Source organism: Bariatricus sp. SGI.154, from assembly GCF_050313795.1.
In the GTDB taxonomy this organism is placed as follows: domain Bacteria; phylum Bacillota; class Clostridia; order Lachnospirales; family Lachnospiraceae; genus CAMBRQ01.
The window spans coordinates 1-57,671 of sequence record NZ_JBNPMC010000001.1 but is presented as its reverse complement, the minus strand read 5'-3'; the positions used below and the strand labels follow the sequence as shown (position 1 = coordinate 57,671).

Below are 57,671 nucleotides of genomic sequence, written 5' to 3'. Positions count from 1 at the left end.
TCGCGGTGTTGGTGCCATTGTTGATCGGATTTGTCTGGGGAAATCTGGACAAAGGCTTCCGTGATGCATGCAAAGCGGCACAGCCTATCGTAACCTTCTTTATGACGATTTCTATCGGCGCAAAGACGGATGTTAAGACAATCCTTACGGCAGGAGCATCAGGTATTGTGCTTGGTCTTATCTCGGCAGCAACAGCAGTTCTCTTCTTCTTTGTAGTTAACCTTTTGCTTCCGAAGAAGGAACGGAATGCAATGGGCGCAGCGATCGGTACTACAGCACTGAATTCAGCCATGACGCCGGCGGCAGTTGCCGAAGCAGATCCGTCTATGGAGGGATATGTCAGTATGGCAACGGCGCAGTGTGCAACAGCGTCTATTATTACACTGTTCTTGTGCCCATTCATAACAGCAGCGTTTGACAAATATATGCAGAAGAAACAGAAGGGTATCTATAGCCCGGAAGGATGGGCTTACGGAAAAATATAATATAATACTCGCTGCCGTGTGGATAGCGGCGCGGCAGCGGTATAGGTGATGCCTGGTTGAAAAGTCTTTAAGGAGAAAAGGGATATGAATCAGATAACCGTACATATGACAAAAGATACATTGTATGACTTCCTGTTATTTCATGCTTATTCAAAATTCAGTGGCTTTTTAGTGAATATTCTGGGGCTTGCTGTTGCGTTTATGGGGATTATTATGTATGTGACGGGTAAGACGGGAACCTATGGCGCGGTTTTCTGTTTTGTGGCTGCGGCAATATTTCTTGGAGGTACACCGCTTCAACTTAAAATAAGAGCGAAGAATCAGGTACTGGTCAATGAAGAATATAAGAATCCGGTGGAATATGTCTTTGCGGAAGAGGGAATTACTGTAAAAAGAGCAGACTTCGTAAGAACGTATAACTGGAAACAGGTAGAACGGGCGGTGGTGACGCCTAAGACAATCGGAATCTATTATGAGAAGGATAAGGCGTTGATTCTGCCAAAGAAAGATTTTGGGGATCGGTTTGTGCCTGTATTTACAATAATAGCTGCCCAGTTAGGGCAGAGTCGGATTAGAATGCGTTGAATACAAATAAATACACAGAAATCTATCATGATATTTACATAAATATGTGAAAAAAATATTTATATATGATACAATAGATTTGTATGGGAATTATAGAATGATGGATTGGGTGGTAAAAAGTATGGAAGAGCGCAGACAGGCGATATTACGTGAAGTGGAAGAGATGGGAAAAGTTAGAGTGGCAGAACTTAGTAAGAAGTTTGAGTGTTCGGAAGTAACGATCCGTAATGATATCAAGAGTATGGATATGGAAGGACTGTTGAAGAGAACCCATGGCGGCGCAGTAAAGATCGAGAAAGAAACAACGAGAAAATATTCCGCGGAAAGCATCTACCGGAATATGGGACGTAAGAAGCGGATTGCTGCCTGTGCATATGAATTCATTGAAGACAGGGATACAATTATCATAGATGACGCGTCCAGTAGTTTTTATCTGGCATTATTTATTAAGGAGCATCCGGAAAAACACCTTGCGATTGTAACGAATTCCTTATTAGTGGGAAATGAACTTGCAGGGGTGGAACATGTTGAACTGTATATGGTGGGCGGTCATGTAGGCGGTCATCTGGCAGCGACAATGGGAGATGCGGCTTTGCAGAATATGGAGCAATTCCATGTGGATAAGGCGTTTATCGGAGTTCACAGCATTAATTTTGACGTAGGACTTACATCGATAGCAACACCGCAGATGCAGGTAAAGCGGGCGATTCTGAAAGCAGCAGAAGAAGTCTATGTATTGGCAGACAGTAGTAAGTTTGGAGGCGGCTATCTGTCGGTGATCTGCCCGATACGGGAAGTGTATAAGATTATTACGGATGATGAGGTATCAAGGGATGTGATTAAAAAGGCGCAGGAGATGGAGGTTCCGTTGGTAATAGCGTAGTCTGGCATATGCTGAGGAAGCATCAGCAAAAAAACAAGAAACGAAACAAGAAATCGCAAAAAACTTTGGGAAAAGGGTTGACTTTCGCCAAAATCTTGCTATAATATAATATGTTCGCTGAAAACATTGCGGATTGGTGTAATGGCAGCACAGCAGACTCTGACTCTGTTAGTAGAGGTTCGAGTCCTCTATCCGTAGTTCCTTGGCAGGGGCGCTGGATGCTTTGGATAACAAGGCATCCGGCCAAAATACCGGAGTGTGGCTCAGTTTGGTAGAGCGCTACGTTCGGGACGTAGAGGTCGCAAGTTCAAATCTTGTCACTCCGACTTAAGCCAAGGTGCTGAAAATAAGGGATTGTGAGAAATCACAATCCCTTATTTTATTCCCGCGAGCAACGAGCCAAGCGGACATGCTTGCATCGGGGTCTTTGACTGAGAAAAATATATGATTCCAAAAACGCTATAGTAATCTTGTTTTGTTATAGTTATATTATAACATACGATAAAGGAAAAGATGGTTGTCATTGACCTTTTTTGAAAAATTTGAAAATTCGTAAACGGGATACGGCTCATGTCTAATTGGCAGATATTAGTTGGTGTTGTTCGATTTTCTATATTCTCCCGGAGAAACTCCATATTTCGCTTTGAATACTTTATAAAAATGCGTTCGATTCGTAAAACCAAGCTGTACCGAAATAGAGGAGATCGGGATATTGGTTTTGATTAAAAGCGAAGCAGCATTCTTTAGTCTAAAGGAAAGGCCATAATCATACAGGCACATGCCTGTATGTTTTTTTACGATGGTATTAATATAATTACCGCTGTAACATAGAGTTTTTTCCAAAGTGAGTCTGGACATTCGACCGTTGGTGTCCTCCATCAGGTGACTAATGCGTGAAAACAGGAGCAAATCGGAACTGGAGTTAAGAGTCACATTACTGATATGATAATATTCTTTGGTATCCAGGTATTGGAATAATTCACATACCAGTGATTTGATGGCGAAGGTGGATCCTAATTTGGGAATCAGCATTGCATGAAGTAACTGGTCAGAAAGATGATGCAAGTCTTTCAGATGGCTCTGATTTTGAAATACCGGGAAGAAATCCAGATAATTTTTTCCTTTTTCTGATTGAAGATTCTCTGCCATAAACTGAAAAATTGAATTTTCAATGGTGCGTTCCTCCTTTGGAAAATAAGCAGTTTTATGAGATCCCAGTAATTCTTTTATCATATTTGCAGACATGCCAAGAAAGAGTACTTTTGCCTTTCCGGTAAATCTTTCTACATGAACGACATTCTGGTTGATCAGGCAGCAGGATCCTGCCGGATACAAATACTCCTTATCTTCTATTTTCTGCGTGATACTTCCCTCCAGGACAAGCAATAATTCAAAAAAACTATGCTGATGGGGAATTCGAGCATTAAATTTGTAAAAATCTTCAACAATTGGTGTTGAATATAGAAACTGATCAAGTGGGGAAATGGTCATGATATTGAAGAAATCTTTATCGGAAAGCCCACTGCAATAACTTAAGGTAAATTGTATCGGTGCAGACATATCATAAAAGGAACTGATGGTGCTTTGAGTATGATATACTTTTAAAGTATTGCCCTCTTTTTGGGAATGTGTAGGATTCTGTTGCATAAGTTCTCCTTTCACTTTGATAAATAGTAAAAAAATATTCACGAATATGATACAGTTTTTGCGGGACAATGATATCGGTGACATTGTGAAGTTTGGTTAAAATTGCTAAAATTTAAACATATCAAGATAAAGTATATACATTATCACGAAAAAAGTAAAGGCTATTGCAAGAAAAGTAAAGGAGAAAGAGAGAAAACTTATGAATGAAAAGAAGTATTTAAAGTGGTATCAAAAAGTAGCGTATGGTTCTGGTGATATGGCAGGAAACTGCGGTTATGCACTGATTTCAAGCTTTGTGATGCTTTACCTTACGAATGCTGTTGGTTTGAATAGTGCAATTATTGGTACTTTAATGATGGTGTCGAAATTGTTGGATGGTGTATCAGATATATTTTTTGGTGGCCTTATGGACAAGACAAAAAGTAAGATGGGGCAGGCGCGTCCTTGGATGCTGTTTGGACAAATCGGGGTCTCGGCAAGTTTGTTTTTAGTTTTTAGCATTCCCAGTATGAGCCAAACCATGCAATATGCTTATTTCTTCGTATTCTATACGGCATATAATGCAATATTTTATACCGCAAACAGTATTGCATACGCTTCATTGGCGGCCAAAATAACAAAAAATGGACAGGAAAGAGTACAACTTGGATCTATCAGATTCATCTTTGCAACATTTACAACATTAGTTATTTCTTACAGTGCAATGGGACTGGTAGAAAAGTTTGGTGGTGGAACGCAGGGATGGCGTATGGTTGCGCTGATCTTTGCAATCATCGGACTTATAGTTAATACATTTTCTGTTTTGATGGTAAAAGAAGTTCCGGATGAAAATGTTGTTGAATCTCCTGAAAAGAAAAATGAGGGTGGAACAAACGTAAGCTTCAAGGAATCTCTAAAATTATTGTTAAAAAATCCATATTATATTATCATACTTGGATTATATCTGGTAAATTATATATACAGTGGAATTACACAGGGCGCAGGAATTTATTTTATGACCTATTACATGGGTGATCCTGCATTATTGGGGACATTTTCCCTAGTCAGCCTGATTCCGGTTATGATCATCTTAATGCTGACACCGACGTTGGTAAAAAAATTCGGTACGATGCGGAAGGTGAATTTATATGCCCGTGTAATTACTATATTGATGGGGATTGTCTTTATTGTAGCGGCAATGAATAAAAATCTGCCGCTTATGCTGGGAACTGCATTTTTAAGAAATATGGCAGGTGGTCCACTTACTGGCACGTTAAACGCGTTGGTTGCAGAAACCAGTGATTATACCTGGAGAACGCAGAAGAAGAGAATTGATGGCGTAATGTTTAGTTGTTCTTCCATTGGTGTAAAACTCGGCGGAGGTATCGGCAGTGCGATTGTCGGATGGCTTCTTGCATTGGGAAAATTCGACGGAACTGCTGCAGTACAGCCTGCAAGTGCTGTTAATGTGATTTTCTTTATGTATGCGGTAGCACCAGTTGTGTTTGGTCTGATAATAGCAGTCCTGATCTATTTATTAAAAGTGGAAGATGCAAACAGAGCATGGGATAAAGAACATTTAGAAGGAGAAAATGCATGATTCGTAGAAACTTTAATCATGACTGGCAGATAACAAAAGGCGGAAAAGGCGCTGATACAACTTCGTTTATGGGAGTGTCAGAGGTGAAGAAGGTACACCTCCCTTATGACGCGATGATCCATGAGGAACGTACTCCTGATGTGGAAAGTGGCGCTCAGACTGGTTTCTATCCGGGCGGAGAATACATATATCAAAAGTCTGTGATGATACCGGAAGAATGGAAAGAAAAAAGAGTAATTCTGGAATTTGAGGGAATCTATCAGACTGCGATGGTTTATATCAATGGTGCACTGGCAAAGCGGAATTTATATGGATATTCTGATTTTTATGTGGAATTAAATCCATGGCTGAATTATGGAACTGAGAATCAGATCAAAGTGATTGCAAATAACAGTACAGTTCCGAACAGCCGCTGGTATACCGGCAGCGGTGTTTACCGAAATGTAAAATTAATCATAGGGGACAGGATTCATGTCCCCGCAGATGGTGTCAGAATTACAACTTTGACCGCTGATGAAGAATCGGCAGTCATTGAGATAGAGACAAAGATACAAAGTATAAGCAAAATAAGGGAAAATGTTTTTGTCAATGTTGGTCTTGAAAAAGATGGTAAGACCATTGCGTCAGATCGTCAGAAGGTGATAATGTATCCGGAAACAAGAGAAACCGCAAGATGCAGCATCTGTGTAATGAAGCCGGAACTGTGGGATTGCGATACACCCAATCTGTATCAGTGTAAGATACAGATTGAATCACTTGGCGAAGTTCTGGATGAAACCATAGAAACGTTTGGAATTCGGACTTTGACATTGGATTCTGTGCATGGTCTTCGTATGAATGGGAAGACGGTGAAGATGCGTGGAGCCTGCATCCACCATGACAATGGAATTCTTGGAGCAGCAACATTGGAGGCAGCAGAAGAGAGGCGATGCAGACAGTTAAAAGAAGCAGGATTTAACAGTATTCGAAGTTCCCACCATCCAATCAGTAAAGCAATGCTGTCGGCCTGTGACCGTTATGGAATCATGGTTATGGATGAATTGAGTGATATGTGGACACTTCATAAAAACCCATATGATTTTGCATTGCATTTTGAAGATTGCTGGGAACAGGTTGTGGAACAGATGGTGGCAATGGATTATAATCATCCGTCGGTGGTAATGTATTCCTCCGGAAACGAGATTACAGAAGCCGGTTCTGATGCAGGTGCTGCAATGAATCGAAAAATCTGTAACAAATTTCATGAACTGGATTGCACAAGATTTACGACAATAGGATTGAATGGTCTTATGACAGCCGGACGGCGTTTGAGAGATATTATGGCTGATGTAATGGGACAATTCGGGACACCGGAAGCAGATGGTTCAGGAAACAATGACGGAAGCAATGCATTTAATAGTTTTATGAGTATGATGGAAGGGGAACGCGGAGAATATTTTTCTACACATCCGTTGCTGACAGAAGCATTGGAAGGATGTTCGGTATCCAGTGATATTGTCGGACTTAATTATCTCACGGGAAGACATGTGCTTGAACATGAGATACACCCGAATAAGACCGTTCTTGGCACAGAAACCTATCCGGCAGATATTGTAAGATTATGGGGGATTGTAAAGAGATATCCGCATGTGCTGGGAGACTTTACCTGGGCCGGGTATGATTATCTTGGAGAAGCAGGATGTGGAATATTCCATTACGACGGCAATGTGAACTTTTCCAGCGTATATCCGGAAAGGGCCGCTTATATTGGCGATTTGGATCTGATTGGATACCGGCGTCCGATCAGTTATCTTAGGGAAATCGTATATGGACTTCGGAAAGAGCCGTATATCGCAGTAGAGAGGGTAAATCGTTATGGTATGAAATGCTCGAAGACACCTTGGATGCATAAAGACTGTGTCTCGAGCTGGACCTGGTCCGGATATGAAGGCAGACCTGCTGTTGTAGATGTCTATGCGGATGCGGAAGAAGTGGAATTGTTCCTGAATGGACATTCCCTTGGGAAGAAACCTGCAGGAGAACAAAATGAATTTACCGCAACCTATGAACTGGTTTATGAACCGGGTGAACTAATCGCAGTCAGTTATGAAGCTGGAAAAGAAACCGGAAGGTATTCTCTGACTACAGCGAGTGAGAGGATACAACTCTGTGCAGAAACTGATAAAAAAGTACTTCGTGCGGACGGAGAAGATCTTTCTTTTATTACTGTGAAACTGGTGGATGAGAACGGGACGGAAAACCTCTTTGCTTCTAAAAAAGTAGCAGTGTCTGTAGAAGGTGCAGGAAGATTAGAAGCATTTGGAAGTGCTGATCCACAATCTCTTTCCAGTTATGATGATACGGAGTGGGATACCTATGACGGATACGTAATGGCAGTTGTCAGGTCAGGAATGGAGACGGGAAAGATAAATGTTGTTTTCACTTCAGACGGATGCAAGGATGTATGCGTGGAAATTGAAGTTCAATAATAAATAGAGGGTGAAACATAGGTCGTTTTCACCCTCTATTTATCTGTAATTATTTCTGAAAAAATATTTTTAGAGTGTCGATTTGTGTCGATAAAAAATGACTATAATTATTGAGATTATGGTTGACTTATAGAAGTTTTTGGATTACGATATAAAAAATTTCTTGAGTCAATGATAATTTGACGAACGTACAATAAGTAATGTTATTCCTTACAGATAAAATCAGATTAAGATCAAAATTCTATAAATTCTTATGTTACTAAAAACCCTGAATATTTAAAATCCATTTACATTTAGAAAGTTAATTCATAACAGTATTTCAACAAATGATAAAGTATATAGTCTTATAAATTCTTTTAGTTCTATATTGTCTAACTTTTTACTTATTTATCAAAAATTCCATGTTTTAATTATTTTAATCAAGTATTCCAGGTTCTAAAGGAGGTGAAGAAGCAATACTACGAACTTTTAATACAACCATATAATGAAAGGAGATTAAGTGATATGAGAAAAGTTAAGAGAGGAATCGCCTTGCTTCTGATCTTGTCCATATGCCTGACGATAGTGCTGCCGTATATGAGAACGGTATTAGCATCAGACGATATGACGGGGAATGGAAGTCGGGAGGAGTCTGACCATACAGTTGTTATTGAAGATGCAGAGCATGGTCAGATATGTTTTGTCGAGACAGAAGAAAAAACGATGGTCTATCATGAAGGAGAGACGGTTTTGCTGAAAGTACAACCGGAAGAGGGATTTCAATTGAGAGAATTGCTGATTATGGATGCGGGGAATGAGGAGAAAGTGACGGATGCCAGGCAAACTGGGGATGGTTTGCTTGCATTTGTGATGCCGTCATACGCGTTGGTTATAAGAACGGAGTTCGGACGGATGGGACAAGAAGTCGAAGAAGGAAGAACAGCAGATGATGAAGCGGATGAGAATAGGGATATAGGATTGGAAAGCAGCCAGACAGAATCTCATGCATTTCTGACAGATGGATTCGTGTGGGGAAAAGACAGTGAGAGGGTTGAACTGGGGATAGATGCGATTCTGACCAGTGGACCGATGACAAGGTCTGCTGTTGGTTCTGCGGTGACGATCCGCCCGGGTACTTCCCACAGTTATGGCAGTTGGAGTACTTATGAGTACAATATTACGACCGGCTCCGGTCAGTTCCTGGGATATTGCGCCCAGCCGATGCTTACGTCTCCGAATGGGACATACACTGTCTCGGAGTTGAATCATGAACTGATTAAGGCAGCATTACTTATTGCACCTGGCGGCATGCCGGAGATGTACAATAATTATGGCAGGAATATCTATAACGAAGCGGATCATAACGTATATGCATATGCCCATGCTTTAATTGGATATCTATACAGCGGTTCTTTACAGGGACTTTCTGCGTCTATGGCAGATGGGGTTAAGAATATGGCGGTGGTATTGAATCAGTTATCTCAGAATCCGCTTGATCCGTCTTATTCCGTTTTTCAAAACTACATGAGCCAGTATAAAGTATATATTGCATATTGCGGTTCTTCGTCCGTTCAGAATATTGTATGGCTGGAAAAGAATCCGGTTGGATATGCGAAACTTAAGAAATCTTCGGCGAATACTGGAATTACAGGCGGCAATAGTTGTTACAGACTTGAAGGAGCCCAGTATGGTGTATACAGGGATAATGGATGCAGCCAGCTGATAGAGACTCTGACAACGGATGCGAATGGAGATTCGAATGCGGTAAGCCTGGATCAGGGGACATATTATGTGAAAGAGATACAGGCGCCGCAAGGGTATGTATTGGATGAGAAGGTATATCCGGTACAAGTGACGGCAGCACAGACTGAGACTTTGCGTGTTAGTGATGAGCCGGCGAAGGCTCTGGCTGAGATTGAACTTCAGAAGATTGATCAGGAGACGGGGATGGCGCTTTCGCAGGGGGCAGCGTCTCTGGAGAATGCGAAGTTCCGCGTGAATTTTTATGACGGTTATTATACCAGTGATAATCTGCCTGAGGAAGCGACAAGAACCTGGATTTTAAGAACCCGGTCAGTTACATTGCAGGATGGAAGTTCGCGTTATATTGCGGAACTGGATGACCGATATAAAGAGTCTGGGGATGAATTCTATAGCGTGGGAGGAAGCAGGATACTCCCATTAGGTACAATCAGTATCGAGGAGATACAGGCGCCTTGCGGATATCTTCTTGAAGGTGTATGCATACAGGCATCAAATGGTGCGGAACAGGCAGAAGGGGTGTATGTTACCCAGGTGCTACAGGATGGCGAACAGGTTATCGTGAGGAGTGGCAATGAATATGCCGCAGCAGATCGCGTGATCCGCGGAGATTTTGAATTAACCAAGATTGATGAGAATACGCAGAGACCGATGGAGGGAGTCCTGTTTAAGATTACATCCAATACAACCGGTGAGTCTCATACATTTACCACAGATGCCAATGGGCATTATTCTTCAAGATCTGATTATGCTGCCCACAGTTACCTTACCAATGGAGGAAATGCCGGAGATGGCCTGTGGTTCGGATTAACTGCTGATGGGAACAATATTCCGGTAGATGACGGAGTTGGTGCGCTTCCCTATGATACCTATACGATTGAAGAATTGGAGTGCGGCGCGAATCGAGGAAAGAACTTGTATTCTGGGACAATCTCCATTACAAAAGACAACTATCTGATAGATATGGGCAATATTGAAAATGCGGATGTCGGTATTCAGACGACTGCGAAGGATGAAGCAACTGGTACTCGGTATGCCATGGCTGATAGTGACGTTACGATTATAGATGCAGTCACATATATGGGATTACGAAAAGATAAAGAATATCGTCTGGTGGGAACATTGATGAACCGGAGTACGCAAGATCCGGTTGTAGATGAAAAAGGAGATCCAGTCATAGTAACTAAGAGATTCACGCCAAAGGATTCTGACGGGGAGATTGAAGTTGAGATTTTCTTTGATGCAACAGGTCTTCAGGGAACAGATGTTGTCGTGTTTGAAGAATTGTATCTGGGCGAGAAAAAGATAGCAGAGCATACCGATATGAATGATGCGTCGCAGACAATCCATTTCCCGGCCATATTCACAAGTGCTGCTGATTATGAGACGGATTGTGAATTGGCAAAGGCAGATGAGGAGATTACAATTGTGGATACCGTATCCTATGAGAACTTGCGTGAAGGGCGGAAATACACTGTCACAGGCATATTGATGGATCTGGAGACAGGAAAGGCTGCATTAGACCAGGAGGGGAAAAAGATTGAGGCGAAGACGACATTTGCTGCCAAGAGTCCGAATGGGAAGGTAGAGGTTGTGTTTCAATTCAAGGGAAGCAATTTGGGTGGCAGGACGCTCGTGGCATTTGAGACATTGGAACGGGATAGCCATGAGTATGCGGTACATAAAGATCTGAAGGATAAGGCACAGACCATTTATATTCCGCGTATTGGAACCAGTGCTTTGGATGCGGATACGAAGGCGCATCTGTCTTGTGCAGACGAAGAGATTACGATTATAGATGAGGTGAAATATGAGAATCTGCTACCAGGAAGGGAATATAATATAAAAGGAACGCTCGTTAATAGGAGAATGGGGAAAACGGCGGTGGATGCTGGCGGAGAGAAGATTACTGCACAGACTTCATTTGTTCCGGATAAGAAAGAGGGCTCTGTTAAAGTGGTATTCAAGTTTAAAGGAGTTGATCTGGCAGGAGAGACTTTAGTTGCCTATGAAGACCTTCTGTATCAGGGCAGGTCAATTGCAGAGCATAAGGAACTTGGGGATGAAGAGCAGACAATCTATCTCCCATGGATTGCCACAAAGGCTGTAGATAAGGACAGTGGCGAGCAGATCTCTTATGCAGATAAAAGTGTTACGATTGAAGATGTGGTAAGTTATGAGAATCTGATCCGGGGACAAAGATACACTGTGAAAGGCGTTCTGAAGAACCCAGTGACTGGTGAAAATATTCAGGATGCGGATGGAAAAGAGATTCGGTCAGAGACGGAATTCACGGCAAGGAAGAAGCATGGCGATGTTATGGTATCGTTTGAGTTCGACGGAAGCCATCTGGCAGGAAATAGCGTAGTAATCTGTGAAGAATTGTTCATGAATGGAAAACGTGTTGCAGTTCATGAGAACCTGAATGATAGTAAACAGACAATCAGATTTCCGAAGATATCTACGATGGCAGTAGACAGCGAGACCAAAGTCCATCTATCTAAAGCAGATGATGTAGTCACGGTGATAGATACAGTAGAATACCAGAATCTGCTTACGGGCTGCCAGTACGAGGTAAAAGGGGCTCTGATCAATCAAGAGACCGGAGAACAGATAAAAGATGCAGATGAAAATAGTATTGAAGCAAGTGTGAATTTTACGGCGGAAGATACTGAGGGAGTTGTGGAGGTTATATTCCAGTTTAATGGAAAGAATGCTGAAGGAATGACGCTTGTGGCATATGAAGAACTGTATCTTAATGGAGTACGGGTTGCAAATCATGCGGATATCGAAGATGGGGATCAGAGTATCCATTTTCCGTCACTTAAGACAACTGCTGTGAATAAGGCTGATGGAGAGAAAAATATTATGCCGCAGGGAATGGTGACGATCACAGATAAGGTGGAATATATGAAACTGATTCCGGGCAGAGAATATAAGATTGTAGGTACGGTTATGGATAAAACTACAAAAGAGTCGCTAAGAGTGAATGGAGATATGGTTACCGCAGAAAGCAGATTTACCGCAGAGTCGTCTTCGGGATGTACGGAGGTTGAATATACATTCTGTGCGGATGGCATGGGAGACAGAGAATTGGTGGTGTTTGAAAAACTGTATCTGATAGATGCCGGGACGGGCAGTGAGACAGAAGACGGAACAGAAGATGAGGCGGAAGATGGAACAGAAGATGGCGTGGAAAGCGAGATAGAGATTGCAGGGCATGAAAATCTAGAGGATAAGGATCAGACGGTAAGTCTGAAAGAACCACCAAAAGAGTCTTCTAAAGAGCATCATACAGAATCTGTGAAAACAGGCGATGAAGGAAGTCGTCAGATTGGCATCTATATGAGCCTCCTTGTGGCAGCACTTATCATTATTATCTTAACATTCCGTGGGAAAGGAGGCAGAATGAGCAGATAGGAAAACGAATAGACAGGAATTAGAGAAAGTGCTGGATAGACTTGTATTCGGTTGCTATAATGTATGTGTAGTTCGTTGAAAAGGTATCATTTGTGCGAGGAGAAATAATATGGGAATCACTGCTGTTGCCCTGGACTTGGATCAGACAACTTTGAATCGTCAGGGCAGATTATGCGAGAGAAACAGACGTGCAATTGAATATGCGATTCAAAAAGGCATACATATCATAGTAGCAAGCGGAAGACCGCTCTCTTCGCTTCCGGCAGAGATCCGTAATATTCGGGAGATTCGTTATGCGATTACATCAAACGGTGCTGCCATCTATGATCTTCATACTGAGGAATGTCTCAAACAATATAAGATGACAGAATCGTCTATAGATGCAATTCTTCGATATACAGAAGGATTAGATGTCACATATGAGGCATTCATTGGTGGTAAAGCCTATGCGCAGAAGGTGTATGTAGATGATCCGGTCAGGTTTGGCGCAACACCAAGAGCAATTCCATATATTCAGAGTACCAGAGAGCCGATAGAAGATATTCGAAACTTTATAAAAGAGAATCAGTGCAAGATAGAGAGTATCGATATTGTGGTAAAAGGTGAAGAACAGAAGTTAAGATTGTGGAGAATACTTGAAGACAATATAAAAGATGTGTACATTACATCTTCAGTGACTCAATTATTAGAAATCTCTTACAAGGGATTGAGAAATTGTTAGGGATAATATGATGCCAGGTGATCTGGGGAAAAATTATGAGAGACTCAGGAAGGATAGACTTAGATATGGGGAAAGGATCATTCTATAAAAATTTCTTTGCAATCTATGTAGTATTAGTCTTGCAGAATGTAGTGACTCTAAGTGTAAACCTTGCAGATAATATTATGCTTGGAGCTTATAGTGAGACATCCCTTGCAGGAGTCGCAGCGGTGAATCAGATTCAGTTTGTATTCCAGCAGCTTGTGATGGCATTGGGAGATGGACTTGTTATCTTTTGCAGCCAGTATTGGGGAAAACGGCAGACAGAGCCTATGAAGAAGATTGCAGCAACTGCAATGTATGCGGCACTTGTGATTGCGATTATATTGTTCGCGGCGGTTAGTATATTTCCGAGCCGGGCGGTTGGAATTTTTACGACGGATCAGTCAATTATTGCAGAAGGTGTGAAGTATCTTAATATAATACGTTTTACATATTTATTCTTTGCTGTGACTCAGTTATTATTGGCAGCACTTCGTAGTACGGAGACGGTCAGGATAGCATTCCAATTATCAGTCCTTACTTTTTTCGTGAATTGCGGAATCAACTATCTGCTAATATTCGGGAATTTTGGAATGCCGAGGATGGGCGTAAAAGGAGCGGCGATTGGTACTTTGATTGCAAGGATTACAGAATGCGGAGTATTGATTACATATATTGCGAAGCGAGAGAAGTGTCTGAAACTGAAATTTAAAGACTACCTGCAATTCGACAAGATTCTTTCGAAGGATTATTTCAAGGTTGTGACTCCAATGCTGGTGGTGCAGGGATTGTGGGGTCTTAATACGGCTCTTCAGACGGCAATCTTAGGACATATGACGGCGGCAGCAATAGCGGCGAACAGTGCCGCGTCTACGCTGTTTTTAATGGTAAAGTCTACCGCGGTAGGCGCATCCTCAACGGCATCTGTTATTATCGGAAAAACTATAGGAACCGGGGATATTGCCAAAGTAAAGGAATATTCCGGAAGAATGCAGCGGATGTTCGTAATGATTGGCGTAATATCGGGAACTATATTATTCTTCTTAAGGATTCCGGTGCTTAGCTTGTATGATCTGCAGCCTGCGACGAAAGAAATGGCGAATGCGTTCTTGATTATCTTAAGTGTGATCTGTATAGGGATGTCCTATCAGATGCCGACGAATAATGGAATTATCAGGGGCGGTGGCAATGCTATGTTCGTGGTGAAGATGGACTTGATCAGTATCTGGATGATCGTGCTTCCGTTATCGTTCATTATGGCATTCGTGGTGAAGGCATCGCCGGTTGTGGTAGTGTGCTGCCTGAACGCGGATCAGATATTTAAGTGTGTGCCGGCATTTTTGGAGTCACATTATGGGAACTGGATTCGGAAGTTGACGAGGGATTGAATGGGAATTTAATGCAGAAAATAGAGTGTCGGAAAGTGTACGGCGCAAGGATGAGGCTTAGCGTATCTGGCTTCGGAGTCCTGCGTTAAGAATCTGTAACAATAAAAGAGGCAGAAATTGTGTGACCGGACTGAATCGTCCAATAATCTGATGATTATTGAACTCAGCAGTCCTCGAAGATCTGACTTGAAGTCAGCTCTTCGCACACAATTTCTGCCTCTTTTATTGCAACGGATTCTAACACTTGTCCAACGAAGCCAGATACGCTAAGCCTCATCCTTACACCTGACATTTCCTATTTTCAAGGTTTTCTACATTAGGGAGATTCCAGCGAGGATGCGTGTGGAACGATATTGGCGAGGAAACATATTGAGGGTGCATCTGTTACCAATCAGACACCGTTCCCCACGCGTTTCGCCGGAATCCACCCAATTCATTAAGAGTTACACATAAGAATGTCAGGCAGAGAGGGGGAGTATGGTAGTTCTTATCCGTAGAAGAGCCGTACAAACCGTTAGTGAAAAAGAGGTCTAAAATCAGGATGAATTATGTGCTACAAGCACAGAATTCAAGAATGTCTGAGTCGGAAAAATCTTCCAGGTTTTTTCCGGCGAATACATTCGGTTCCTGATTTTAGACCTCTTTTGAACTTACGGTTTGTAGGCGATTGGAGTCGGATAAGAACTACCATACTCCCCCTCTCTGCCGTACACCTTACAAATTACTCTTCATGAATTAAATTCCCATAAAGGTGCAGATTTTAGAAATTTGTTGTAGACAGAGTGGGAATCTTGAAGTAAAATAGGGAATATTAGAAAAACCGAGTTCACTCGGTATTTTTTAAATGCTGAAAATAATTTACGTAAACAGAGAATGAACAGCAGATGATAAGGGTAGAAAGGAAGTTGGAGATGAGTAACCTTACAGAGATCAGATGGCATGGCCGTGGTGGCCAGGGTGCCAAGACGGCTGCATTACTATTGGCAGATGTGGCATTTCAGACTGGAAAATACGTGCAGGGATTTCCTGAGTATGGTCCTGAGCGTATGGGAGCGCCAATTACGGCGTATAACCGAATCAGCGATACTCCGATCCGTGTGCATTCGAATATCTATGATCCGCAGTATGTAGTTGTTGTGGATGAATCTTTACTGGAGGCGGTTGATGTGACCAGCGGTCTTAAGAAAGACGGGGCGATTCTGGTGAATACACAGCGCGCGAAAGAGGAGATTATCCCACATCTGAAAGGGTATGAAGGGAAAGTGTATATCATTGATGCACATAAGGTATCCATGGCTACAATGGGAAGATATTTCCCGAATACGCCGCTTCTGGCTGCGATCGTGAAGGTGGCAGGCATTATGGATGAGGAGACGTTTCTGAAAGAGATGAGAGCATCATTCTCTCACAAATTCGCCAGCAAGCCGGAAGTAATCGATGGCAATATGGCAGCACTTAAGATGGCGCTCGAGGAGGTACGGTAATGGCAACAGATATTACAAAATTAGGCGTAAAAGCAACCTGGAGGGAACTGACGGAAGGCATGGTGATTGCCGGAGTCGGAACTTCTAAGGATTTTAATACTGGCGAGTGGTCTACAGAGAAACCAGTCTTTATTGAAGGCAAATGCAAACAATGTCTGCTCTGTGTGCCGGTATGTCCGGATAGTAGTATCCCAGTAAAGGACGGTAAGAGGATGGCATTCGACTATGATCACTGTAAAGGATGTGGCATCTGTGTAAAATCATGCCCGTTCGGTGCGATTACAATGGAAGGGGTGGAGTAAGATGGCAAAAAGAGATCGTTTATCAGGTAATGAGGCGGTAGCAATCGCGCTCAGGCAGATTAATCCGGATGTATTTCCGGCATTTCCGATTACTCCGTCTACAGAGATTCCACAGTATTTCGCTTCTTTTGTAGCAAATGGGCAGGTGGATACGGAGTTTATTCCGGTGGAAAGTGAGCACAGTTCTATGAGTGCTGCAATTGGAGCATCCGCAGCAGGTGCGAGAAGTTTGACAGCAACATCTTCTTGTGGTCTTGCCTATATGTGGGAAGAATTGTATATAGCAGCATCTAACAGACTTCCGTTGGCATTGGCGCTGGTGAACCGTGCGTTGTCGGGTCCGATTAATATCAACTGCGATCATTCTGACAGTATGGGAGCAAGGGACTCCGGATGGATTCAGATCTATGCGGAAAATAATCAGGAGGCGTATGATAATATGGTACAGGCATACCGCATTTCTGAACATCAGGATGTAAGACTGCCAATTATGATCTGCCAGGATGGTTTTATTACCAGCCATGCGGTAGAGAATATTGAACTGTTGGAAGATGATGAAGTCAAGAACTTTGTTGGAGAATATCGGCCGGAGAATTATCTGCTGAATCCGGAGTGCCCGATGGCTGTGGGTCCATATTCTATTACAGATTATTATATGGAAGCGAAACGCAACCAGGCAGAAGGGATGAAGCATGTAGAACAGGTTGTGTTGGATGTGGCAGAGGAATTCGCTAAAGTTTCCGGAAGAGAGTATGGTCTGTTCGAAGAATATTGTATGGATGATGCTGAAGTGGCGGTTGTTATGATTGGTTCGGCAGCCGGTACAACAAAAGATGCAATTGATAAATTAAGAGCCGAGGGTAAGAAAGTGGGGCTTCTGAAGATTCGTCTTTTCCGTCCGTTCCCTGCAGATGCAATTGCAAAGGCTCTTTCTAACGTAAAAGCAGTTGCAATCATGGACAGAGCAGAAGGCTATACGAACCATGGCGGACCGTTAGGAGCGGATGTGATGTCTGCTTTATTCAGAGCAAGATCACAGGCTTTGGCGGTGAATTATATCTATGGTCTTGGCGGACGCGATGTGCGAGTGGAAGACATGGAAAGTATATTTGCAACCCTGGAACAGATTGTAAAGAATAACGATGCAGGCGAGACCTATCGTTATCTGGGAATTAGAGAATAGGGGGGGACGCAAAAATGAATTATAATTTCAAAGAGACAATGAGCAAACCGGAACGTCTGGCTCCGGGGCATAGAATGTGTGCAGGCTGCGGCGGTACGATAGCGGTAAGGAATGTGCTTCGTGGTCTTCATGAAGGAGATAAGGCAGTCATCGGCAATGCGACCGGCTGCCTGGAGGTTTCTACATTTACATACCCATATACAGCATGGGAAGACAGTTATATTCACAATGCATTTGAAAATGCGGGGGCAACGTTAAGTGGTGTTGAGGGTGCATACAAAGCATTGAGAAGAAAAGGCAAATTAGATGAGACTTATAAATTCATTACATTTGGCGGTGACGGCGGTACTTATGACATTGGTTTTCAGTCTTTGTCCGGCGCGATGGAGCGTAATACGGATATGGTGTATGTGTGCTATGATAACGGCGCGTATATGAATACTGGGATTCAGCGTTCCTCTGCAACTCCAATGTATGCAGATACCACGACAACTCCGGTAGGGAGTGAAAGTAATGGTAAACCGCAGAATCGCAAGGACTTGGCTGCGATCATTGCAGCACATGATATTCCGTATGTGGCACAAACTACATTTGTCCAGAATTTTAAGGATCTGCATGTGAAGTCAGAGAAGGCGATCTATACTCCGGGAGCAGCATTCCTGAACATTATGGCGCCATGTCCGCGTGGATGGAGATATAACACGCCGGATATTATGGAGATCTGCAAACTGGGTGTAGAGACTTGCTATTGGCCGCTGTTTGAAGTAGTAGATGGCAAATGGATTCTGAATTATGAGCCGAAGAAGAAACTTCCGATCGAAGATTTTCTGAAGCCACAGGGGCGCTTCAAGCATCTGTTTAAGAAGGGCAATGAATATTTGATCGAAGAATTCCAGAAGGAAGTAGACAGAAGGTGGGAAGAACTTCAGTTCAGATGCTCCAGATAAGGGGACATTGATGAACACAACAGCCGAAGGCATGTATTACGGGATGCTCGAATGAGTATAATTATTCAAATGTAATTTGTATAAAACTAAAAGGAGAGAGAAAATGAAAAGAGAGAAATTCGGATCACGTCTGGGATTCATCTTAGTATCAGCCGGATGTGCAATCGGAATCGGGAATGTATGGAAGTTCCCGTATATGTGCGGAGAATTCGGAGGGGCCGCATTTATATTGATTTATCTGGTATTCTTATTGATTATGGGGATCCCGGTTCTGGTGTGCGAATTTGCAGTGGGACGTGGAAGTCGTTTAAGCGTAGCCGCGTGCTTTGAAAAACTGGAGCCGGAGGGGACACGCTGGCATGTGACAAAATGGATTGGGGTGATCGGAAGTTATCTGCTGATGATGTTCTATACGACGGTTGGCGGATGGATGATGTATTATTGCTATCGCAGCATTAAAGGAGAGTTTGCTGGAGCGACTGCCAAGCAGGTGTCAGAAGGGTTTGCAACCATGCTTGGAAATGTGCCGACTATGGCATTCTGGACAATTCTTATCTGCATCATTGGTTTTACCGTGTGCTATTTTGGAATCCAGAAAGGAATTGAGCGGGTGTCCAAGGTTATGATGTCTGCGCTTCTTCTTATTATGGTAGTACTGGCGATCCATTCCGTGTTCCTGGAAGGCGCTGGAGAGGGAATCCGCTTTTATCTGATTCCGGATTTCAATAAGATGGCAGAAATCGGAATCGGCAATGTAATCTTTGGCGCGATGAGCCAGGCATTCTTTACACTTTCTATCGGTATCGGCGCGATGCTGATATTCGGAAGTTATATGGGAAAAGAAAGAAGTCTTGCGGGAGAAGCAATCAGCATTACTGCGTTGGATACATTCGTTGCATTGATGGCTGGATTCATCATTATTCCATCCTGTTTTGCGTTCGGGATTGAGCCGGGAGCAGGTCCGAGCCTGATCTTCATTACGATTCCGAATATATTTGCCCAGATGCCGGGCGGAAGGGTCTGGGCTGCATTGTTCTTCCTGTTCCTGACCTTCGCCGCATTTACAACGATAGTGGCTGTGTTCGAGAACATTATCTCTTTTGACATTGATTTGTTTGGATGGTCAAGAAGCAAGAGTGTTCTGGTGAGTGCGGTATTGATCATTCTGCTTAGTATGCCGTGTGTATTAGGATTCAATGTATTGTCAGGATTTACGCCTCTTGGTGAAGGAACCAATATTATGGATCTGGAAGACTTTATCGTATCTAACAACCTGCTTCCTTTGGGAAGTCTTGGATATGTACTATTCTGTACCCGGAAGAATGGATGGGGATGGGATAACTTCCTGAAAGAAGTGAATACAGGTAAAGGCTTTGATTTCCCAAAAGGGCTGAGAGGATATGTATCTTATATTCTGCCGCTTATTATTATCGTAATCTATCTGAAGGGATACTATGATAAGTTCGCAGGACAGGGGAAAGTAGTGCTGTTAGGATGGATGGCTGCGGCAGTGCTGTTCCTGGGCTTCGTCTTATATTGTGCATTCTATAAAAAAAGAACTAAAGAGTAATGAAGAGTTATGATAAGAGCAGATTTGCAGAGGAGTAGTCATTCGCTGCAAATCTGCTCTTATGTATATCATATGTAACTTTACTCTTATGCCTAAGTAAATTATTGGACTCATCTGAGAGTAAATCAACAAGAATCTTCGATGTTAAGATACTTTTTTCTCTAAGGTACTGACACGTTCCTCCAGATTCGCTACTTTGTTGACAAGCAGGTGGATTGTGTCAGTCTCCACCTTTATCGTGTTGACCGTGTGTTCTAAGTATTCCAGGCGATTCTCAATTCGTTCAAAATGATTATTTGCTTTTATCTGAACCAAATCAACTTCTGAAAGAATGGAGTTCATGAGTTCTCTGTTGTTTTTCTTAATCTTTTTATCTATCTGTGCTGTGTGGGATGCGAATAACTGATCTGTTTTTTTCTCTTGTTCTTCAAGCCTTTGATTAAAATAGGTACTCTGTTCCTCGAGTTTTCGATCAAAGGAAGCACTCTGTTCCTCAAGTTTTCGATCAAAGGAAGCACTCTGCTCCTCGAGCCTTTGATTAAAATAGGCATTCTGTTCGTCGAACCTATGATTAATATAGGTAGTTTGCTCCTTGAATCTCTGCTCGATATTAGCATCTTGTTCCTTAAAACGTTGCTCGATATTGGCATTTTGTTCCTTGAATTTTTGCTCAATATTAGCATTTTGTTCGTCGAATTTTTCATTAATTAAAGTAGATATGGATTGAAGAAATTCTGTATTTGTCATGTGATCACCTCCTCGTCAACTAATGTACATTGATTATAGCATAATATATCAAAAATGTAATTAAGGCTGTACCTGGATTGAAGGAGTCGTATGTTCGTTCACATATTCTTAAGTTTCTGTCAATTGACACCCTGTATAGAAAACGTTATGATGGAGGAAATAAAGTGAATGGAGGTATAACTATATGAGATATCAGATACAGGGAGATACACTTCCGGTTGTGATCTGTCAGCTTGAGGGCGGCGAAAAGATGATCACAGAAGGCGGCGGAATGGCATGGATGTCACCGAATATGCTGATGGAGACGACGACAAACGGAGGAATTGGCAAAGCATTCGGCAGAATGTTCTCAGGAGAGCACATATTCCAGAATATATATACGGCTCAGGACGGTACTGGCATGATTGCATTTGCATCCAGTTTTCCGGGTTCGATCAAAGCATTCGATATTGCACCGGGGCAAGAGATGATCTTCCAGAAAAGTGCCTTCCTTGCCGGAGAAGCGAGTGTAGAATTATCCGTATTCTTTAATAAAAAGTTCGCTTCCGGATTGTTCGGCGGTGAAGGATTCATTATGCAAAAGGTAAGCGGAATCGGCACGATGTTCGCTGAATTCGATGGTCATGTAGTAGAGTATGAACTTCAGCCGGGGCAGCAGATTGTAGTTGACACCGGACATCTTGCGGCGATGACGGCGACATGTAAGATGGAGGTTAAGAGTGTGCCGGGTGTGAAGAATATGCTGTTTGGCGGTGAGGGAATCTTCAATACAGTGATCAGCGGTCCTGGAAGAGTATGGCTTCAGACCATGCCGATCAGTAATGTGGCAGGTGTCTTAAGACCGTATATGCCATCTGGTTCATAAGGAGAGATAGGATGTATAATGTAACTGATATAAAAGTAGGCTTTCTAGGGTTTGGCAATATGGGGCAGGCTATCGCAGATGGATTGTTATATACGAAGACTCTGCAGCCGGATCAGATATATGCGTGTGGTGGCAGTTATGGAAGATTGAAAAACAATGCCGAAGTAAGAGGTATTCATGCCTGCTATGATGCGAAGGAAGTAGTTGAGGCATCTGATGTCCTTGTGATAGCGGTAAAACCGGGAATGGTAGAACCTGTTCTAAGCCCTTTGGGAGCATTATTGAAAGAAAAGATGATACTCTCAGTAGTTGCGAACTATCTGTTCGAGGATTATGAAAAAATACTGCCGGAAGGATGCCATCACCTTAGTACAATCCCGAATACTCCGGTGTCTGTAGGAGAAGGAATTACGATTTGTGAAAAGAAGCATTCTCTTACGGAAGAAGGATATCGGATTATTATGGAATTGTTGTCTGGAATTGGCCTGGCAGTGGAAGTGGACGGAGATCAGGTTAATATTGCAAGTACGATCAGCGGCTGTGCACCGGCATTTGCCAGTATGTTTACAGAGGCGCTGGCTGATGCGGGCGTGATGTATGGCTTGCCGCGTAAGATGGCATACCAGTTGGCAGGACAGATGATAACGGGAACCGGAAAATTGATGACGGAGTCTGGAAAGCATCCGGGAGAGATGAAGGATAATGTATGCTCTCCGGGGGGAACTACGATTGTGGGCGTGGCTGCGTTGGAGAAGTGTGGAATGCGGGCGGCTGTGATTGAGGCCGTGGAGGCAGTGATGGATAAGTATGGAATTAACTAGAAAATGAAGTTTCCTCCAGATGTTCTCTTCGATACTGGCTGGGAGAGCACCCCATATACCGCTTGAATATCTGCCCGTAGTATGCGGAGGTGGAGAAACCTACTGTGCTTGCAATCTTTGTAACACTTTCTCCTTCCATCAGAAGCGGAAGGCTGTTCTGGATTCTCAGGAAGAGAATATAATCGAAGATTGTCATCTTCATATATTTCTTGAAAAAACGGCAGCATTCGCTCTTGCAGATATTTACATGGTCTGCGATATCATCAAGAGTCAGTTCTTGCGTGTAATTATTTTGTACGAAAGTCAGAATATCTTTTAGTCGTTTCAGATGCTTCTGTGGCTGATGTTCACTGGCAGGAAGAGAAGCGTAGTAGAGGTAGAATCTTCGCCAGATATCGGTCAGGAGCAGATGTACCTGTAATTCATAATCATTCGGAGGAGTCAGGGACAATCGATAGATTTCCTGTACTTTCCGGATGATTTCCTGATGCCAGTCAACATCCTTTCGAAGTTTCAGAGAATGCCATGCTTCATTCGAGGTGATGAAGTCAACATATTTGGTCTGAAGCAGACTGTTCTCATATCCGTAAATGAAACGGGGATGGAAAGTAATGGACAGATAATTACAGTCCTTCCCATCGATCATATATCCTGAATGCAGGGCATTGCTGTTGTTAAACAGACCCTCGCCCTCAGAAAGAGTGTACTTCTTATCGTTCACGTAATACTCAATCTGACCGGACATAATCCAGGTAAGTTCAATCTCGCGGTGCCAGTGCCATAGGAAGGTGCCCTGCTCGTAGGATTGGATTGATTCCGGACTTACATGGACCGGGAATTCATAGTTTCCATGCTGTTTTATTTCTTTTTGGTCTTTTTCAATGTGTAACTGCATAATGAATCACCATTTCCTCAATATTTTTATAATTTTATCAAATATTCTTATTGTGCATGAGGACATATCTCATTATAATCATAAATAAGATAAAGCGATTATGCAAGACGGTTAAGAAAAAAACAAAAAATAATAAAACATGGAGGAAATGACAATGAAAGAGAAATTAGTTCAGCAGTTCAAAGAAGTGTACGGTGGAGAAGGAGAGGTCCATACATATTTCGCGCCGGGACGTGTGAATCTGATCGGAGAGCATACGGATTATAATGGAGGTCATGTATTCCCATGTGCATTGACGCTTGGTACCTATGGAATCGTTAGAAACAGAGAAGACAGACAGTTGCGTTTCTACTCTGTGAACTTTGAAAAACTGGGAGTGATCGAGACAAGTCTTGATGAACTGGTTCCGGACAAGAATGCCAACTGGACGAATTATCCAAAGGGAGTAATGTGGGCATTCGAGAAGAGAGGTTACAAGTTGACTCATGGTTTGGATATTCTGATCTACGGAAATATCCCGAATGGTTCAGGACTTTCTTCTTCCGCATCTTTGGAAGTCCTGACAGGTCTGATTCTTAAGGATACTTTTGGTTTTGATGATGTGTCTATGATAGATGTGGCACTGATTGGACAGGATTCTGAGAATAACTTCAACGGATGTAACTGTGGAATCATGGATCAGTTTGCAAGTGCTATGGGCAAGAAGGATCATGCGATCTTCCTGGATACGAATACATTAAAATACGAATATGCGCCGGTTGTATTAGAGGATGCTAAGATCGTGATCACGAACAGTAAGGTAAAGCACAGCCTGGTAGATTCCGCTTACAACGACAGAAGAAATGAATGTGAGACTGCATTAAAAGAATTGCAGGAAGTAATGGAGATTGATACTTTGGGAGACCTGACAGAGGCAGAATTCGAGGCTCACAAAGACGCGATCAAAGATCCGGTAAGACAGAAACGTGCAAAACATGCAGTATATGAGAACCAGAGAACAGTACGTGCCGTAGAAGCTCTTAAGAACCAGGATGTGGAACTTTTCGGACAGTTGATGAACGCATCTCACGAATCTCTGAGATATGATTACGAAGTGTCTTGCGAGGAGATTGATATTCTGGTAGATCTTGCACAGGCAATGCCGGGAGTGATCGGTTCCCGTATTACCGGAGGCGGATTCGGCGGATGTACCGTAAGTATTGTGAAGAATGATGCGGTTGATACATTTATCGGTGAGATTGGAAAGACATACAAGGAGAAAGTGGGACACGAAGCAGAATTCTATGTAGTAGATATCGGTGATGGCGCAAAGGCAATCTAGTCAGCGTGGATATATCGGTTAAAATGATGAAATGTGAAATATTTTCTTAGTATTGCAAAGGAGAATCAGGAAGATGTTATCTAAAAGTATAAAAAAATTAGTAGAATACGGTATCCAGACAGGGCTTACTCCGGAATGTGAGAGAGTATATACAACGAATCTTCTGCTGGAACTGTTCCATGAAGATGATTATGAAGATGTTGAGATTGAAGCAGGAGAGATTGAATTAGAATCCGTACTGAAAGAATTGTTAGATGAGGCGGCAAGCCGTGGAATCATTGAAAACAGCATCGGATACAGAGATCTGTTCGATACAAAGTTAATGAACTGCCTGGTTCCAAGACCGGCACAGGTGCAGGAGACATTTGCGAAAAAATACGAAGTATCTCCGAAAGAAGCAACCGATTATTACTATAAACTCAGCCAGGACAGCGACTATATTCGTCGCTATCGTGTAAAGAAAGACATGAAGTGGAAAGTGGATTCTCCTTATGGAGAGATTGATATTACGATCAACTTATCCAAACCGGAGAAAGACCCAAAGGCGATTGCAGCAGCCAAGAATGCAAAAGCAAGCAGTTATCCAAAATGTCTGCTTTGCGTAGAGAATGAAGGATATGCAGGACGCTTGAATCATCCTGCACGAGAGAACCATAGAATCATCCCAATCACGGTAAATGACAGCAAGTGGGGATTCCAGTATTCTCCATATGTATACTATAATGAACACTGTATCGTATTCAACGGACAGCATGTGCCGATGAAGATTGAGAAGGCAACATTCATCAAGTTGTTTGATTTTATTAAGTTGTTCCCACATTACTTCCTGGGATCCAATGCAGATCTTCCGATCGTAGGCGGCTCGATCTTAAGCCACGACCATTTCCAGGGCGGACATTATACATTCGCTATGGCAAAAGCACCGATTGAGAAGGAAGTGACGATTCCGGGATATGAGGATGTAGAAGCTGGAATCGTAAAATGGCCATTATCCGTTCTTCGTATCAGAAGCAAGGATGAGAAGAGACTGATTGATCTGGCAGACCATGTACTGGGGGTATGGAGAGGCTATACGGATGAAGCCGCATTCATCTATGCCGAGACAGATGGAGAGCCTCACAATACGATTACGCCGATCGCAAGAAAAGTGGGAGATATCTATGAGTTAGACCTGACACTTAGAAATAACATTACGACAGAAGAGAATCCACTGGGTGTATATCATCCGCATGCAGAGTACCATAACATTAAGAAAGAGAATATCGGTCTGATTGAGGTTATGGGACTGGCGGTATTGCCGGCAAGATTGAAAGAAGAGTTAGAGATCCTTGCTGAGTATCTCGTAGAAGGTAAAGATATCAGAAGCAACGAGAAGATTGAGAAACATGCAGAGTGGGTAGAGAAGTTCCTGCCAAAATACGACAGCATTACGAAAGAGAATGTAATGGATGTGTTGAAAGAAGAAGTTGGAATTACATTTACTCATGTATTGGAAGATGCAGGTGTTTATAAGTGCACGGAGGAAGGACGCGAAGCCTTCATGCGCTTTGTAAATACATTATAGAGGGAATGAGTTGGAGATAGTTGCGTGTTGAGAATGGACGGCGGCGCGGAATGTGTCTGGTGGATTGCAAATCGGAGTATTTCGTGAAGAAGCCGTAACCGCAAAAAGAGCTGGAATCTTGCAATCGAGTACACTCACTCTGAAATCTGATGATTTCGCAGTTCGGATACTCTTGAGAATTTGATTTGTGATCAAATTCTCATGCCAGATTTCGGTTCTTTTTGCGCTAAAGGATTCTAACACTCATGCTACGACGATGTTTCCAAAGTGGCTTTCTGTCTGTATGGAGCGGATCTGGCGGTTCAGAATATTATTTTCGCTCTGAATATTGGCGTGGGATTCTTCCTTTAGTTCTTCCCAGCGTGTATTGGTTTTCATAACCTTATTTTTCTCTGCATCTTTTTCAGCATTATATTTATATAAACATTTTGCCTTATGCGGACATTCACTGCAGTCTGCACATTCATACACCTCAAAAGTCTGTGTATATCCATCCTGTTCTTTGGTTTCTGTTTGGATATGCCTTAATTCCCGTCCGTCATGGCATGCATAATAATGCTCGTCTTTAAAGACTTCGTACTTCATGTTACAATACTTCTCGATGTCTTCTTTATAGGCACGGGGGTTCCACTGCTCATGATCCTGAAGTTTGATATAACTGGCCACCGCATTTTCCTTCAGATACAGAAGATTCATATCCGCGGATAATAAAATAATTTTCCACAGCAACCTGGACATTCTAAGTGGGTTTAAATGCCCGTTCAGCATATGGTCTTCTTTCATCCTTATAAATGTAACTTCCAGGTCTGTCTTCGAATATTTGTCCCGTATCCATACTCGGATAAGAGGGCGTTGTATTTTTTATAAAGAGTATCTATCGTATCCGGCAGTCCGGCAAGATGGTAATTGAGCGTTCCGCTCCAGACAAATGTATAGCGGTTCGCATTGACCTCTATCTTTGTGCCTTCGATATAAAGTTGTTTAAGCGTAATGAGTTCCTCTTTCTCTAACCGATGCAGGAACTGATAATTCGGTTCATCCAATACCTCGCCTTTCCGCTTTTCCATTTGAAGTCATAGAAGGCATCCCTCTTTGGCATAAATCTACAATCCGGTCAACCGCACGCACTTCGCGCATATTTGCGTAAGTAACAACAGCATGCAACATGATTGGATTAGTATCCGGTTCTTCTCCGGTCAAAATAACAGGCAAGCAGACCTGAAAAATCTAAATTCTCCATCACTTTTTTCAGGGTATAGACTGGATCGTCGTCTGGGAAAGCCAATTTGTAGAAGTTGAAACTAATTTTATTACCCAACTCAAAAAAGTCGTTATAATAATCGTAAACGTCAAATTATACGCTTACGGACTATCTATTTCCCGACAGTTCCTTTACGACGATATGCTGAGAACAGCATAAGAAAAGTGACTATTATAGAAAAAGTTACACAGATGAATAATAATTAGTAATATACTACAAGAAAGATCCCTTTGTTTAGCAATAAGGGATCTTTCTTGTAGTATGTTTAAACTTTAATCCAATCTCCAATCCATTGTTTTGTGGTGTAATTATATTGGCGTTTGTATAAAACACCATTTATAGTTTTAAACTTCCAACCGATATCAGCACTAAACAGTGTAATCTCCGGAGAGTCTGCTTCGGGTATATTTTTATGAATTGCTATGGGAGTGGCTGTGGAAAAAGATGCGGCCAATACCGTTGATTCTAAATTAAAACTTAGAAAAAATGCACAAATAATGGCTAAAAAAAATTACGTTTATTTTTCATGAATATGTTTTCCTTTCTTGTAAATTGGTACACTTTGTAATTCGTCGGGAATAGAGTCAATATCTGCAAAATGCTCTCCGCCTACATAAATGGAATATCCGTTTCCGTTATCCAAAATATAAGAGTTGTTTTCGGTGATTTGTACTGCATCATTTGTCTCTGTTTTTTCGAGTTCACGGAAAGAAGCCTCTGGAACAAAGAAGACAGATAAAAGAACTGCAATACACACAAAACAACAACATAAAATTGAGTGTGAGTATTTTTTGTGTTGTATAGATTCTCTGCTGTTAAGAATAAAGTTAATTCGTGTAGTTAATATGGGTTGATTGTTTATTGCAAAGTTCATTAGACGACTTGGTACAATATGTTTAGCAGTTTGTATTTTTTTTGCAGTTTTCACAATTAGATCAGCATAATTTGTGGTATTGAATTTCTGATCGGATTGGATGAGAGAAAAGTCGTTCGATAGTTCCAGGAACAAAGCAAATTCTTTTTTTAGATATTGTACGAATGGGTTCCACCAGTGTATTCGACAGACGATTTCCATTAATAGACCAAACCAAAGATGGTGTTTTTTATAATGTGCAACCTCGTGCAGACAGATGTATTCTAGTTCTTTATCCGAAAAAAATCGATATTAGGAAGAATTAATATAGGTTTCAAGAAACCAGTGATAGCTGGTGAAATTGGTTCGGGAATGATTGCAATTTGTATTGGCTTTTTGTAATGACTATGTAAAAGTTCAAATAAATGGTAATATTTTGCATTATCCTCTACATAAAACTTAGAAAGATAATATTGCAGTCGCACATATTGGGTAAATAGTTGTATTAATAAAATAAGCGCTATAATAAACCAAGCCATAAATATGAAATCAGCAACTCTCATGCTACTGTTGGATACACGAATTGTTGAAAAATCAATTATTCTTGGTAATAATTGATAGGAAAAAACTGTGTAAGTGAATGGGAGATTAAAAGGTATTGCCATACGAACGAGTATAATAAGAATACCTATTAATGAAAACTTTATCGTACGCTCAAAAAAAATTGAAGATCGATGCATGATTATATGCAGGTATCCCATGAGAAAGAGTGTTACAATAAAGCATGTATAAAATGGTCCGAGTGTAAATGACATATTATTTTTCACCTCCTCTTTCTATATCTTGTTTCTTTTGTGCAATTATTTTTTCCAATTCCTCTAATTCGCTTAAACTTGTTTCGGAATCAATTAAAGATGCGATTAGTGAGAATGTTTGTCCTTTTCCAAGGATATCCTTATAGGTATTATCAAGATACTCTTCTTTAGAAATAAGTGGAGCGTAACGTCTTGTCAGTACTGTGCCACTATAGACTATGTCAGTCACTTCAATTGACTTGTTTGCGACTAGTGAACGAAGACAGGCTTGAACAGTATTGATATTTAATGTTTCGTTCTGTTTTACAATGTCAGATGCAATTAAGGGCTTATCGCTGTTCCACAATATTTTCATGATTTCTAACTGTTTTTTTGTAAAGCGCTTTTTCATATCAAACCTCCTTTTTTAAATTTAATCTTGTTATTAAATTATCACACAAAAGAGAAAATATGTAAATACTAAGGAAAGAAAATAATATTTTATCAGTATATAATAAAATGAATAATAAAAAAATAAATTATATGTAAAAGAAAGTTGAAAAAATAAAAAATAATGATATATTAAAAATATACAAACAAAGAATCCTAAAGCTGTAAAACAAAAAAGTAATAAAAAGAAGGATTACTATGAATAAACAGAATAATTTTGATCTTGACTTAAGGAATGTGGAAAATAATGGATCGGCAGGTTCGTTGTCAATCGGTACAAGTGTTCCATGTGAAGTGGCGACTGTTACAATTGGTTTGACAAAAGCAAATAAATGTAAATCTGTTGCCCCCCACAACTGGAATGACTTCTGCATGCTGTAAGAAGAATGCGGCAGAGCCGCAGTGTATTTAAGGTGCTAATAAGAGGAGGTAAGGTGTTGAAGAAAAAAATAAATATGGATGCTAGGAGAATAATTTTTTTTATGGTTGCTTACCTAGTCCCTTGGTTATTTGTACCCTGGATTAAACCTGGCATGATGTCATTAGCATTTGGTGAATATATTATGACGCTTCCAACAAGCGGAGTGATACTCGGACAATGGTATATTAATAAAGGAAAGAAAAGGGACTTTTTTCAAAAGATCTTTATAGTAGGAAGTTGCTGTTGTTCTCTTTATATATTTATCTGTATTGCAGGAATCGTGAAAGAAGAATATATGAATATATGGAATAGAAGTTTATTCGCTGTTTTTAGTCTTTTATTATTTTTTTATTGCCTTTTATATGGTGGGGAATCATTATATCCGTTTAAGAATCAAAAGAAAATGGCAATAATTGTGGGAGCATTAATTGTAATTAAAGGGATTTATTTAGCTGTTTTTGGGGTTAATTTTAATTGCGGAAAGTATATTATCGCTCAAGTTTATGGCATACCTTCTATAATGGCGCTTAGCTGTTTTAATTTTTTAGGAGAAGAGTTCGCCTGGCGAGGATATTTGCAAAAAAGATTACAGAGTTGTGTGGGAAAGCGTATGGGGGTGATTATATTGGGTATTATATGGGAATTATGGCATATACCACTTTGGGTCACGACTTTTCAGCTAAATCGGCAGGAGGCTGGATTAGGAATAATGATTGTAGCAAGATTTATTAATGTGATTGGTTTAGCTATTTTTTTGGGATGGGTATATATGAAAACTGAAAATGTGTGGTTATGTGCGTTGCTACATGGTATGAATAACGCGACATTGACAGGAGTAGCAGATGGCATTTTGGAGGTACACGGAATACCAATAGGGGCAATTATTCAGCCGGTAATATTGTGGATGTTTATTTTCTCAAAAGAATATAGAAAGGAATCTAGCGTTACTCAATATGGTGGTAGACAAAAGACTGAAGTAGTATAAAAGTGAAAGTGTTTGAAATGGAAAGAATAGGAAAGAAAATAGACAACTATATTGAACATGTAATTATTTGTTATGGAAAGAATGATTTTGAAGTGATGAAGAAAGAAAGTATTTCTCTTTTGTTTTTTGCTTCACAGATGATGGGAGCAGACAATACAATTCGACGAAAAGAGGATATTTTAGAAATTGCAGAAAATTTGATAAATCAAATTAATTAAAAGCCAGACATATATGTTGATTTTTTTGATGCGAAAATGTACGGAGAATTGGGGGAATTAGCATTTTCATTCCACGAAATTGAGCAAAAGACAGGAAAACTGAAGGATTCATCAGAACTTCTTAATCGACTCTTTCTAAGAAATGTTTGCCAGAAAATTGTCGGATTTCAGCAGGCTAAGCTTGCATTTGCCACGTATGATATTCTTGGAGGAATTGCAGGAGTGATTTATTATCTTTTGGATTGTCCAGAAATATTGGAAAATTCAGAAGAAAAGCAGAAAGTGCGAGAGTTGATCCGTTTTTTGATTTATCTGTCCGAAGATTATGTTTATCGAGGAAAGAAGGTTCTGAGATATCATATCAGAAGAAAGCAGCAGTGGCTTAAATGGGAACGTAGTCATATGAAAAAGGGACATATTAATTTTGGCACTGCTCATGGGATTATAGTGCCTTTGGTTACGCTTTCAAAAGCGAGAAAACTAAAAATATTGGAAGCAAATCAGGATTATGGGATTATGCAATTGAAAAATTGATTGGCTTATATGAGAGTTTTTGCGTAGAAGAAAATGAAATTGTTCGATATCCAAGAAGGCTGGCGATAGAAGATTTTGTACGAAGAAGGGGAACGGATCTTACGGAAAATAGTGGTTGGGCGTATGATTTGACGTTTGCTTACGACCCACAATCCACCATCCACCATACACCATACACATTCCGCGCTGTCTGTCAGTCTTGATTAGCGCAAGGTTATCTTAGTGAGGAGATTCTCGGCGAGAGTAGGTGAGGGATTTTGGTAATCTGTCTCCCCAATACCGTCCCACATTCATCCACACCAGAATCCTTGCTGGTAAATGTCTCAGAAGACGGGAGGGCAGTCGATGGCGTAGGTTAAGCGGAGCGTTCCGAAGATCCGTCCCCAAGATGTTGGTTCGCGAAGAAGGAGGCGCTATCGCCGACGCCTTCGCAAACCTACAGATTGGTGGACTAGCTGAGGTAGAGCGAAGCCTCGGAGCCAGCGACTGCCCTCCCGGCCTCGGTCGCCATTCACCAGATCCCCTCTTAAATCAAAGCCTTGAACAAAGCCGTGATATCCTCCACAGAAGTCTCCTTCGGATTTCCCGGGCGGCATGCATCTGCGTAAGCAGATTCTGCCAGGAATGGAATATCCTCTTCTTTTACGATCTCTTTTAAGTCTTTCGGAATACCTACGTCTTCTGCTAATTTTCGAACTGCATCTACAGCTGCTTTACGGTATTCTTCCTGAGACATATTCTCTACACCTTCAACACCCATAGCGATTGCGATATCTTTATATTTTGTGCCAGTAGCGTCAGCGTTGTACTCCATAATGCTTGGCAGCAGGATTGCATTAGCGATTCCGTGTGGGGTATCGTATTTTGCGCCTAAGGTATGAGCCATGGAGTGAACGATTCCAAGACCTACGTTAGAGAATCCCATACCTGCAACGTACTGTCCAAGTGCCATGTCAGCACGGCCTTCCGGAGTGTTATTCACAGCGCCTCTTAAAGAACGGGCAATGATCTCGATTGCCTTAAGATGGAACATATCGGACAATTCCCATGCGCCTGCTGTGATATATCCTTCGATTGCATGTGTCAGGGCATCCATACCTGTAGCAGCGGTTAACCCCTTTGGCATACTGGACATCATATCCGGATCAATGATTGCGATAACCGGGATGTCATGTGGGTCAACACATACGAATTTTCTGCTCTTTTCAACGTCTGTAATTACGTAGTTGATCGTAACTTCGGCAGCAGTACCAGCAGTGGTCGGAACTGCGATAATCGGGATAGATTTATTCGGCGTATCAACAGCACCTTCCAGGCTTCTTACATCTTCATGCTCCGGATTAGCAATGATGATTCCGACTGCTTTTGCAGTATCCATAGAAGAACCGCCACCGATGGCAATGATGTAATCAGCATTAGATTTCTTGAATGCTTCTACACCTGTCTGTACATTCTCGATGGTTGGGTTCGGCTTGATGTTAGAGTACAGTTCGTATTCAAGATCGTTCTGGTCAAGCACGTCCAATACCTTCTGGGTTACTCCGAATTTTACAAGGTCCGGATCAGAACATACGAAAGCCTTCTGATAGCCTCTGATTTTCGCTTCAGTTGCAATGTCATTAATTGCACCTGCGCCGTGATAAGATGTTTCGTTTAAAACGAATCTGTTTGACATAATGGTTTTCTCCTTTTCATGAATTTCTACAGTCTGTTATAATTATAACAGACTGTAGAAAATGAAAAAAAGTTACAAAAAAAGCCGCGTGTCACAAAAGTGACAAGCGGTAAAAAGTGTAACATTTTATGGGCTTCCAAAGCATCCGGGGAGAACTGCTGATGGCAGATCCTGTAGATAATGCCTCGTGTTAATTGAGATCAGTAAGAAGTTCTTTCAAAGATCCCGGCAAAGCGAGAATCAAAAGATTCGCCATCTCTTCAGGCTTAAGATCCATATCTTTTCTTGCCCATTCGACGGTCATGTAGATAGATCCGCGGCAATACATTTCTAAGAGAAAACGGATATCCTTATCCAGCGGTTTTCCCGTCTTCTTCCTAATAATATTCGTATAGAATTCCAGGATGCATTCGTAATCATACTGTATAAGAGAATTATAATCCTGCGACTGGAAAGCAGAAGTAAAAAAACAGCGTTCATTCTGGATGAACTGGAATTTTTTAATCAGCCCCTCTTTTAAAGTAAGGCTTACGCCCATCTGCCGGAAGGACTGGTCGGCAAGTTTCTCAAAATGCCAATTCACAAGATCATACTTGTCTTTAAAATTTCGATAGAATGTCTGGCGCGTCATGCCGCTGTTTTCAACGATCTCTTTCACGGTTATCTTATCTAATGGCTTCTTCTCCATGAGCTGCATCATAGAGGAGACGAACTTATTGCGGGTCTTATCTGTGTTGTCCATGCTATGCTTCTCCAATATCATTTGCTACTAATTATTATAGGCATTCAGAAAAAGAAGCGCAACCTTTACTGGAAAATTAGCAGGATAATTTATCACAGAATGGACATAGATTCATCACATACTTTTCAAAATACTGTCTTATATTGGTAACAGATTTTGTGTAATAGGAGGAAGGACATTGATAGAAGTTAAGAATCTTACGAAGAAGTATGGCAGTCATATGGCTGTGGATCACTTAAGTTTTACAGTGGAAAAAGGCCAGATCTATGGATTTCTTGGACCAAATGGTGCGGGCAAATCTACTACGATGAACATTATGACCGGATATCTTGGCGCAACGGAAGGACAGGTGCTGATCAATGGGCACGATATCTTAAAAGAACCGGAAGAGGCGAAGAAGTGTATCGGATATCTGCCGGAATTGCCGCCGCTCTATATGGAGATGACGGTGGAGGAGTATCTGAACTTTGCCGCAGAATTGAAGAAGATTCCGAAGAAGGAGATTGAGAATCAGGTGAATGCAGTCGTTCGTCTTGCGAGACTTCAGGATGTGAAAGGACGGCTGATTCATAATCTGTCTAAGGGATATAAGCAGAGAGTAGGGCTTGCCCAGGCGATGCTAGGATTCCCGGAGATCATTATTCTGGATGAGCCTACGGTAGGGCTGGACCCGAAGCAGATTATTGAGATTCGGGAGTTGATTCGAAGTCTTGCGGAGAATCATACGGTAATCCTAAGTTCCCATATCCTGGCAGAAGTAAGAGAAGTATGCGACTATGTCATGATTATTTCCAATGGCAGACTGGTTGCCAGTGATACGCCGGAGAATCTTGAGAATGTGATGAGCGGTACGGGTCATATTGAGATCGAAGCAAAGGGACAGAAAGATGCAGTGAAAGAGGTCCTGAATCAGATAGAAGCAGTCCAGAAAACAGAGTACAAGGAGAATGCAGATGGAACGGTCGCTGTTCAGATAGAGGTAAAAGGACAAGAAGATATCCGGGAGAGGCTGTTCTTTGCATTTGCAGAGAGGAAGATGTCGCTTTTGACTTTGAAACTGAATAAGTCTACTTTGGAAGAGGTATTCCTGGAATTGACTCAGGGTGATGCGGGTAATTTTAGGAAAGCAGAGAAGGAGGGAAACGGCGATGAAAGCAATCTATAAGAGAGAATTGAGATCATATTTTCATTCTATGATTGGATACATATTTATTGCGTTTTTGATTGCATTTACGGGAATCTATTTTATGGCATATAACCTGAATTATGGTTATCCGTATTTTGCTTATGTATTATCCGGAGTCATCTTCCTTTATCTCATTGCGATTCCTATCCTTACGATGCGCAGTTTTGCAGAGGATCGGAAGAATAAGACAGATCAGCTGCTTTTGACAGCACCGGTGAATCTGTTTCAGGTCGTGATGGGCAAATACCTGGCTATGGTAACGATCCTGGCGGTACCTTGTGTCATCTGCCTTATATTTCCGTTGATCATTAAGTCTCAGGGAACTGCCTATATCCTGATTGATTACCTGTCGATCCTGGTGTTCTTTCTATTGGGATGCGTGTACATTGCGATTGGTATGTTCATCTCATCTCTGACAGAGAGTACTATTATTGCTGCGATTGGAACTTTTGGCATTCTTGTGGTGATGTATCTGTGGAGCGGGATTCTGGATTTCCTGCCCGTATCTGCGATGGCAAATGCAGTCGGTGTTGTGTTGATTCTGTCATGTGTTGTGCTGGCGGTATGGCAGATGACTAAGAACTGGATTGTATGCGCAGGGCTGGAGGTTCTGGTAGTGGCAGGCTGTGCCATTGTCTATGTATGGAAAACCAGTCTCTTCGAGAATCTTCTTGCATCCATTCTGGGGAAACAGGATCTTGTGGATATATTGACAGGCATCTCTTCAAATCATCTTCTGGATATCAGCGGAATCGTATTATATCTTTCGATTGTTGCAGTGTGTATCTTTTTGACTATGCAGATGATACAGAAAAGACGCTGGAGTTAGGAGGGGCTTATGTTAGAAAAGATCAAACATATATTTAAAAGTAAAACTTCCAGGAACGGAAGTTATAGTGTGGGTATGATTGCTCTGGTAGTCTGCATTGTAGTGGTACTGAACCTGATCGTAGGTCAGTTGCCGGAGAATATCCGCAATATAGATATCAGTGACAATAAAATATATGAGATATCTGATACGAGTAAGAAGATATTAAAAGATCTGGATAAAGATATTACTTTCCAGGTATTTGCTAAAAAGAGTTCTGCAGACGAACGGATTAAGACATTTCTTGAGAAATATACGGCTCTGTCCGGTAAGATAAAGGTTGAATGGATCGATCCTGTTCTGCATCCTTCGGAACTGACGGAAAATAATGTAGAGTCGGATACGATACTGATCTCCTGTGAGGATACGGGAAAGAGTACGACGGTTGCCTTTCGTGACATCATCGTTGTAGATGAATATTCATACTATACAACGGGAAGTGCGACAGAGAGTGAATTCGATGGTGAGGGACAGTTTACCAGTGCGGTCAATTATGTGACCAGTGATGCGACAAAGAAGATCTATTACACTTCCGGGCATGGCGAGAGTACCTTCTCCACTTCAGTATCCGACCTTTTGGATAAGAATAATATGACGGAGGAAGAACTGAACCTGCTTATGGCGGAGAAGATCCCAAAGGACTGTGATCTTCTTTTCATGTTTGCGCCTTCGAAAGATATTACGGAAGATGAGAAAACGCTTCTTACAGATTATATGTCTGATGGAGGCAAAGTGTTTGTGATACTGGGAGAGAGTGAGGATGCCACTCCGAATCTGGATGCTTTCCTTACAGAGTATGGTATTGAGCCGGAGAACGGATATATCGCAGATATGCAAAGGAATTATCAAGGCAACTATTATTACATCTTCCCGCAGATTAGTGGTTCGCAGGAAATGACCGAAGGATTGACATCTGATATGGTGCTGCTGATCAATGCGCATGGGTTCACCCTGACAGATCCGGCAAGAGATACGATTAATGTGTCATCATTTATGAGTACTTCTTCAGATGCTTATGCGGTGACTCAGGAAGATCAAAAGCAGGGAACCTATATGTTGGGGGCGGTTGCTACCGAAGAGATTGCGAGTGAGGAAACAGATACAAGTGAGGAATCAGATACAAGTGAGGAATCAGATACAAGTGATGAGAGCAGGCTTACAGTAATTTCTGCTGACAGTTTGATTGATTCCCAGGTGACAGATGCATTCCCGACATTGGAGAATCTGGATCTGTTCATGAATGCAATCTCTGCTAATTTTGATGATGTGGAAAATGTAGCGATTGAGCCGAAGAGCTTGGAGGTTACTTATAATACCATGCAGCATGCGGGAGTTATAAGTTTGCTGGTAATATTCGGAATTCCATTCATCATATTAGTATATGGATTCGCATGCTGGTGGAAGAGAAGAAAGGCATAAGGAGAAGATGAGTCATGAAGCAGAAAAAAGTGATGCTGATACTGGTTGGTATCCTGGTGGTGCTTGCGGCACTTTACGGAGGATTGCGTGTATGGAATCAGAAAAGTCAAGAGAAAGAAGCCAAGCAGGCGGAAGTAGATAAGATTCATATTACAGAGACGGACGGTCTGTCTGCATTCTCCTATACGAATGGTACAGATAATATGGGGTTCGTTCAGGAGAATGACACATGGTATTATGATGAAGATAAAGAGATCCCGGTCTCCCAGAGTACAGTAGAAGGAATTGCAAATGCGATTGAAGGGCTGACAGTAGCAAGAGAACTTGAGAACCCGGATGCGTTAGAAGACTACGGACTGACAGAACCTTCCTACACGATTCAATATACATCGGATGATGGTACGGAATCTGTACTGTATATCGGTGATGCCACGGGAGAAGATTATTATGCAACAGTAGGTGATACTGGCAAGGTATATACCATAACGAGCAGCATTGTATCCCAATTGCAATTCGAACTGTCCGGAGTGGTTAAGAATGATTCTGTTCCGTCGATTGGCAGTGGTAATCTGAAAAAAGTGGAGATTACGGACAATGGCGAGACGATGACTTACAAAGAGGAGGATGAACTTGCAGAATTGGCGGGTGGATTCGGAGTCTTGTCTCTGACAGATTGTGTGAATTATCATGTGTCTGATGAAAATCTTGCCGGATATGGGTTGGATGAAGCGAGTAGAATGACGGTTGTTGCAACCTATAAAGATTCCGGTACGGAAGAAAATGAGACGTTTACTGTATACATAGGTAAAATGGATGAGTCTGGCACATATCGATATCTTTTGGTGAAAGACTCTAAGATGGTATATCAGGTGAGTAAAGATGTGGTAGAGAATATGACTGTGGTTGAAACTGAATCAGAAGAATAACAGATGGTTTTAGGATGAAAAATGATTCTGGAATAAGATATTTGTAAAAAAATGCTGAATCTTGAGACGTAGTTTTGTATAATAGGATGTAAACAAATGATGAGAGAATAATGTAGGAGGAAGAAAATTGAAAAAGGATACATCCAGCACCATTAAACGTGCGGAACGTTTTCAGGTAATATTGATTGGGGAAGGGATACTGGTTGGAGGTATCGGAGGACTTGTGATTGTGCTTTACCGAATGAGTCTGGAATATGCGGGTCAGTGGCTGAATATGATTCTGGAATTCTGTAAGCAGAGCCCGGTGCGGATTGCCGTATGGTTCGTGATACTTCTGGCTATGGCATGTCTGGTAGGGAAACTTCTGAAGTACGAGCCGATGATATCAGGCAGTGGTATCCCTCAATTAGAGGGAGAGATGATTGGCAAATTAGATCAGAAATGGTGGAGAGTCCTGCCGGCGAAGTTCTTCGGCGGATTCTTATGTCTGCTTGGAGGCCTGGCGCTTGGAAGGGAAGGTCCGTCCATCCAGTTGGGAGCCATGGTGGGAAAGGGAGTATCAAAAGGATTAGATCGAGGAAAGACGGAAGAAAAGTTCCTGCTCACTTGCGGGGCAAGCGCAGGTCTTGCTGCGGCGTTCCATGCGCCTCTGGCGGGAGTTATGTTTTCGCTGGAGGAAGTGCATAAGAATTTTTCAGTATCGGTATTGTTATCCGTGATGACGGCATCCCTGACGGCAGATTTTATGGCATCTACAGTCATGGGAGTGGATTCAGTGTTTCAGTTTGAGATCGTGCAGGGATTGCCACAGGAGTATTATTGGATGATTCTGATCTTAGGCATAGTGCTGGGAATCTTAGGGGCATTCTATAATTGGTTCACCCTAAAAGTGCAGTCTTTATATAACCATGCGAAGTTCCTGAATACGACTACAAAACTTATGATACCATTCGTGTGTGCCGGAATTCTTGGATTCACGGTACCGGAACTTCTGGGAAGCGGACATGCATTGATTGAATATCTGACGAATGAAGATGTGATGCTGAAGACAGTGATATTCATACTGATCGGCAGATTTATCTTTTCAGCGATTAGTTTTGGCTCTGGGGCGCCGGGGGGAATCTTCTTCCCGTTATTGGTATTAGGCGGGTTTATTGGAGGAACATTTGCAACGGTAGGCGTCCAGTATTTTGGACTGGATGCGATGTATATCAATAATTTTGTATTGCTTGCAATGGCAGGGTATTTTGCTGCAATTGTAAGAGCGCCATTGACGGGAATTATCCTGATCTTTGAAATGACAGGGTCATTAAGCCATATGTTGTCGCTATCGATTGTTTCGATTGTGGCATATATTGTGGCAACCCTTCTTAGATCGAAGCCAATCTATGAGAGTCTTCTGGAACGGATCTTGGAACGCCAGGGTGAGAAAGTGACGGCGGATCATGGACAGAAGGTATTGACGAACTTCGTGGTTCAGCAGGGATCAAGGCTTGATGAGGCATTGGTCAGTGAGATAGAATGGCCGAATAATTGTCTGCTGGTGGCAATTCAGCGTGGATCTGATGAGATTATTCCGAAGGGGAGGACGAAACTTCAGATTGGGGATGTGATTGTGACTATGACGGATGAAAGAGATGTGGCGGTGGTGCATGATAGGATGGAGGTGCTTTGTCGGGAGAATCTGTGATGAATTTTTTTCAGAATGTACGGTTGCTGTGAGGAAATAGTGCGGTAAGATGCCTCCAGTCGTCAATAACCCATAAGAGAAATAGCGGGTTGTAGGTATGAGGGGATAGGGAGTGTATAGAGAATGGGGAGATGATTCATAGATGAAATGAATAAGTGTGGGTGTTGATAAGGATTTTCAATTTGGATTCTGGGGAATCCTTTGGTACACTATAACTGTATGAGTATGAACGGGGCAGGAGATGGGATTATGGGATCAAATAAGAAGAAAGGTTCAAAGAACGGTATCGACAAAAGCCAGTTGGACAAACTGACAAGACAGCAGTTGAAGGAACTGGAAGAGAAGGAGAAGACGCGCGGGCAGATTATTCTGGACTGGGTTATCATGATATTGCCGGTGGTCTGCGGTATTGTGGCGATCGGAGAGTATCTGTGGGTTCCGGATAATAGTCCGAATAAGAACCCGAATACTTATCTTGGGATGCTTGTGATTTTCATTGCGGCATTTCTTATTTACTTTATCGTTGCTTTGGTGAAAAAGTTAAGAGGGGATAAGACGGTTTTAGATATGCTGCGTTATAGGGCGCCGTTATTTTCGGCGTTGTTCTTACTGTTGGCAGGCTATGATTATCTGACACTGAAGACTGGTATATTGACGCAGCCTTTCGTTCCGTGTATGAATTATATTATAAATATTGCATGGACGGATCGTGCGTATCTGATTGAATGTACATTACATACATTGCGTCTGCTGTTTTTAGGATATTTTATCGGAGTAGCCCTTGGACTGGTGACGGGAATCACCTGTGGATATTCTGAGAAGGTACGGTATTGGGTGAATCCGGTTATCAAGTTCTTGGGACCAATTCCGACATCTACCTGGATTCCGATTGTAATGGTTGTTGCAACTTCGCTGTTTAAAGGTGCGGTGTTCATCATTGCTTTAGGTTCATGGTTTGCGGTTACGGTTGCTTCCATGACAGGTATCTCCAATGTAGACAAGGACTTTTTCGAGGCCGCAAGAACGCTGGGAGCAAGCAGCAGACAGTTGGTATTCAGAGTAGCGATTCCGCACGCGATGCCTTCAATACTGCAGGGCTGTACACAGGCAATGAGTTCTGCATGTGTGGCAATTATGATTGCGGAGATGATGGGTGTAAAAGCCGGATTAGGCTGGTATATGAACTGGGCAAAATCATGGGCGGCATATGATAAGATGTTTGCGGCGTTATTCGTAATTTGTTTCATCTTTACGATTGTAACAAAAGCCCTGGATCTGGTGAAACGGCGCGTATTAAGATGGCAGAATGGAGTTGTGAAGTAAATGGCAGAGAAGAAAGTTACTTTGAAATTAGAGAATGTATCGAAAAGTTTTGCAAAAGTAGAGAACGACGAAGTTACCCATGCTCTGAATGCAATCGATATGGAACTGAAAAGCGGTGAATTCATCAGTCTGGTTGGTCCATCCGGATGTGGGAAATCTACGATTCTTCGCCTTGTTGCCGGTCTGATTACTCCAACTACCGGCAAGATAACCGTAGACGGCAAAGAAATCCTGGAACCGTCACCGGAGCGTGGCATGGTGTTCCAGAAGCCGACCCTATTCCCTTGGCTGACTGTTGAAAAGAATATTGCCTTTAGTCTGAAGATGCAGGGGAAACTTAAGGGGAATGAAGAGAAAGTCGAGCGTATGCTGAAGGTAATCGGATTGGAATCTTTCCGTGAGGATTATCCGGGACAGTTATCTGGTGGTATGGCGCAGAGAGTTGCACTGGTGCGTTCTCTGATCAACGAGCCGGATATCCTGCTCTTAGACGAGCCTTTGGGAGCGCTGGATGCATTTACCCGTATGAATATGCAGGATGAGATCCTTAAGATATGGCAGGAGAGAGGGCAGTTAGCGATCATGGTTACCCATGATGTGGATGAGGCTATCTATATGGGAACCCGTGTCATCGTTATGGATGCGAATCCTGGACGAGTGGTGGCAGATATTAAGATTGATGAAGAATATCCAAGAGACCGTTCTTCGGCAGCGTTTGTTGAGTATCGTAACGAGATTCTTAACAGACTGCATTTTGGAGGCAATAAGTAGGAGTCGCTTATGCCGGGTCTGCGAGAGGAGGCAGACATTTATGATGATCCGACAGATCGGAGATGTTTTCTCTGATTTTATGGATATAGAATAAAAAAAGGAGAGGAAAGTATTTATGAAGTCAATGAAAATCAAAAGGCTTATGGCTGCAATGCTGGTTGGGGTAATGGCATTGTCAATGGCAGCATGCGGTCAGAAAGAAGAAGAACCAAAGGAAGAGACAAAGACTGAAGATTCAGCATCAGCAGATGTTGAGCGTCCGGAGGCTGTATCAGAGGAAGACTGGGAGGCTATGCAGAAAGAGCCTGTATTCGGTACAGAACTTAACTACTTGTTTAACGGTGGTGCTTGTGTATCTGCAAAATATATGGCAGAAGTACAGGGCTACTATGAAGAGTATGGTATCAATGCTACATACATGGAAGGCGAGTCTGTTGTAAATACAGTTGGTACCGGTCAGTGTCTGTGGGGAACAGACCACATTGCAACGATGCTTGTTCCTGTAACGAATGGAGTAGATATGACATTCGTATGTGGTTCTCATATCGGATGTAAATCCATCTATGTTCCGGCTGACAGCGACATCAAGACAGTAGAAGACTTGGTTGGAAAGACGATTGCAATTCATGATGGTATCGGTAACTCAGATCAGAATATCTGCTATCGTATGTTAGACAAGTATGGCGTTGATCCTACTTCAGAAGTAGAGTTCCTTGATATCAACGACAGTGCTGCAACTGTAGCTTCTATGGAGAGTGGAGAAGTTGATGCTTCTATTTTCTCTGATTACTTTGTACTGGCTAACTATCGCGATGATATGCGTATGATCTGTTCTATCACATACAGCGATGAGTTCCAGGATGAGGCTTGCTGTGTAACTGCAATGAATAATGACTTTATCAAGAACAATCCGGTTCATGCAAAATATGTTGTTAAGGCTATCAAGCGTGCAGGTGAGTTCAACCGTCTGAATTCAGAGGAAGCAGTTCAGGCAATGTATGACAACGATAAGATGACCGGTGAAAAAGAAGACCAGTTAGTATTCTGGGATTCACTTCACTTCGGACTGTCTGATGCTTTCACAGAGAGAGCGCTTCGTGAGATCGCAGAAGATTATCTGCGCCTTGGAATCATCACAGATACAGATCTTACTGCTGATGATATTATGGAACTGGCATGGACACCTGTTTGCCCGGATGAAGAGATTGAAGGACTTACAGTTGGTGATCCTGTAGAGCCTGAGAATGCTGTTGTTCCTGTAAAACAGAAAGAGAATCCGGCTGTTGCTGAAGGTTTTGGACTTTCTGAATAATAGAGGAAGATAGAATATTTGTCCTGTGTTAATATGGGAGTGCGATTCGGATGAATTGCACTCCTATTTGTATATGAAGAGGTTTTGCCATACAGATGTATTATTGTTGTTTATATACTTATACACTTTTGAGGATGTTTTTGTAATTAGGCAATTGTGTCTTCTGTGGGAATGTGCTATATTATTGTCACAAATCTATTAATCTAAGAAAATCAAGAAATTCAATTTTTCTATCTGACAATCGTCAGGATTATCCGATTTGTAATTTGGTAAGAGAAAGGTAGGAGATGCCTTTGGCTGAGTTTGGCTTGAGACCTTGAAAGTGGCTTGACAATTGAATATAATGGGGGTAACAGATGGCAGAGAAACTATTGCAGTGGCATCCGGGATTTCATGCTGCCATTCGGATCGAATTACAGGAGGAGGCGGAGACTTTGGAGTTCTATTCAGAGCATGAGCTGAGTAAAAAGCCTTTGCGAATCGATACGCTGGTCGTGAAGAAACTGGATGATAAGCCAATACAGAAGAATATCGGGAAGATATTCCGGGGGCATAATCTGATCGAATATAAGAATCCTGGGGATTCTCTCAATATCAATGATTTTTATCGTGCATATGGATATGCATGTATCTATCAGTCAGATACGCAGAAAGTAAGAGAAATCAGAATGGATGATATTACGATCACATTTATATGCAGCCATTACCCAAGAGAAATATTGAAGATACTAAAAGAAGAACGCGGAATCGAGGTAGAAAAGAAAGAGGATGGAATATACTGGCTTAAGAATGACCCGGTCCCAATGCAGATTATACTGAATCACAGACTTTCGAGAAAGGAGAATCCATGGCTTGGAAGTCTGCGGGCAGATCTGCAGGTGGATGAGGATACAGATCAATTACTGAGAGATTATAGCCGGAATAAAGAGTCGAATCTGTATCAGGCGGCGATGGACCTGATCATACGTGCGAATTGGAAAACGATGGAAGAGGTGAGATTTGTGTGTGACGCATTGAGAGAATTATATGCAGATGAGTTAGAGGCAGAACGAATTAAGGGAGAGGAAAGAGGAGAAGCAAGAGGAATCGAATTAGGGGAAGCAAGAGGAATCGAATTAGGGGAAGCAAGAGGAATCGAATTAGGAGCAGCGAAAGAAGGAAAGCGACTGACTGCTTTGATTCAGCGGCTTCTTGGAGAGAATCTGTTGGATGATTTGAAAAGAGTGAGTGAAGACCGTGCATATTGTGAGCAGATGTACCGAAAATATGGTCTTTGATACTAAGATGTTTACGTTGTAGGATTGCTGAGACGTTTAGACGTAAAATTTTATTCCCGCGAGTAACGAGCCAAGCGGACATGCTTGCATTGGGGTTTTTGACTTTTGGGGGATTTGGATTCAAAAATTTCTGCCCGAAAACCCTTGCAATTCCTAAAATAGTATGCTAACATATATTACAAATTTTGAAAGCAAAGCGATGAAAGAGACTCTGTTCTTTGGAACTTGACAGGAATGAGGCGTCACCGACTGAGAGCGCCGCTTAAGGAATAAGAACAATAGGGAACACTCTGGAGCAGACCGGTTGAAAAGGATTGTAACCAAGACAATGAAAGTAGGTCGGTACGTCGGCACTCGTTACGTGCGTAAGTTGGGGCTCAAGGGCGAGTTCAATGCGGGTGGTACCGCGGAATTATATGATTATGTAATATCTCCGTCCCGGAATACGTTATGTATTCCGGGACTTTTTTATTACAAGATTCCGAGAAACTTCGTTCCCTACGCTGCAAAGACTTTTGGGGAATACACACTCGCATGAAGATGAATACTTACAAGTAAAAGAATGTATTTCTCACTGGGGGAAAGAAGGAGGATCATATGGAATATTTAACAGGTGTAAAACAAAAAGAGACAATGGAAATCAGCCAATTATTGGAAGAGGCGAAACCAGGACAGAAAGTGAAGGTCAATGGGGCAGTTCACACAATCCGTGACATGGGAACGGTGGCATTCGTAATCTTAAGAAAGAGAGAAGGGCTTCTTCAGGGTGTCTATGAGGAAGGAATTGCAAAATTTGACTTGAAAGATATCGAAGAAGCAGCGACAATAGAAGTAGAAGGCGTGTTAGAAGAGAATGAGAAAGCACCGAACGGAATCGAGATTCGTATGGAGACACTCCGCATCTTAAGCGAGCCGGAAGATGAGATGATGCCATTAGCGATTTCCAAATGGAGATTAAACACATCACTAGAGGCAAAGTTGAACTATCGCTCAATTGCTCTTCGGAATGTAAGAGAGCGTGCGAAGTTCAGAATCCAGGAGGGGCTGACCAGGGCATTCCGTGATTTCCTGTATAGCCAGGGATTCACAGAGATCCATACACCGAAGATCGGAGCCAAAGGTGCAGAAGGCGGAGCGAATATCTTCAAACTGGATTATTTCCACAGACCGGCAGTACTGGCACAGAGCCCACAGTTCTATAAGCAGATGATGGTAGGCGTATTCGACAGAGTATTCGAGACTGCTCCGGTATTCCGTGCTGAGAAGCATAACACCAAGCGCCATCTGAATGAATATACGAGCCTTGACTTCGAGATGGGATATATTGATGGGTTCGAAGATATCATGGGAATGGAAACAGGTTATCTTCAGTATGCGATGGAACTGCTTGGGAAAGAATATGCTAAGGAACTGCAGATACTTGGCGTTGAATTGCCAAAAGTCGACCAGATTCCGGCAGTACATTTCCGTGATATTAAGGAAAAAGTATCAGAAAAGTATGGCCATAAGATGCGTAACCCATTTGATCTGGAACCAGAGGAGGAACAGTTGATCAGCCAGTATGCGAAGGAAGAATGGGACAGTGATTTTGTATTTGTTACGCATTATCCTTCCAAGAAGCGTCCGTTCTATGCGATGGACGATCCGGAAGATACCAGATACACGCTGAGTTTTGATCTTCTGTTCCGGGGGATGGAGATTACGACAGGAGGACAGCGTATCCATGATTACAAGATGCTGACAGAAAAGATTGCAGCAAGAGGAATGTCAGAGGAAGGAATGGAGCAGTATCTTAATACATTCAAGCATGGAATGCCGCCTCATGGAGGGCTTGGAATCGGACTGGAGCGTCTGACAATGAAACTGATTGGGGAAGACAACGTAAGAGAGACAACATTGTTCCCAAGGGATTTGAGCAGACTGGAACCATAGGAGAGAAGGCTCCTGGTTTCGGCATTTAAGAGAGGTAAGACTATGTTTGGGAAAAAGTGTACGTTATGCGGGAGCAAGTTGGATGGAAGGGGAATCTGCACCGAATGCGGATTGGATAACAATAAGTCAGAGAAGAATTATCGAATCAACCAGTCTGCAGTAAGACAATCTGCTTTGGCAGGAAAGTCTGGCACGGCAAAGCGATTGGATGTGGCGAAACAAGTTACGGCACAGTCGAAGAAGTATACGCAGCCAAAAACCACATATTATAAAGCAAATCAGCAGAAGAAAGAAAAAAACGGAACATCAAAATGGGTGATAATCACTGTGGTCATTGTCGTGGTATTGATTGGAATTACGATGGTGTCTGTATTTGAAGTGATGGAGAATAATGGAGTTATTCATTCTTCTAACATCTGGCAGGATGATTCCGGTGATTCATGGTGGAACGATTCCGGTGATGCCTATGAAGAGATTGTAAACGATCCTTATGAGTATCTGACTGAAGAACTTCCAGCAAGCGGTACTTCTGTAGAATACCCATTGTCATCTGGCAAATATGTTGCCGGTGTTCATATCCCGGCAGGCAATTATGTGGCGAAAGTACAGGATGATTTTGATGTGGTACAGGTATGGGATTATACCAATGGAATCTACTTGTATGAATATGAAGGAAAAGATGTGGATAATTATCTGGATGACTTAAGGATATATCCGGGCGCAGTTGTGACAGTAAGTTCTGAGACGACGATTATGTTTGCTTCAGAGAATGCCCAGACGGATGATATAGAAGGGATGCCAAACCCATTAACAGCCTTTTATCAGATGAAAGGTGGCGAGGTTTGGACGGCAGGAGAAGATTTCGAAGCCGGAGTATATGATTTGGCAGTTACGGGAGATTATGGTCAGGTGGAAATATGCGTCATGGATGAAGAGGGATATGAGTTAGAAGAGATATACCTGTTCATGGGAACAGAAGGGTCTGACGGCACCACCTATAAGAATATGGTATTCCCGGAAGGCGCCCAGATATCCTGTGATGAAGAGATTGATGTGGAACTGACACCGAGTGAGAAGATAGAATCCATGGATTATATGAGTTTTTATAGAAGATATTAGGAGGAAATAAGATGGCAAATAAGATATCAGATGAGACAATAGAATATGTCGGAATTTTGGCGAAATTGGAATTATCCGGTGAAGAGAAGGAGAATGCCAAAGCCGACATGGAGAAGATGCTGGACTACATTGATACGCTGAATGAGCTGGATACGGAAGGGATAGAGCCTATGTCCCATGTGTTCCCTGTTCACAATGTGTTTCGCGAAGATGTAGTGGTGAATGGAGATGGCAGCAAAGACACGCTTGCCAATGCACCTCTTATGAAGGATAACAGTTTCAAAGTGCCAAAAACAATCGGATAGGAGGAGAACAGCGAAGATGGACATTACAAGTTTGACAGCAGTAGAATTAGGAAAGAAGATTAAGGCAAAAGAAATATCTGTAGTGGATGCTGTGAAGGCTTCTATTGTGCAGATTGAAAAAATGGAAAAAGACGTTCACAGTTTCGTGACGATTGACAAAGAAGGTGCGCTGAAACGTGCCGAAGAAGTGCAGAAACTGATTGATCACGGAACGTTGACCGGTCCACTGGCGGGGGTCCCGGTTGCGATTAAAGATAATATGTGTACAAAGGATATGCTGACAACCTGCAGTTCTAAGATATTGGGCAATTTTAAGCCTACATTTACCGCAGAAGCAGTCTTGAACCTTGAGAGGGCGGGAGCAGTCATCATCGGAAAGACGAATATGGATGAATTTGCCATGGGAAGTACGACTGAGACTTCTTATTATGGAGAAACGAAGAATCCATGGAATCTGAATCATGTTCCGGGCGGTTCTTCTGGTGGTTCCTGTGCGGCAGTAGCAGCAGAGGAATGCCCGTACGCACTGGGATCTGATACAGGCGGGTCTATCCGTCAGCCGAGTTCCTTCTGCGGTGTTGTTGGAATCAAGCCCACATATGGAACAGTATCCCGTTATGGATTGATTGCTTATGGTTCTTCTCTGGATCAGATTGGACCAATTGCAAAGGATGTGGCAGACTGTGCGACAATTCTTGAGGCGATTGCATCCCATGATCCGAAAGACAGCACATCGATTGCCCGTGAAAAATATGATTTTACCAGTGCTCTGGTAGAAGATGTGGAAGGCATGAAGATTGGAATCCCGAAAGATTATTTCGGAGATGGTCTTGATAAAGAAGTAAAAGAGAAGATTCTGGAGGCAGTAAAGGTTCTGGAAGAAAAAGGTGCGATTGTGGAGGAATTCGACTTAAGCCTTGTACAGTATGCGATTCCAGCCTACTATGTCATCGCATCTGCAGAAGCAAGTTCCAACCTGTCCCGTTTTGATGGAGTAAAATATGGCTATCGTACACAAGAGTATGAAGGTCTTCACAATATGTATAAGAAGACTCGTTCCGAAGGTTTCGGAGCAGAGGTGAAGCGTAGGATTATGCTTGGATCTTTTGTATTAAGTTCTGGCTATTATGATGCATATTATCTGAAAGCATTGAGAACAAAGGCGCTGATCAAGCAGGCGTTTGACAATGCATTTGCCAAATATGATGTGATTATTGCACCGGCATCCCCGACGACGGCGCCGGAACTTGGCAAGAGCCTAAGTGATCCGCTTAAGATGTATCTGGGAGATATCTATACGATATCTGTGAACCTTGCAGGCCTTCCGGGAATCAGCATTCCGGTGGGAACGGATTCTAAGGGACTTCCGGTAGGAATGCAGATCATCGGCAATTGTTTTGAGGAAAATAAGATAATCCGCGTGGCATATACATTTGAACAGACCAGGACTTATGAAAGACCAGAGTTAGTAAAGGAGGGCAGATAGTCATGGCAAAACAGTATGAGACAGTCATCGGACTTGAAGTCCATGTAGAATTAGCAACAAAGACAAAGATATTCTGCTCTTGCAGTACCGAATTCGGAGGCGCGCCGAATACCCATACCTGTCCGGTGTGTACAGGTATGCCGGGCTCTCTTCCTGTATTGAACAAGCAGGTGGTTGAATATGCGATGGCAATCGGTTTGGCAACTAACTGTGATATTACACAGGTGTGCAAGTTCGACCGTAAGAATTACTTCTATCCGGATAATCCGCAGAACTATCAGATCTCTCAGTTATATCTGCCGATTGCGAGAAACGGCTATGTAGAGATCGAAGTAGGAGACCTTAAGAAAAAAGTCCGCATTCACGAGATGCATATGGAGGAGGATGCGGGAAAACTGGTTCATGACGAGTGGGATGACACTTCCCTGGTTGATTACAACCGAAGTGGTGTTCCATTGGTAGAGATCGTATCTGAACCGGATATGCGTTCCGCCGATGAAGTAATCGCTTATCTTGAAAAACTGCGTACGATCATTCAATATCTCGGCGCATCTGATTGTAAACTTCAGGAAGGTTCTATGAGAGCCGATGTTAACTTATCGGTAAGAGAGGTTGGAACAGAGAAGTTTGGAATCAGAACAGAGATGAAGAATCTGAATTCTTTCAAAGCAATTGCGAGAGCCATTGAAGGAGAAAGAGAGCGTCAGATTGAATTGTTAGAAGAGGGAAAAGAAGTCATCCAGGAGACCAGAAGATGGGATGATAATAAGGAGTCTTCTTATGCGATGCGTTCCAAAGAAGATGCCCAGGATTATCGTTATTTTCCAGAACCGGATCTGGTGCCGATCGTGATCAGTGATGAATGGATTGCGAAGATTAAGGCACAGCAGCCGGAACTTCGTACGGAGAAACTGGAAAGGTACAAAAAAGAATTCGATATTCCGCAGTATGATGCAGAGATTATCACGAATTCTAAGCATATGGCAGATATCTTTGAAGCCACAACAGCAATCTGCAAGAAGCCGAAGAAAGTATCCAACTGGCTGATGGTTGAGACACTGCGCCTTCTGAAGGATCATGATATGGAGCCGGAAGATATTAAATTTTCACCGGAGAATCTGGCGAAATTAATAGGACTGACTGAAGCAGGAACTGTCAATAGTTCCGTTGCAAAAGAAGTATTTGAAAAAATATTTGCAGAGGATATCGACCCGGAGAAATATGTAGAAGAGCATGGACTTAAGACTGTCAATGATGAAGGTGCTCTGATTGAAGTGCTTGAAAAAGTCATTGCGGATCATCCACAGGCAGTTGCTGATTATAAGGGTGGTAAAGAAAAGGCTCTCGGCGCTTTGGTAGGGCAGACCATGAAAGCCATGAAGGGGAAGGCAAATCCGGGCATGGTTAATCAGAAATTGAAAGAGATGCTTAAGGAATGTTAGACAAGCAGGTATTCTTGTGATACAATTTTGGAGGAATAAAACAAAAAGATAATTTATTATAAAAATGAAAAGGAGATGTCATAATGGGAGGATTTTTTGGTGTAGCATCAAAAAATGATTGTGTATTGGAACTTTTTTATGGAGTAGATTATCATTCACATCTTGGAACGAGACGAGGCGGAATGGCAACATATGGAGAAGATGGTTTCAACCGTGCGATTCATAATATTGAGAATTCGCCATTTCGTACGAAATTCGACCGAGATGTCAGCGAGATGAAAGGACATCTTGGAATTGGATGTATCTCTGATTTTGAGCCACAGCCGCTGTTGATTCAGTCCCATCTGGGAAGTTTTGCGATTACAACGGTTGGTAAGGTGAATAATTATGAAAAGTTATTAAATCTGTTATATAATAATGCACATTCTCATTTTCAGGAGATGACAAATGGACAGATTAATGTAACAGAACTGGTTGCAGCGCTGATCTGTGAAAAAGATTCTATCCTGGAAGGAATCAAATATGTGCAGGAATTGATTGATGGTTCCATGACTATGCTGGTAATGACGAAAGATGGAATCTATGCGGCCAGAGACCGTTACGGAAGAACTCCGCTTGTAGTTGGCCGCAAATCAGATGCTTATTGTGTGTCTTTTGAAAGTCACGCTTATATTAATCTTGGATACACAGATTATAAAATGTTAGGTCCTGCAGAGATTGTGTACGTTACTCCGGAAGGTGTTGAAGTGTTAAGCGGACCGCAGGAAGAGATGAAGATCTGTTCTTTCTTGTGGGTATATTATGGATATCCGACTTCTGCTTATGAGGGTGTTAACGTAGAAGAGATGCGTTATAAATGTGGAAGCATGCTGGCAAAGAGAGATGGGGATTCTGTTCGTCCGGATATTGTTGCGGGTGTACCGGATTCCGGCGTTGCCCATGCGATTGGATATGCGAATGAATCAGGCATTCCATATGCCAGACCGTTTATTAAGTATACTCCGACATGGCCACGTTCTTTCATGCCGACTAATCAGAGTCAGCGTAACCTGATTGCACGTATGAAACTGATCCCGGTACATGCCTTGATTGAGAATAAGAAACTGCTTCTGATTGATGATTCTATCGTGCGTGGAACCCAGCTTCGTGAGACGACAGAATTCTTGTATCAGAGCGGAGCCAAAGAAGTACATGTCCGTCCGGCATGTCCGCCGATTATGTACGGTTGTAAGTATCTGAACTTCTCACGTTCCAAATCAGAGATGGAACTGATCGCAAGGCAGATGATTAAGAAACGTGAAGGTGATGAAGTGTCAAAAGAGGTGCTGGAGGAATATTCGAATCCATGTACTTGCAGATACGCGCAGATGATCGAGGATATCAGGAAACAGCAGAATTTTACGACGCTGCGGTATCATAGACTGGATGATCTGTTGGCATCTATTGGGATTGAGCCTTGTAAGGTTTGTACTTATTGTTTTGACGGGAAAGAGTAAAACGTTGGGAATTTCCAGTATCGGTGTTGTTGCAGCGCTGGTGGTATCCGGGCATCGGTACAGAAGAAAACGGGAGAATAGATAATTGAGTCTGATGACGGAGCGGATGGAAATGATCCATTTGTTCCGTTGTTTTGCAATATAGGAAACTGCGTTCCTATCTTACATCAACTTTCGGGAGGATGTACTATGCATGTCCTTTTTTATAATAGTTTTATAAATAAGTCATTTCTCTTCGGCTATCATACATGATATAATTGATTCGTACAATAATGGAATTAACGTTCGGAGGAAACATATGAGTGGATTTGTCTCATTAGAAGATGTAAAGAAGATATACAGAATGGGCGAAGTCGAGATTATGGCAGCGGCAGGGATTGATTTTCAGATTCATAAAGGAGAATTCGCTGTTGTCGTAGGTCCAAGCGGTGCGGGAAAGACGACGGTTCTGAATATTCTTGGCGGGATGGATACGGCTTCAGAAGGCAAGGTGCTGGTGGATGGGCAGGATATTGCGAGTTATTCCCAGAAGCAGCTTACGGCTTACCGGAGGGATGATATCGGGTTCGTGTTCCAGTTCTATAACCTGATTCCGAACCTAACAGCGTTGGAGAATGTGGAGTTGGCGCTTCAGATCTGCAAGGATCCGATGGATGCCAGAGCGGTGCTGGAAGAGGTAGGGCTTGGAGAACGGCTGGATAATTTCCCTGCGCAGTTATCCGGAGGGGAGCAGCAGAGAGTGTCGATCGCGAGAGCATTGGCGAAGAATCCGAAACTGCTTCTGTGTGATGAACCGACAGGTGCCCTGGATTATAATACGGGGAAATCAATCCTGAAACTGTTGCAGGATACCTGCCGTAATAAGGGAATGACCGTTATCCTGATTACGCATAACTCGGCGATAGCCCCGATGGCAGACCGGGTGATCAAGATTAAGAACGGCAAAGTGGCGGATATCATTGAGAATAAACATCCGGTGCCGGTTGAGACGATAGAATGGTAGAAGACATAGGAGTATTGGGAATAAATGGGAACAAAAGCGACGCGTAAAGATTTTTATATGGAGATTCGAAAGAGTCCGGGACGTTTCCTCTCGATTCTTTTTATCGTTGCGCTGGGTGTGGCGTTTTTCTCAGGGATCCGTTCGTCTGAGCCGTCAATGCGGATTACGGGTGATGCTTATCTGGATGATTCAAGCCTTATGGATATTAAGGCTGTGAGCACGATGGGAATTACAGAGGATGACATTGCAGCGATTGAAGAGGTAGAAGGTGTATGGAGGGCGGAAGGTGCCTATAGTGCGGATTTCTTAACCAACACGGACGAAGAACAGTATGCATTGCATGTCATGTCTCTCGGCGATGAGATGAATATGGCGGAGGTCACAGAAGGGCGTCTGCCTGAGAAAGTGGGAGAATGTCTGGCAGATGATAGAATGGGATATGAAGTGGGAGATAAGATTGTCTTGTTGTCAGGAACGGATGATCCCGTATCGGATACGCTGAAGACAGAGGAACTGACGGTGGTTGGAACAGGAAGCAGTGCGTGTTACATATCTTTAAACCGAGGGAGTACAACCATAGGAACCGGAAGTATTAATGGATTTCTGGTGGTGCCTGAGAATACATTCGATCTGGATGTGTATACGGAAGTCTATGTGCAGGTCGAAGGGGCTGCTGACCTTACGGCATTTACTGATGCATATGATGAGAAGATTGAGGCAGTTATAGATCGAATCGAAGGTATTACGGATGAGCGAAGCGAGGCGCGAAGACAGGATATCATTGATGAGGCGAATGAGGAACTGGAGGATGCAAGAACGGAACTGGCAGAAGGTAAGGCAGAGGCGGAAGCGGAACTTGCAGATGCCGCACAGAAGATCGCGGATGGAGAGAGCCAGATCCAGGAAGCCAGAGCTGAGATAGAAGATGGAAAGAAAAAGATCGCAGATGCAAAATCAACGCTTAATTCGAAGCAAAAAGAACTGGATAGTGCGAAATCTGAATACTATTCCGGTATGCAACAGTTAAGAAATGGAAAAGCGGCATATGAACAAGGGCTTGCAGAGTTTGAAGCCGGCAGACCGGAAGCAGAAGCGAAGATACAGGAGGGAGAAGCGGCACTTGCACAGGGGAGAGAACAATTGGATCAGGGGTGGGCATCCTATTATGAATTGCTGGATGCGATAAAATCATTGGAAGCAATTCTGGAAGGCGCAGGAAACCAGCCGAATCCAGAGCCGGTAGAACCAGAACAGCCGGGCGAACCGGATCCGGTAGCACCAGACCAGTCGAATCAGGAACAACTGGAAACAGTTCGGGCAGGACAGAATCGCACAGGAGAACAGACAGGGCAGCCAGGACAGAGTGCAGACCTTCAGGCACAGTTGGAAGTATTAAAATCACAGGCTGCAGCGGCGAAGCAGGAGTTGGATGCTGCAGAGCAGGAGTATTCAGAACAGAATGCGGCGCTGGAGGCAGCCAGGCAACAGTTTCAGAGTGCGAAGCAGCAGTTGACAGGAACGAAGGTCATGCTGGATGCGAATGAGTCCGTATTACAACAGGCGTATGAACAGATTCAGTCAGGGCAGTCCCAGATTGATTCGGGATGGAAAGAGTTGAAATCTCAGGAGACCACGCTTCTTTCGGGCGAACAGGAATTGGAGGCAAAGACACAAGAATTAGAAGATGCGAAGGCAGACTACGAAGAAGGGAAAAAGGAAGCAGAAGAAGAGATTGCGGATGGCGAGCAGAAGATTGCGGATGCAGAAGCAGAACTAGAAGATCTGGACCTCCCTAAGTGGTATGTCTATGATCGCAGTACGCTTCCTGAACTGAATGGATACGGGGAGAATGCGGACAGAATGCGTGCAATCGGACAGGTATTCCCGGTAATCTTCTTCTTGGTTGCGGCACTGATCAGTCTGACCAGCATGACTCGTATGGTAGAAGAACAGAGAATCGAGATCGGAACGATGAAAGCCCTTGGCTACAGTAAAAGAGCGATTGCCGGAAAATATCTTGGATATGCGCTTCTTGCGACGGTGGGAGGCAGTGTGATTGGCGTGCTGATCGGAGAGAAACTCCTGCCATATATTATTATCTATGCTTATGGAATTATCTATCCACATGTTACGCATATTCTGGTTCCATATAACTGGACTTACGCGGCGATTGCATCCGGAGCGGCGATTGCATGTACAACTGTGGCAACCTTTGGAGCATGCTACAGGGAATTGGGAGCGCAGCCGGCAGTTCTTATGAGACCTCCGGCACCAAAGAAAGGAAAGAGAGTATTCCTGGAGCGAATCGGAATTATCTGGAAACACCTGAATTTTTCGTGGAAGTCTACGATTCGGAATCTGATGCGGTATAAGAAGCGTTTCTTTATGACGATCTTCGGCATCGGAGGCTGTATGGCGCTGATGATAGTAGGATTTGGACTCAGGGATTCTATCTTTGAGATTGCAGATATCCAGTATAAAGAGTTGCAGATATATGATGGAAGCATTTATCTTCAGGAGGATCTGACTGAGGAGGACAAGAACGATCTTCAGGCATTCCTTGAGAAGGACAAGGATGTGGACCGTTTCATGGATGCATATATGAAGAATGTGACGCTGACCAACGGAAAGAAAGAACGGGCGACCTATGAATGTGTATTGGGGACACCGGAAGAAGCGGAACAGTATGTGCATTTCCGAGATCGAAAAACGAAAGAAACTTATGAATTATCAGATCATGGCGTGATTATCAGTGAGAAGACAGCAAAACTTCTAGATGTCAAGATTGGTGATACGATCTACATCAAAGATGAAGAGACCGGCAATAAAGAAGTGAAGATTGAGAATATCTGTGAGAACTATATGGGGCATTATATATATTTTACACCAGTGTATTATGAAGAGGTATTCGGGGAAGAGCCTGAATACAACAGTATTTTCTTCGCGGTAGATGATTCTTATTCTAAGAAAGAATTGGAAGATGTGGGCAAGGAGATTCTGGCAGAAGATGAAGTGTTAAGTGTCAGTTATATGCATGATATCGAGAAACAGTTGAATGATATGCTCAAGAGCCTGAATCTGGTTATTGTGGTATTGATTATCTCTGCCGGCATGCTGGCATTCGTTGTGCTCTATAACCTGAACAATATTAATATCACAGAGCGTCAGAGAGAACTTGCTACATTAAAGGTGCTTGGATTCTACGACCCGGAAGTAGCGGCATATGTATACAGAGAGAATATACTGCTGACTTTCATCGGCGCAGCGGTGGGCGTTGTATTCGGAAAGTTCCTCCATCTGTTTGTGATCCAGACGGTTGAGGTGGATGCAGCGATGTTCGGAAGAACGATCAATCTGCCAAGTTACATATACAGCCTGCTATTTACCCTGGCATTCTCGATGATTGTAAATGGAGTGATGTTCTTTAAACTTCGAAAGATTGATATGGTGGAATCATTAAAGAGTATTGAATAAATATCTGTGTGGAGGAATAAAACTTTAAAAAAGTTTATAAAAAATTAATGTTTTTAAGAAAATTGTTAGCACT

43 protein-coding genes, 2 tRNA genes and 3 pseudogenes (1 of these 48 running past the window's edge) are annotated in these 57,671 nt (G+C 42.5%); 40 read left to right on the top strand and 8 right to left on the bottom strand.

Going from position 1 to position 57,671, the window contains the following annotated elements:
* The 5 genes and pseudogenes from ACQRBN_RS00240 to ACQRBN_RS00220 form a co-directional block, all read left to right on the top strand.
* Positions 1 to 485, top strand: a pseudogene (locus ACQRBN_RS00240) (2-keto-3-deoxygluconate permease); it begins 537 nt to the left of the window's first position.
* A gap of 84 nt (positions 486 to 569) precedes the next feature.
* Positions 570 to 1,070 carry a YcxB family protein gene (locus ACQRBN_RS00235; protein ID WP_427736915.1) on the top strand — a complete coding sequence of 167 codons (501 nt, stop codon included), beginning with the start codon at positions 570 to 572 and terminating at the stop codon, positions 1,068 to 1,070.
* 121 nt (positions 1,071 to 1,191) lie between these two features.
* Positions 1,192 to 1,953, top strand: a complete 762-nt coding sequence (locus tag ACQRBN_RS00230; RefSeq protein ID WP_427736913.1) for a DeoR/GlpR family DNA-binding transcription regulator — start codon at positions 1,192 to 1,194, stop codon at positions 1,951 to 1,953.
* A 127-nt stretch (positions 1,954 to 2,080) separates the two neighbouring features.
* Positions 2,081 to 2,151: transfer RNA gene (locus ACQRBN_RS00225), tRNA-Gln, on the top strand.
* Positions 2,152 to 2,205: 54 nt separating this feature from the next.
* Positions 2,206 to 2,279 (top strand) — tRNA-Pro (locus ACQRBN_RS00220).
* A gap of 262 nt (positions 2,280 to 2,541) precedes the next feature.
* On the opposite strand, the gene ACQRBN_RS00215 is transcribed toward ACQRBN_RS00220, so the two are convergent.
* Complete coding sequence (locus tag ACQRBN_RS00215) at positions 2,542 to 3,600, bottom strand: helix-turn-helix domain-containing protein (RefSeq protein WP_427736912.1); 1,059 nt, start codon at positions 3,598 to 3,600, stop codon at positions 2,542 to 2,544.
* Between the two features lie 199 nt (positions 3,601 to 3,799).
* On the opposite strand from ACQRBN_RS00215, the gene ACQRBN_RS00210 reads away from it, so the two are divergent.
* From ACQRBN_RS00210 to ACQRBN_RS00165, 10 genes are all read left to right on the top strand, one after another.
* Positions 3,800 to 5,179 carry an MFS transporter gene (locus ACQRBN_RS00210; protein ID WP_427736911.1) on the top strand — a complete coding sequence of 460 codons (1,380 nt, stop codon included), beginning with the start codon at positions 3,800 to 3,802 and terminating at the stop codon, positions 5,177 to 5,179.
* Positions 5,176 to 7,647 (top strand): glycoside hydrolase family 2 protein, encoded by a 2,472-nt coding sequence (locus ACQRBN_RS00205; protein WP_427736909.1) that lies wholly within the window; start codon positions 5,176 to 5,178, stop codon positions 7,645 to 7,647. The genes ACQRBN_RS00210 and ACQRBN_RS00205 overlap by 4 nt, the downstream gene beginning before the upstream one ends.
* A 504-nt stretch (positions 7,648 to 8,151) precedes the next feature.
* A complete protein-coding gene (locus tag ACQRBN_RS00200; protein WP_427736908.1) occupies positions 8,152 to 12,807 on the top strand; it encodes a VaFE repeat-containing surface-anchored protein in 4,656 nt (1,551 codons plus the stop codon).
* Positions 12,808 to 12,916: 109 nt separating this feature from the next.
* A complete protein-coding gene (locus ACQRBN_RS00195) occupies positions 12,917 to 13,528 on the top strand; it encodes an HAD hydrolase family protein (protein WP_427736906.1) in 612 nt (203 codons plus the stop codon).
* Between the two features lie 65 nt (positions 13,529 to 13,593).
* Positions 13,594 to 14,937 carry an MATE family efflux transporter gene (locus ACQRBN_RS00190; protein ID WP_427736905.1) on the top strand — a complete coding sequence of 448 codons (1,344 nt, stop codon included), beginning with the start codon at positions 13,594 to 13,596 and terminating at the stop codon, positions 14,935 to 14,937.
* Positions 14,938 to 15,848: 911 nt separating this feature from the next.
* Positions 15,849 to 16,421 (top strand): 2-oxoacid:acceptor oxidoreductase family protein, encoded by a 573-nt coding sequence (locus tag ACQRBN_RS00185; RefSeq protein ID WP_427736904.1) that lies wholly within the window; start codon positions 15,849 to 15,851, stop codon positions 16,419 to 16,421.
* Positions 16,421 to 16,723, top strand: coding sequence for a 4Fe-4S binding protein (locus tag ACQRBN_RS00180; RefSeq protein ID WP_427736903.1), 303 nt, complete (start codon positions 16,421 to 16,423; stop codon positions 16,721 to 16,723). The genes ACQRBN_RS00185 and ACQRBN_RS00180 overlap by 1 nt, the downstream gene beginning before the upstream one ends.
* 1 nt (position 16,724) lies before the next feature.
* The gene (porA, locus tag ACQRBN_RS00175; RefSeq protein ID WP_427736902.1) at positions 16,725 to 17,906 is read left to right on the top strand and encodes a pyruvate ferredoxin oxidoreductase; all 1,182 of its coding nucleotides are present in this window, start codon (positions 16,725 to 16,727) and stop codon (positions 17,904 to 17,906) included.
* A 14-nt stretch (positions 17,907 to 17,920) separates the two neighbouring features.
* On the top strand, positions 17,921 to 18,853 hold the full coding sequence (locus ACQRBN_RS00170; RefSeq protein WP_427736901.1) for a thiamine pyrophosphate-dependent enzyme: 933 nt from the start codon (positions 17,921 to 17,923) through the stop codon (positions 18,851 to 18,853).
* Between the two features lie 103 nt (positions 18,854 to 18,956).
* The gene (locus tag ACQRBN_RS00165) at positions 18,957 to 20,423 is read left to right on the top strand and encodes a sodium-dependent transporter (protein WP_427736900.1); all 1,467 of its coding nucleotides are present in this window, start codon (positions 18,957 to 18,959) and stop codon (positions 20,421 to 20,423) included.
* 144 nt (positions 20,424 to 20,567) lie between these two features.
* On the opposite strand, the gene ACQRBN_RS00160 is transcribed toward ACQRBN_RS00165, so the two are convergent.
* On the bottom strand, positions 20,568 to 21,170 hold the full coding sequence (locus tag ACQRBN_RS00160; RefSeq protein ID WP_427736899.1) for a hypothetical protein: 603 nt from the start codon (positions 21,168 to 21,170) through the stop codon (positions 20,568 to 20,570).
* Positions 21,171 to 21,354: 184 nt separating this feature from the next.
* On the opposite strand from ACQRBN_RS00160, the gene ACQRBN_RS00155 reads away from it, so the two are divergent.
* Both ACQRBN_RS00155 and proC read left to right on the top strand, forming a co-directional pair.
* Complete coding sequence (locus ACQRBN_RS00155) at positions 21,355 to 22,035, top strand: TIGR00266 family protein (RefSeq protein ID WP_427736897.1); 681 nt, start codon at positions 21,355 to 21,357, stop codon at positions 22,033 to 22,035.
* Positions 22,036 to 22,046: 11 nt separating this feature from the next.
* Complete coding sequence (gene proC, locus ACQRBN_RS00150) at positions 22,047 to 22,856, top strand: pyrroline-5-carboxylate reductase (RefSeq protein WP_427736896.1); 810 nt, start codon at positions 22,047 to 22,049, stop codon at positions 22,854 to 22,856.
* Here the strand turns inward: proC and ACQRBN_RS00145 are convergent.
* Positions 22,849 to 23,751 carry an AraC family transcriptional regulator gene (locus tag ACQRBN_RS00145; protein ID WP_427736895.1) on the bottom strand — a complete coding sequence of 301 codons (903 nt, stop codon included), beginning with the start codon at positions 23,749 to 23,751 and terminating at the stop codon, positions 22,849 to 22,851. The genes proC and ACQRBN_RS00145 overlap by 8 nt on opposite strands.
* 154 nt (positions 23,752 to 23,905) lie before the next feature.
* Between ACQRBN_RS00145 and ACQRBN_RS00140 the strand changes: the two genes are divergently transcribed.
* Entirely contained in the window at positions 23,906 to 25,072 is a 1,167-nt protein-coding gene (locus ACQRBN_RS00140; protein WP_427736894.1) for a galactokinase, read from the top strand.
* Positions 25,073 to 25,145: 73 nt separating this feature from the next.
* Positions 25,146 to 26,636, top strand: a complete 1,491-nt coding sequence (gene galT, locus ACQRBN_RS00135) for a UDP-glucose--hexose-1-phosphate uridylyltransferase (protein WP_427736893.1) — start codon at positions 25,146 to 25,148, stop codon at positions 26,634 to 26,636.
* Between the two features lie 255 nt (positions 26,637 to 26,891).
* Here the strand turns inward: galT and ACQRBN_RS00130 are convergent.
* The 3 genes and pseudogenes from ACQRBN_RS00130 to ACQRBN_RS00120 all read right to left on the bottom strand — a co-directional run.
* A pseudogene (locus ACQRBN_RS00130) lies at positions 26,892 to 27,812 on the bottom strand (transposase); the annotation flags it as partial.
* A 602-nt stretch (positions 27,813 to 28,414) separates the two neighbouring features.
* Positions 28,415 to 29,041 (bottom strand): annotated as a pseudogene (locus tag ACQRBN_RS00125) (M56 family metallopeptidase); the annotation flags it as partial.
* A gap of 525 nt (positions 29,042 to 29,566) precedes the next feature.
* Positions 29,567 to 29,956 carry a BlaI/MecI/CopY family transcriptional regulator gene (locus ACQRBN_RS00120; RefSeq protein ID WP_427736892.1) on the bottom strand — a complete coding sequence of 130 codons (390 nt, stop codon included), beginning with the start codon at positions 29,954 to 29,956 and terminating at the stop codon, positions 29,567 to 29,569.
* A 236-nt stretch (positions 29,957 to 30,192) separates the two neighbouring features.
* Between ACQRBN_RS00120 and ACQRBN_RS00115 the strand changes: the two genes are divergently transcribed.
* Genes ACQRBN_RS00115 through ACQRBN_RS00100 form a run of 4 tightly spaced genes read left to right on the top strand, consistent with a single transcriptional unit; the run spans position 30,193 to position 32,152 of the window.
* On the top strand, positions 30,193 to 30,375 hold the full coding sequence (locus tag ACQRBN_RS00115; RefSeq protein WP_427736890.1) for a hypothetical protein: 183 nt from the start codon (positions 30,193 to 30,195) through the stop codon (positions 30,373 to 30,375).
* Positions 30,376 to 30,431: 56 nt separating this feature from the next.
* Complete coding sequence (locus tag ACQRBN_RS00110) at positions 30,432 to 31,400, top strand: CPBP family intramembrane glutamic endopeptidase (RefSeq protein ID WP_427736889.1); 969 nt, start codon at positions 30,432 to 30,434, stop codon at positions 31,398 to 31,400.
* Positions 31,401 to 31,417: 17 nt separating this feature from the next.
* Entirely contained in the window at positions 31,418 to 31,618 is a 201-nt protein-coding gene (locus ACQRBN_RS00105; protein WP_427736888.1) for a hypothetical protein, read from the top strand.
* Positions 31,619 to 31,654: 36 nt separating this feature from the next.
* Positions 31,655 to 32,152 carry a lanthionine synthetase LanC family protein gene (locus ACQRBN_RS00100; protein ID WP_427736887.1) on the top strand — a complete coding sequence of 166 codons (498 nt, stop codon included), beginning with the start codon at positions 31,655 to 31,657 and terminating at the stop codon, positions 32,150 to 32,152.
* Between the two features lie 526 nt (positions 32,153 to 32,678).
* On the opposite strand, the gene fucO is transcribed toward ACQRBN_RS00100, so the two are convergent.
* Both fucO and ACQRBN_RS00090 read right to left on the bottom strand, forming a co-directional pair.
* On the bottom strand, positions 32,679 to 33,827 hold the full coding sequence (gene fucO / locus ACQRBN_RS00095) for a lactaldehyde reductase (protein ID WP_427736886.1): 1,149 nt from the start codon (positions 33,825 to 33,827) through the stop codon (positions 32,679 to 32,681).
* Positions 33,828 to 34,017: 190 nt separating this feature from the next.
* Entirely contained in the window at positions 34,018 to 34,569 is a 552-nt protein-coding gene (locus ACQRBN_RS00090) for a TetR/AcrR family transcriptional regulator C-terminal domain-containing protein (protein WP_427736885.1), read from the bottom strand.
* Positions 34,570 to 34,747: 178 nt separating this feature from the next.
* Between ACQRBN_RS00090 and ACQRBN_RS00085 the strand changes: the two genes are divergently transcribed.
* From ACQRBN_RS00085 to ACQRBN_RS00005, 17 genes are all read left to right on the top strand, one after another.
* Positions 34,748 to 35,734 carry an ABC transporter ATP-binding protein gene (locus tag ACQRBN_RS00085; RefSeq protein ID WP_427736884.1) on the top strand — a complete coding sequence of 329 codons (987 nt, stop codon included), beginning with the start codon at positions 34,748 to 34,750 and terminating at the stop codon, positions 35,732 to 35,734.
* A complete protein-coding gene (locus ACQRBN_RS00080) occupies positions 35,718 to 36,584 on the top strand; it encodes an ABC transporter permease subunit (protein WP_427736883.1) in 867 nt (288 codons plus the stop codon). Before ACQRBN_RS00085 ends, ACQRBN_RS00080 begins: the two co-directional genes overlap by 17 nt.
* Before the next feature lie 9 nt (positions 36,585 to 36,593).
* Positions 36,594 to 38,042: a Gldg family protein gene (locus tag ACQRBN_RS00075; RefSeq protein ID WP_427736882.1), complete on the top strand. Its 1,449-nt coding sequence runs from the start codon at positions 36,594 to 36,596 to the stop codon at positions 38,040 to 38,042.
* A gap of 14 nt (positions 38,043 to 38,056) precedes the next feature.
* A complete protein-coding gene (locus ACQRBN_RS00070; protein ID WP_427736881.1) occupies positions 38,057 to 38,968 on the top strand; it encodes a DUF4340 domain-containing protein in 912 nt (303 codons plus the stop codon).
* Between the two features lie 127 nt (positions 38,969 to 39,095).
* Positions 39,096 to 40,658, top strand: coding sequence for a chloride channel protein (locus ACQRBN_RS00065; protein ID WP_427736879.1), 1,563 nt, complete (start codon positions 39,096 to 39,098; stop codon positions 40,656 to 40,658).
* A 249-nt stretch (positions 40,659 to 40,907) separates the two neighbouring features.
* On the top strand, positions 40,908 to 41,981 hold the full coding sequence (locus tag ACQRBN_RS00060; RefSeq protein ID WP_427736878.1) for an ABC transporter permease: 1,074 nt from the start codon (positions 40,908 to 40,910) through the stop codon (positions 41,979 to 41,981).
* Positions 41,982 to 42,752, top strand: coding sequence for an ABC transporter ATP-binding protein (locus ACQRBN_RS00055; RefSeq protein WP_427736877.1), 771 nt, complete (start codon positions 41,982 to 41,984; stop codon positions 42,750 to 42,752).
* Between the two features lie 115 nt (positions 42,753 to 42,867).
* The gene (locus tag ACQRBN_RS00050) at positions 42,868 to 44,064 is read left to right on the top strand and encodes an ABC transporter substrate-binding protein (protein WP_427736876.1); all 1,197 of its coding nucleotides are present in this window, start codon (positions 42,868 to 42,870) and stop codon (positions 44,062 to 44,064) included.
* 356 nt (positions 44,065 to 44,420) lie between these two features.
* On the top strand, positions 44,421 to 45,341 hold the full coding sequence (locus ACQRBN_RS00045) for a 3-isopropylmalate dehydrogenase (RefSeq protein WP_427736874.1): 921 nt from the start codon (positions 44,421 to 44,423) through the stop codon (positions 45,339 to 45,341).
* Between the two features lie 597 nt (positions 45,342 to 45,938).
* A complete protein-coding gene (gene aspS / locus ACQRBN_RS00040; protein WP_427736873.1) occupies positions 45,939 to 47,273 on the top strand; it encodes an aspartate--tRNA(Asn) ligase in 1,335 nt (444 codons plus the stop codon).
* Between the two features lie 42 nt (positions 47,274 to 47,315).
* Positions 47,316 to 48,392 carry a hypothetical protein gene (locus ACQRBN_RS00035; RefSeq protein WP_427736872.1) on the top strand — a complete coding sequence of 359 codons (1,077 nt, stop codon included), beginning with the start codon at positions 47,316 to 47,318 and terminating at the stop codon, positions 48,390 to 48,392.
* Positions 48,393 to 48,403: 11 nt separating this feature from the next.
* Positions 48,404 to 48,697 (top strand): Asp-tRNA(Asn)/Glu-tRNA(Gln) amidotransferase subunit GatC, encoded by a 294-nt coding sequence (gene gatC, locus ACQRBN_RS00030; protein WP_427736871.1) that lies wholly within the window; start codon positions 48,404 to 48,406, stop codon positions 48,695 to 48,697.
* A gap of 16 nt (positions 48,698 to 48,713) precedes the next feature.
* A complete protein-coding gene (gene gatA, locus ACQRBN_RS00025; RefSeq protein ID WP_427736870.1) occupies positions 48,714 to 50,183 on the top strand; it encodes an Asp-tRNA(Asn)/Glu-tRNA(Gln) amidotransferase subunit GatA in 1,470 nt (489 codons plus the stop codon).
* Between the two features lie 2 nt (positions 50,184 to 50,185).
* Entirely contained in the window at positions 50,186 to 51,625 is a 1,440-nt protein-coding gene (gatB, locus tag ACQRBN_RS00020) for an Asp-tRNA(Asn)/Glu-tRNA(Gln) amidotransferase subunit GatB (protein WP_427736869.1), read from the top strand.
* A gap of 83 nt (positions 51,626 to 51,708) precedes the next feature.
* Positions 51,709 to 53,121: an amidophosphoribosyltransferase gene (locus ACQRBN_RS00015; protein ID WP_427736868.1), complete on the top strand. Its 1,413-nt coding sequence runs from the start codon at positions 51,709 to 51,711 to the stop codon at positions 53,119 to 53,121.
* A 298-nt stretch (positions 53,122 to 53,419) separates the two neighbouring features.
* On the top strand, positions 53,420 to 54,124 hold the full coding sequence (locus ACQRBN_RS00010; RefSeq protein ID WP_427736867.1) for an ABC transporter ATP-binding protein: 705 nt from the start codon (positions 53,420 to 53,422) through the stop codon (positions 54,122 to 54,124).
* Positions 54,125 to 54,148: 24 nt separating this feature from the next.
* The gene (locus ACQRBN_RS00005; protein ID WP_427736866.1) at positions 54,149 to 57,598 is read left to right on the top strand and encodes an FtsX-like permease family protein; all 3,450 of its coding nucleotides are present in this window, start codon (positions 54,149 to 54,151) and stop codon (positions 57,596 to 57,598) included.
* The last annotated feature ends 73 nt before the right edge of the window (positions 57,599 to 57,671 follow it).

Bases quoted from the DNA above. Each gene is read 5' to 3' on its own strand.
- ACQRBN_RS00235 (WP_427736915.1), top strand. From the start codon at position 570: ATGAATCAGATAACCGTACATATGACAAAAGATACATTGTATGACTTC.
- ACQRBN_RS00230 (WP_427736913.1), top strand. From the start codon at position 1,192: ATGGAAGAGCGCAGACAGGCGATATTACGTGAAGTGGAAGAGATGGGA.
- ACQRBN_RS00215 (WP_427736912.1), bottom strand. From the start codon at position 3,600: ATGCAACAGAATCCTACACATTCCCAAAAAGAGGGCAATACTTTAAAA.
- ACQRBN_RS00210 (WP_427736911.1), top strand. From the start codon at position 3,800: ATGAATGAAAAGAAGTATTTAAAGTGGTATCAAAAAGTAGCGTATGGT.
- ACQRBN_RS00205 (WP_427736909.1), top strand. From the start codon at position 5,176: ATGATTCGTAGAAACTTTAATCATGACTGGCAGATAACAAAAGGCGGA.
- ACQRBN_RS00200 (WP_427736908.1), top strand. From the start codon at position 8,152: ATGAGAAAAGTTAAGAGAGGAATCGCCTTGCTTCTGATCTTGTCCATA.
- ACQRBN_RS00195 (WP_427736906.1), top strand. From the start codon at position 12,917: ATGGGAATCACTGCTGTTGCCCTGGACTTGGATCAGACAACTTTGAAT.
- ACQRBN_RS00190 (WP_427736905.1), top strand. From the start codon at position 13,594: ATGGGGAAAGGATCATTCTATAAAAATTTCTTTGCAATCTATGTAGTA.
- ACQRBN_RS00185 (WP_427736904.1), top strand. From the start codon at position 15,849: ATGAGTAACCTTACAGAGATCAGATGGCATGGCCGTGGTGGCCAGGGT.
- ACQRBN_RS00180 (WP_427736903.1), top strand. From the start codon at position 16,421: ATGGCAACAGATATTACAAAATTAGGCGTAAAAGCAACCTGGAGGGAA.
- porA (WP_427736902.1), top strand. From the start codon at position 16,725: ATGGCAAAAAGAGATCGTTTATCAGGTAATGAGGCGGTAGCAATCGCG.
- ACQRBN_RS00170 (WP_427736901.1), top strand. From the start codon at position 17,921: ATGAATTATAATTTCAAAGAGACAATGAGCAAACCGGAACGTCTGGCT.
- ACQRBN_RS00165 (WP_427736900.1), top strand. From the start codon at position 18,957: ATGAAAAGAGAGAAATTCGGATCACGTCTGGGATTCATCTTAGTATCA.
- ACQRBN_RS00160 (WP_427736899.1), bottom strand. From the start codon at position 21,170: ATGACAAATACAGAATTTCTTCAATCCATATCTACTTTAATTAATGAA.
- ACQRBN_RS00155 (WP_427736897.1), top strand. From the start codon at position 21,355: ATGAGATATCAGATACAGGGAGATACACTTCCGGTTGTGATCTGTCAG.
- proC (WP_427736896.1), top strand. From the start codon at position 22,047: ATGTATAATGTAACTGATATAAAAGTAGGCTTTCTAGGGTTTGGCAAT.
- ACQRBN_RS00145 (WP_427736895.1), bottom strand. From the start codon at position 23,751: ATGCAGTTACACATTGAAAAAGACCAAAAAGAAATAAAACAGCATGGA.
- ACQRBN_RS00140 (WP_427736894.1), top strand. From the start codon at position 23,906: ATGAAAGAGAAATTAGTTCAGCAGTTCAAAGAAGTGTACGGTGGAGAA.
- galT (WP_427736893.1), top strand. From the start codon at position 25,146: ATGTTATCTAAAAGTATAAAAAAATTAGTAGAATACGGTATCCAGACA.
- ACQRBN_RS00120 (WP_427736892.1), bottom strand. From the start codon at position 29,956: ATGAAAAAGCGCTTTACAAAAAAACAGTTAGAAATCATGAAAATATTG.
- ACQRBN_RS00115 (WP_427736890.1), top strand. From the start codon at position 30,193: ATGAATAAACAGAATAATTTTGATCTTGACTTAAGGAATGTGGAAAAT.
- ACQRBN_RS00105 (WP_427736888.1), top strand. From the start codon at position 31,418: ATGGAAAGAATAGGAAAGAAAATAGACAACTATATTGAACATGTAATT.
- ACQRBN_RS00100 (WP_427736887.1), top strand. From the start codon at position 31,655: ATGTACGGAGAATTGGGGGAATTAGCATTTTCATTCCACGAAATTGAG.
- fucO (WP_427736886.1), bottom strand. From the start codon at position 33,827: ATGTCAAACAGATTCGTTTTAAACGAAACATCTTATCACGGCGCAGGT.
- ACQRBN_RS00090 (WP_427736885.1), bottom strand. From the start codon at position 34,569: ATGGACAACACAGATAAGACCCGCAATAAGTTCGTCTCCTCTATGATG.
- ACQRBN_RS00080 (WP_427736883.1), top strand. From the start codon at position 35,718: ATGAAAGCAATCTATAAGAGAGAATTGAGATCATATTTTCATTCTATG.
- ACQRBN_RS00075 (WP_427736882.1), top strand. From the start codon at position 36,594: ATGTTAGAAAAGATCAAACATATATTTAAAAGTAAAACTTCCAGGAAC.
- ACQRBN_RS00070 (WP_427736881.1), top strand. From the start codon at position 38,057: ATGAAGCAGAAAAAAGTGATGCTGATACTGGTTGGTATCCTGGTGGTG.
- ACQRBN_RS00060 (WP_427736878.1), top strand. From the start codon at position 40,908: ATGGGATCAAATAAGAAGAAAGGTTCAAAGAACGGTATCGACAAAAGC.
- ACQRBN_RS00055 (WP_427736877.1), top strand. From the start codon at position 41,982: ATGGCAGAGAAGAAAGTTACTTTGAAATTAGAGAATGTATCGAAAAGT.
- ACQRBN_RS00050 (WP_427736876.1), top strand. From the start codon at position 42,868: ATGAAGTCAATGAAAATCAAAAGGCTTATGGCTGCAATGCTGGTTGGG.
- ACQRBN_RS00045 (WP_427736874.1), top strand. From the start codon at position 44,421: ATGGCAGAGAAACTATTGCAGTGGCATCCGGGATTTCATGCTGCCATT.
- aspS (WP_427736873.1), top strand. From the start codon at position 45,939: ATGGAATATTTAACAGGTGTAAAACAAAAAGAGACAATGGAAATCAGC.
- ACQRBN_RS00035 (WP_427736872.1), top strand. From the start codon at position 47,316: ATGTTTGGGAAAAAGTGTACGTTATGCGGGAGCAAGTTGGATGGAAGG.
- gatC (WP_427736871.1), top strand. From the start codon at position 48,404: ATGGCAAATAAGATATCAGATGAGACAATAGAATATGTCGGAATTTTG.
- gatA (WP_427736870.1), top strand. From the start codon at position 48,714: ATGGACATTACAAGTTTGACAGCAGTAGAATTAGGAAAGAAGATTAAG.
- gatB (WP_427736869.1), top strand. From the start codon at position 50,186: ATGGCAAAACAGTATGAGACAGTCATCGGACTTGAAGTCCATGTAGAA.
- ACQRBN_RS00015 (WP_427736868.1), top strand. From the start codon at position 51,709: ATGGGAGGATTTTTTGGTGTAGCATCAAAAAATGATTGTGTATTGGAA.
- ACQRBN_RS00010 (WP_427736867.1), top strand. From the start codon at position 53,420: ATGAGTGGATTTGTCTCATTAGAAGATGTAAAGAAGATATACAGAATG.
- ACQRBN_RS00005 (WP_427736866.1), top strand. From the start codon at position 54,149: ATGGGAACAAAAGCGACGCGTAAAGATTTTTATATGGAGATTCGAAAG.